Annotated in this window: 57 protein-coding genes, 2 tRNA genes and 1 pseudogene (2 of these 60 running past the window's edge); 23 read left to right on the forward strand and 37 right to left on the reverse strand. The window is 55.9% G+C overall.

Annotated features, from left to right (window positions below; genetic code table 11):
- A protein-coding gene (locus C1Y41_RS12780) for a gluconate 2-dehydrogenase subunit 3 family protein (protein ID WP_071669127.1) crosses the window boundary here: on the reverse strand, window positions 1–11 show its 5' end (the start). 721 nt of this gene lie to the left of the window's left edge; 11 of the gene's 732 nt are visible here — the first part of the coding sequence; it begins with the start codon at window positions 9–11; its stop codon lies off the left edge, out of view.
- A gap of 161 nt (window positions 12–172) precedes the next feature.
- Complete coding sequence (locus tag C1Y41_RS19925) at window positions 173–430, reverse strand: hypothetical protein (RefSeq protein WP_146065238.1); 258 nt, start codon at window positions 428–430, stop codon at window positions 173–175.
- Window positions 431–545: 115 nt separating this feature from the next.
- Here C1Y41_RS19925 and C1Y41_RS12785 point away from each other — a divergent pair, with 115 nt between their 5' ends.
- The 3 genes from C1Y41_RS12785 (at window position 546) to C1Y41_RS12795 (ending at window position 5,042) form a co-directional block, all read left to right on the forward strand.
- On the forward strand, window positions 546–2,117 hold the full coding sequence (locus C1Y41_RS12785) for an ABC transporter substrate-binding protein (protein WP_104085581.1): 1,572 nt from the start codon (window positions 546–548) through the stop codon (window positions 2,115–2,117).
- 121 nt (window positions 2,118–2,238) lie between these two features.
- Window positions 2,239–3,741, forward strand: a complete 1,503-nt coding sequence (locus C1Y41_RS12790; RefSeq protein ID WP_104085582.1) for a helicase HerA-like C-terminal domain-containing protein — start codon at window positions 2,239–2,241, stop codon at window positions 3,739–3,741.
- 23 nt (window positions 3,742–3,764) lie between these two features.
- A complete protein-coding gene (locus tag C1Y41_RS12795; RefSeq protein WP_104085583.1) occupies window positions 3,765–5,042 on the forward strand; it encodes a DUF445 domain-containing protein in 1,278 nt (425 codons plus the stop codon).
- 360 nt (window positions 5,043–5,402) lie between these two features.
- Here the strand turns inward: C1Y41_RS12795 and lptG are convergent, their stop codons facing one another.
- Window positions 5,403–6,479, reverse strand: coding sequence for an LPS export ABC transporter permease LptG (gene lptG / locus C1Y41_RS12800; RefSeq protein ID WP_039382335.1), 1,077 nt, complete (start codon window positions 6,477–6,479; stop codon window positions 5,403–5,405).
- Window positions 6,479–7,579, reverse strand: a complete 1,101-nt coding sequence (gene lptF, locus C1Y41_RS12805; protein ID WP_071669130.1) for an LPS export ABC transporter permease LptF — start codon at window positions 7,577–7,579, stop codon at window positions 6,479–6,481. Before lptF ends, lptG begins: the two co-directional genes overlap by 1 nt.
- Before the next feature lie 265 nt (window positions 7,580–7,844).
- On the opposite strand from lptF, the gene pepA reads away from it, so the two are divergent.
- From pepA to C1Y41_RS12830, 5 genes are all read left to right on the forward strand, one after another.
- Window positions 7,845–9,356, forward strand: coding sequence for a leucyl aminopeptidase (pepA, locus tag C1Y41_RS12810; RefSeq protein ID WP_104085584.1), 1,512 nt, complete (start codon window positions 7,845–7,847; stop codon window positions 9,354–9,356).
- A gap of 170 nt (window positions 9,357–9,526) precedes the next feature.
- Window positions 9,527–9,760 (forward strand): hypothetical protein, encoded by a 234-nt coding sequence (locus C1Y41_RS12815; RefSeq protein ID WP_104085585.1) that lies wholly within the window; start codon window positions 9,527–9,529, stop codon window positions 9,758–9,760.
- The gene (locus C1Y41_RS12820; protein ID WP_039382327.1) at window positions 9,757–10,215 is read left to right on the forward strand and encodes a DNA polymerase III subunit chi; all 459 of its coding nucleotides are present in this window, start codon (window positions 9,757–9,759) and stop codon (window positions 10,213–10,215) included. The genes C1Y41_RS12815 and C1Y41_RS12820 overlap by 4 nt, the downstream gene beginning before the upstream one ends.
- Before the next feature lie 5 nt (window positions 10,216–10,220).
- Complete coding sequence (locus C1Y41_RS12825; protein WP_104085586.1) at window positions 10,221–13,076, forward strand: valine--tRNA ligase; 2,856 nt, start codon at window positions 10,221–10,223, stop codon at window positions 13,074–13,076.
- Window positions 13,077–13,143: 67 nt separating this feature from the next.
- Window positions 13,144–13,650 (forward strand): GNAT family N-acetyltransferase, encoded by a 507-nt coding sequence (locus C1Y41_RS12830; protein ID WP_039382322.1) that lies wholly within the window; start codon window positions 13,144–13,146, stop codon window positions 13,648–13,650.
- A gap of 10 nt (window positions 13,651–13,660) precedes the next feature.
- Here C1Y41_RS12830 and C1Y41_RS12835 read toward each other — a convergent pair whose 3' ends face one another.
- Window positions 13,661–14,422, reverse strand: coding sequence for a tRNA-(ms[2]io[6]A)-hydroxylase (locus C1Y41_RS12835; protein ID WP_039382319.1), 762 nt, complete (start codon window positions 14,420–14,422; stop codon window positions 13,661–13,663).
- Window positions 14,423–14,477: 55 nt separating this feature from the next.
- Window positions 14,478–14,903, reverse strand: a complete 426-nt coding sequence (gene rraB / locus C1Y41_RS12840) for a ribonuclease E inhibitor RraB (RefSeq protein WP_039382316.1) — start codon at window positions 14,901–14,903, stop codon at window positions 14,478–14,480.
- 163 nt (window positions 14,904–15,066) lie between these two features.
- On the opposite strand from rraB, the gene argF reads away from it, so the two are divergent.
- From argF to C1Y41_RS12875, 7 genes are all read left to right on the forward strand, one after another.
- Window positions 15,067–16,074 (forward strand): ornithine carbamoyltransferase, encoded by a 1,008-nt coding sequence (gene argF, locus C1Y41_RS12845; protein ID WP_071669132.1) that lies wholly within the window; start codon window positions 15,067–15,069, stop codon window positions 16,072–16,074.
- Between the two features lie 229 nt (window positions 16,075–16,303).
- On the forward strand, window positions 16,304–17,239 hold the full coding sequence (pyrB, locus tag C1Y41_RS12850; protein WP_039382311.1) for an aspartate carbamoyltransferase: 936 nt from the start codon (window positions 16,304–16,306) through the stop codon (window positions 17,237–17,239).
- A gap of 13 nt (window positions 17,240–17,252) precedes the next feature.
- Window positions 17,253–17,717, forward strand: coding sequence for an aspartate carbamoyltransferase regulatory subunit (gene pyrI, locus C1Y41_RS12855; RefSeq protein WP_039382309.1), 465 nt, complete (start codon window positions 17,253–17,255; stop codon window positions 17,715–17,717).
- 80 nt (window positions 17,718–17,797) lie between these two features.
- Window positions 17,798–18,184 carry a 2-iminobutanoate/2-iminopropanoate deaminase gene (gene ridA / locus C1Y41_RS12860; RefSeq protein ID WP_039382308.1) on the forward strand — a complete coding sequence of 129 codons (387 nt, stop codon included), beginning with the start codon at window positions 17,798–17,800 and terminating at the stop codon, window positions 18,182–18,184.
- Between the two features lie 141 nt (window positions 18,185–18,325).
- Window positions 18,326–20,464 carry an anaerobic ribonucleoside-triphosphate reductase gene (gene nrdD, locus C1Y41_RS12865; protein ID WP_104085587.1) on the forward strand — a complete coding sequence of 713 codons (2,139 nt, stop codon included), beginning with the start codon at window positions 18,326–18,328 and terminating at the stop codon, window positions 20,462–20,464.
- Window positions 20,461–20,979 (forward strand): anaerobic ribonucleoside-triphosphate reductase-activating protein, encoded by a 519-nt coding sequence (nrdG, locus tag C1Y41_RS12870; RefSeq protein WP_052246465.1) that lies wholly within the window; start codon window positions 20,461–20,463, stop codon window positions 20,977–20,979. Before nrdD ends, nrdG begins: the two co-directional genes overlap by 4 nt.
- Before the next feature lie 66 nt (window positions 20,980–21,045).
- Window positions 21,046–21,567 carry a type 1 glutamine amidotransferase domain-containing protein gene (locus tag C1Y41_RS12875; protein ID WP_039382303.1) on the forward strand — a complete coding sequence of 174 codons (522 nt, stop codon included), beginning with the start codon at window positions 21,046–21,048 and terminating at the stop codon, window positions 21,565–21,567.
- A gap of 295 nt (window positions 21,568–21,862) precedes the next feature.
- Here the strand turns inward: C1Y41_RS12875 and C1Y41_RS12880 are convergent, their stop codons facing one another.
- Window positions 21,863–22,285 (reverse strand): YhbP family protein, encoded by a 423-nt coding sequence (locus C1Y41_RS12880; protein ID WP_104085588.1) that lies wholly within the window; start codon window positions 22,283–22,285, stop codon window positions 21,863–21,865.
- Window positions 22,286–22,359: 74 nt separating this feature from the next.
- Here C1Y41_RS12880 and C1Y41_RS12885 point away from each other — a divergent pair, with 74 nt between their 5' ends.
- Window positions 22,360–22,647 carry a GIY-YIG nuclease family protein gene (locus C1Y41_RS12885; protein WP_039382299.1) on the forward strand — a complete coding sequence of 96 codons (288 nt, stop codon included), beginning with the start codon at window positions 22,360–22,362 and terminating at the stop codon, window positions 22,645–22,647.
- Here the strand turns inward: C1Y41_RS12885 and C1Y41_RS12890 are convergent.
- Window positions 22,631–23,137, reverse strand: coding sequence for a GNAT family N-acetyltransferase (locus C1Y41_RS12890; RefSeq protein ID WP_039382296.1), 507 nt, complete (start codon window positions 23,135–23,137; stop codon window positions 22,631–22,633). The two genes, C1Y41_RS12885 and C1Y41_RS12890, sit on opposite strands and share 17 nt — an antisense overlap.
- 56 nt (window positions 23,138–23,193) lie before the next feature.
- Window positions 23,194–23,419 (reverse strand): annotated as a pseudogene (locus tag C1Y41_RS20225) (SCP2 domain-containing protein); the annotation flags it as partial.
- A gap of 338 nt (window positions 23,420–23,757) precedes the next feature.
- On the opposite strand from C1Y41_RS20225, the gene C1Y41_RS12900 reads away from it, so the two are divergent.
- A complete protein-coding gene (locus C1Y41_RS12900) occupies window positions 23,758–24,768 on the forward strand; it encodes a luciferase-like monooxygenase (RefSeq protein ID WP_039382294.1) in 1,011 nt (336 codons plus the stop codon).
- A 70-nt stretch (window positions 24,769–24,838) separates the two neighbouring features.
- On the opposite strand, the gene C1Y41_RS12905 is transcribed toward C1Y41_RS12900, so the two are convergent.
- The 17 genes from C1Y41_RS12905 to rlmE all read right to left on the reverse strand — a co-directional run bounded on the left by C1Y41_RS12905 (window position 24,839) and on the right by rlmE (window position 42,955).
- Window positions 24,839–26,737, reverse strand: coding sequence for a DEAD/DEAH family ATP-dependent RNA helicase (locus tag C1Y41_RS12905; RefSeq protein ID WP_094110676.1), 1,899 nt, complete (start codon window positions 26,735–26,737; stop codon window positions 24,839–24,841).
- 16 nt (window positions 26,738–26,753) lie between these two features.
- Window positions 26,754–26,810, reverse strand: coding sequence for a protein YrbN (yrbN, locus tag C1Y41_RS20465; RefSeq protein ID WP_100229640.1), 57 nt, complete (start codon window positions 26,808–26,810; stop codon window positions 26,754–26,756).
- A gap of 105 nt (window positions 26,811–26,915) precedes the next feature.
- Window positions 26,916–27,800 (reverse strand): lipoprotein NlpI, encoded by an 885-nt coding sequence (gene nlpI, locus C1Y41_RS12915; RefSeq protein ID WP_039382290.1) that lies wholly within the window; start codon window positions 27,798–27,800, stop codon window positions 26,916–26,918.
- A 185-nt stretch (window positions 27,801–27,985) separates the two neighbouring features.
- Window positions 27,986–30,118, reverse strand: a complete 2,133-nt coding sequence (gene pnp, locus C1Y41_RS12920; protein WP_039382288.1) for a polyribonucleotide nucleotidyltransferase — start codon at window positions 30,116–30,118, stop codon at window positions 27,986–27,988.
- A 307-nt stretch (window positions 30,119–30,425) separates the two neighbouring features.
- On the reverse strand, window positions 30,426–30,695 hold the full coding sequence (rpsO, locus tag C1Y41_RS12925; protein ID WP_010615981.1) for a 30S ribosomal protein S15: 270 nt from the start codon (window positions 30,693–30,695) through the stop codon (window positions 30,426–30,428).
- Window positions 30,696–30,829: 134 nt separating this feature from the next.
- Window positions 30,830–31,774 (reverse strand): tRNA pseudouridine(55) synthase TruB, encoded by a 945-nt coding sequence (truB, locus tag C1Y41_RS12930; protein ID WP_039382285.1) that lies wholly within the window; start codon window positions 31,772–31,774, stop codon window positions 30,830–30,832.
- Window positions 31,774–32,181: a 30S ribosome-binding factor RbfA gene (gene rbfA / locus C1Y41_RS12935; protein WP_039382283.1), complete on the reverse strand. Its 408-nt coding sequence runs from the start codon at window positions 32,179–32,181 to the stop codon at window positions 31,774–31,776. Before rbfA ends, truB begins: the two co-directional genes overlap by 1 nt.
- A 66-nt stretch (window positions 32,182–32,247) precedes the next feature.
- Window positions 32,248–34,944 carry a translation initiation factor IF-2 gene (gene infB, locus C1Y41_RS12940; RefSeq protein ID WP_071669136.1) on the reverse strand — a complete coding sequence of 899 codons (2,697 nt, stop codon included), beginning with the start codon at window positions 34,942–34,944 and terminating at the stop codon, window positions 32,248–32,250.
- A gap of 17 nt (window positions 34,945–34,961) precedes the next feature.
- Window positions 34,962–36,449, reverse strand: a complete 1,488-nt coding sequence (gene nusA, locus C1Y41_RS12945) for a transcription termination factor NusA (RefSeq protein ID WP_039382278.1) — start codon at window positions 36,447–36,449, stop codon at window positions 34,962–34,964.
- 24 nt (window positions 36,450–36,473) lie between these two features.
- Window positions 36,474–36,926 carry a ribosome maturation factor RimP gene (rimP, locus tag C1Y41_RS12950; protein ID WP_039382276.1) on the reverse strand — a complete coding sequence of 151 codons (453 nt, stop codon included), beginning with the start codon at window positions 36,924–36,926 and terminating at the stop codon, window positions 36,474–36,476.
- 213 nt (window positions 36,927–37,139) lie between these two features.
- Window positions 37,140–37,216, reverse strand: a tRNA-Met gene (locus tag C1Y41_RS12955).
- A 59-nt stretch (window positions 37,217–37,275) separates the two neighbouring features.
- A tRNA-Leu gene (locus C1Y41_RS12960) sits at window positions 37,276–37,362 on the reverse strand.
- A gap of 53 nt (window positions 37,363–37,415) precedes the next feature.
- Window positions 37,416–37,751, reverse strand: coding sequence for a preprotein translocase subunit SecG (secG, locus tag C1Y41_RS12965; protein WP_039382274.1), 336 nt, complete (start codon window positions 37,749–37,751; stop codon window positions 37,416–37,418).
- A 216-nt stretch (window positions 37,752–37,967) separates the two neighbouring features.
- Window positions 37,968–39,302 carry a phosphoglucosamine mutase gene (gene glmM / locus C1Y41_RS12970; RefSeq protein ID WP_071669137.1) on the reverse strand — a complete coding sequence of 445 codons (1,335 nt, stop codon included), beginning with the start codon at window positions 39,300–39,302 and terminating at the stop codon, window positions 37,968–37,970.
- A gap of 5 nt (window positions 39,303–39,307) precedes the next feature.
- Window positions 39,308–40,141 (reverse strand): dihydropteroate synthase, encoded by an 834-nt coding sequence (gene folP, locus C1Y41_RS12975; RefSeq protein WP_104085589.1) that lies wholly within the window; start codon window positions 40,139–40,141, stop codon window positions 39,308–39,310.
- Between the two features lie 82 nt (window positions 40,142–40,223).
- On the reverse strand, window positions 40,224–42,152 hold the full coding sequence (gene ftsH / locus C1Y41_RS12980; protein ID WP_039382268.1) for an ATP-dependent zinc metalloprotease FtsH: 1,929 nt from the start codon (window positions 42,150–42,152) through the stop codon (window positions 40,224–40,226).
- A gap of 173 nt (window positions 42,153–42,325) precedes the next feature.
- Window positions 42,326–42,955 carry a 23S rRNA (uridine(2552)-2'-O)-methyltransferase RlmE gene (rlmE, locus tag C1Y41_RS12985; protein WP_039382266.1) on the reverse strand — a complete coding sequence of 210 codons (630 nt, stop codon included), beginning with the start codon at window positions 42,953–42,955 and terminating at the stop codon, window positions 42,326–42,328.
- A gap of 126 nt (window positions 42,956–43,081) precedes the next feature.
- Between rlmE and yhbY the strand changes: the two genes are divergently transcribed.
- On the forward strand, window positions 43,082–43,375 hold the full coding sequence (yhbY, locus tag C1Y41_RS12990; RefSeq protein WP_039382264.1) for a ribosome assembly RNA-binding protein YhbY: 294 nt from the start codon (window positions 43,082–43,084) through the stop codon (window positions 43,373–43,375).
- A 121-nt stretch (window positions 43,376–43,496) separates the two neighbouring features.
- On the opposite strand, the gene greA is transcribed toward yhbY, so the two are convergent.
- Window positions 43,497–43,973 carry a transcription elongation factor GreA gene (gene greA / locus C1Y41_RS12995; protein WP_039382260.1) on the reverse strand — a complete coding sequence of 159 codons (477 nt, stop codon included), beginning with the start codon at window positions 43,971–43,973 and terminating at the stop codon, window positions 43,497–43,499.
- 246 nt (window positions 43,974–44,219) lie between these two features.
- Here greA and dacB point away from each other — a divergent pair, with 246 nt between their 5' ends.
- The 3 genes from dacB to pmrB are packed head-to-tail and all read left to right on the forward strand — an operon-like array spanning window position 44,220 to window position 47,373.
- A complete protein-coding gene (gene dacB / locus C1Y41_RS13000; RefSeq protein WP_039382258.1) occupies window positions 44,220–45,653 on the forward strand; it encodes a serine-type D-Ala-D-Ala carboxypeptidase in 1,434 nt (477 codons plus the stop codon).
- The gene (gene pmrA / locus C1Y41_RS13005; protein WP_071669139.1) at window positions 45,653–46,315 is read left to right on the forward strand and encodes a two-component system response regulator PmrA; all 663 of its coding nucleotides are present in this window, start codon (window positions 45,653–45,655) and stop codon (window positions 46,313–46,315) included. The genes dacB and pmrA overlap by 1 nt, the downstream gene beginning before the upstream one ends.
- Window positions 46,312–47,373, forward strand: a complete 1,062-nt coding sequence (gene pmrB, locus C1Y41_RS13010; protein WP_039382254.1) for a two-component system sensor histidine kinase PmrB — start codon at window positions 46,312–46,314, stop codon at window positions 47,371–47,373. Before pmrA ends, pmrB begins: the two co-directional genes overlap by 4 nt.
- Window positions 47,374–47,418: 45 nt before the next feature.
- On the opposite strand, the gene cgtA is transcribed toward pmrB, so the two are convergent.
- From cgtA to rplU, 3 genes are all read right to left on the reverse strand, one after another.
- Window positions 47,419–48,594 (reverse strand): Obg family GTPase CgtA, encoded by a 1,176-nt coding sequence (gene cgtA, locus C1Y41_RS13015; protein ID WP_039382251.1) that lies wholly within the window; start codon window positions 48,592–48,594, stop codon window positions 47,419–47,421.
- Between the two features lie 248 nt (window positions 48,595–48,842).
- Window positions 48,843–49,100 carry a 50S ribosomal protein L27 gene (gene rpmA, locus C1Y41_RS13020; RefSeq protein WP_039382249.1) on the reverse strand — a complete coding sequence of 86 codons (258 nt, stop codon included), beginning with the start codon at window positions 49,098–49,100 and terminating at the stop codon, window positions 48,843–48,845.
- A gap of 15 nt (window positions 49,101–49,115) precedes the next feature.
- On the reverse strand, window positions 49,116–49,427 hold the full coding sequence (rplU, locus tag C1Y41_RS13025; protein ID WP_039382246.1) for a 50S ribosomal protein L21: 312 nt from the start codon (window positions 49,425–49,427) through the stop codon (window positions 49,116–49,118).
- A 254-nt stretch (window positions 49,428–49,681) separates the two neighbouring features.
- Here rplU and ispB point away from each other — a divergent pair, with 254 nt between their 5' ends.
- A complete protein-coding gene (gene ispB, locus C1Y41_RS13030; RefSeq protein WP_039382243.1) occupies window positions 49,682–50,653 on the forward strand; it encodes an octaprenyl diphosphate synthase in 972 nt (323 codons plus the stop codon).
- A 226-nt stretch (window positions 50,654–50,879) separates the two neighbouring features.
- Window positions 50,880–51,173: a helix-turn-helix transcriptional regulator gene (locus tag C1Y41_RS13035; RefSeq protein ID WP_039382241.1), complete on the forward strand. Its 294-nt coding sequence runs from the start codon at window positions 50,880–50,882 to the stop codon at window positions 51,171–51,173.
- Window positions 51,174–51,226: 53 nt separating this feature from the next.
- Here C1Y41_RS13035 and murA read toward each other — a convergent pair whose 3' ends face one another.
- The 7 genes from murA to mlaF form a co-directional block, all read right to left on the reverse strand.
- The gene (gene murA, locus C1Y41_RS13040) at window positions 51,227–52,486 is read right to left on the reverse strand and encodes a UDP-N-acetylglucosamine 1-carboxyvinyltransferase (RefSeq protein WP_039382238.1); all 1,260 of its coding nucleotides are present in this window, start codon (window positions 52,484–52,486) and stop codon (window positions 51,227–51,229) included.
- Between the two features lie 46 nt (window positions 52,487–52,532).
- Window positions 52,533–52,790 carry a BolA family iron metabolism protein IbaG gene (gene ibaG / locus C1Y41_RS13045; protein ID WP_039382236.1) on the reverse strand — a complete coding sequence of 86 codons (258 nt, stop codon included), beginning with the start codon at window positions 52,788–52,790 and terminating at the stop codon, window positions 52,533–52,535.
- A 114-nt stretch (window positions 52,791–52,904) separates the two neighbouring features.
- On the reverse strand, window positions 52,905–53,210 hold the full coding sequence (mlaB, locus tag C1Y41_RS13050; protein ID WP_039382234.1) for a lipid asymmetry maintenance protein MlaB: 306 nt from the start codon (window positions 53,208–53,210) through the stop codon (window positions 52,905–52,907).
- The gene (gene mlaC, locus C1Y41_RS13055) at window positions 53,210–53,848 is read right to left on the reverse strand and encodes a phospholipid-binding protein MlaC (RefSeq protein ID WP_039382232.1); all 639 of its coding nucleotides are present in this window, start codon (window positions 53,846–53,848) and stop codon (window positions 53,210–53,212) included. Before mlaC ends, mlaB begins: the two co-directional genes overlap by 1 nt.
- Window positions 53,849–53,867: 19 nt before the next feature.
- Entirely contained in the window at window positions 53,868–54,401 is a 534-nt protein-coding gene (gene mlaD / locus C1Y41_RS13060) for an outer membrane lipid asymmetry maintenance protein MlaD (RefSeq protein ID WP_039382230.1), read from the reverse strand.
- Between the two features lie 4 nt (window positions 54,402–54,405).
- Window positions 54,406–55,188 carry a lipid asymmetry maintenance ABC transporter permease subunit MlaE gene (gene mlaE / locus C1Y41_RS13065; RefSeq protein ID WP_039382227.1) on the reverse strand — a complete coding sequence of 261 codons (783 nt, stop codon included), beginning with the start codon at window positions 55,186–55,188 and terminating at the stop codon, window positions 54,406–54,408.
- Between the two features lie 4 nt (window positions 55,189–55,192).
- Window positions 55,193–55,858, reverse strand: the 3' portion of a protein-coding gene (gene mlaF, locus C1Y41_RS13070) for a phospholipid ABC transporter ATP-binding protein MlaF (RefSeq protein WP_039382224.1). The gene runs 150 nt beyond the window's last position; only the last 666 of its 816 coding nucleotides appear in the window; the start codon falls outside the window, past its right edge; it ends in the stop codon at window positions 55,193–55,195.

Genomic DNA, 55,858 nt, shown 5'->3' on the forward strand with positions numbered 1-55,858 from the left:
TCTAACAGCATGGCGCGACAATTCTCACTAGCTAAGAAAGATAATTTATATTTTTGTTAATGACGTTATAAATCGGCAAACAAGCGGGCAATCTTATGGATACAAATATTTCAGGATGTAAAAATTAAATTTAAAATGTGTTTAAGTGAAGGATGGTTATTTTTTTGCAGTGTCATGCGAGTGCAACAGTGCCACTTATTAACTGGAATTGTGGTTTAAACCCGCTAAAAGCAGGGGTTTTTAGCGCTTTATCTTGATATAACGCCAAAAGCATTGCATTAAAGAAATAATCGCCTGGCGCAACTGTTGAAAATAAATCACGCTTACGCTGTAGCATCGAACAGCGTAAATATTCAGCTTCATTACCGCTCAGCCAGCTTTTTATCCCTCTGCGTTTTATTTGCCCATTTAATGCATAAAAAACCGGCAAAATAATTAATACCCGGTATTAACGTTATATTCTGACAAAGCTCAGAACAAACCGGCATTTTGACTCTGCCCGCCGCGCGTTAAATTCAGCGTCTCTTCCTCTGAGGATAATAATAATGCGCTTACTGATTTTACTGGCAGCGGTCTGGAGTACTGCCTTTACCCTGCATGCCGCCACGCCAGAGGATACGCTGGTAGTGGCGGTACCGCTGGATGGCATCATCAGCTTTGACCCGGCGGAGAGTTTTGAGACGGTCAGCAACAGCGTGCAACGCAATCTCTACCAGACCCTGACCGAGCCGGACCGCAACGCGCCGCAGCAGCTTGCGCCGCTGCTGGCTAGCGAATGGCAGCCCGGCAGTACGCCGCACAGCCTGCGGTTTACCCTGCGGCCCGGCGCGCGCTTTGCCAGCGGTAACGCGGTGACAGCGCAGGATGTGGTGTTCTCTCTGACGCGCGCGGTAGAGCTCAACAAAGCGCCGGCGTTTATTCTGGCGGAGTTTGGCTGGACCCCTGCCAATATCGCCAGCCAGTTTCAGGTGCTGAGCGACACACAGCTGGAGATCCGCTGGCCGGCCGCAATTGGACAGGATCTGGCGCTGCGACTGCTCACCGCGCCGGTGGCGTCGATTGTTGACAGCAAAACGGTACAGCAGCATGCGGTCAACGGTGACAGCGGCAACGGCTGGCTGCACACCCACTCCGCCGGCAGCGGCGCTTTTACGCTGCAGCAGTATGTGCCGCAGCAGGCGGTGGTGCTTGGCGCCAGCCCGCAGGCCAGACCGGCACCGCAGCTGCGGCGCGTGCTGCTCAAAGGGGTAACGGATGCCGGCGCACGCCGCCTGCTGATCCAGCAGGGCGATGTCGATGTCGCCTATCAGCTCGGCCCCGATCAGATCGACGCGCTGAAACAGGATAAGCACCTGCGTATTGAAGCCTTTCCTTCCAGCCTGATTTACTACCTGGCGTTCAATGCCCACAACGCCGCGCAGCCGGCACTGGCTAACCCGGCGCTGTGGCGCGCCGCGCGCTGGCTGGTGGATTATCAGGCTATCTCACAGCAGCTGCTGAAAGGACAATACCGCATCCATCAGAGTTTCCTGCCGCAGGGATTTGACGGCGCACTGGAGGAGACGCCGTTTCACTATGACGTCGCGAAAGCCAAAGCCATTCTGGCGGAGGGCGGCATTCAGCCCGGCACGCGCATTGCGCTGACGGTCATCAACCAGCCTCCCTATATTGATGTAGCGCAGGCGCTGCAGGCGAGTTTTGCTAAAGCAGATATCGATATCGATCTGCAGCCGGTAGCGGAGTCGGCGCTGTGGAGTAAAATGCGCGGCCGCGATTTCCAGTCGATCTTTATCTACTGGGGGGCGGATTATGTTGATCCCAATACCAACGCCAGCGCCTTTGCCTGGAACGTACCGGGCGGCGCTAAAACGCTGGCGTGGCGGGTCGGCTGGGATATTCCGCAGCTCAGCGCGCAGACGCGGGCGGCGGCGGGTGAAAGCGACGTGGTAAAACGCCGGGCGCTCTATATCGCCCTGCAGCAGCGCGTACAGCAGGACTCCCCGTTTGTGGTCACGCTGCAGGGTGCGCAGCAGGTGGCGATCCGGCAAAACGTGACCCACGTCCGGCAGGGTATCGGCGTCAGCCTGCTCTTCTTCGATACGGTCCGTAAAGGGTAACGCCTCTTCTGCCCTCCGGCACGACCGGGGGGCTTCTCCTTTTCTGCGCAATCAGTTGCGCTACCGCAGGCTGCGCTTGCTATCCTTGGTGTCATAACGCATTGCTGAAGAGCGAGAGATTATGACCACCCCACTGCTGATTGCTCAAACCCACGATATCCGGCTGTCGCTGCTCCCGGCGATGGCCAATCGCCACGGGCTGATCGCTGGCGCCACCGGTACCGGCAAAACCGTTACGCTGCAGAAGCTGGCAGAATCCTTTTCACAGGCCGGCGTGCCGGTATTTATGGCTGACGTCAAAGGCGATTTAAGCGGCATTGCCACTCCCGGCAGCGCCTCTGAGAAGCTGCAGGCGCGGCTGTCACAGATTGGCGTCAGCGACTGGCAGCCGCACGGCAACCCGGTGATGCTGTGGGATATCTTCGGCCAGCAGGGCCACCCGGTACGTGCCACCGTTACCGATCTGGGTCCCCTGCTGCTGGCGCGGCTGCTGGGGCTGAATGAGGTGCAGTCGGGCGTATTGCAGATTATTTTCCGCATTGCAGACGATCAGGGGCTGCTGCTGCTCGATTTCAAAGATCTGCGCGCAATGACGCAGTATATCGGCGACAACGCCAAAGCGTTTCAGACGCAGTATGGCAACATCAGCAGCGCATCAGTGGGTGCGATTCAGCGCGGCCTGCTGGCGCTGGAGCAGCAGGGAGCGGAGCATTTTTTTGGTGAGCCGATGCTCAATATCCGCGACTGGATGCGCTGCGATGAGCAGGGCCGCGGCTATATCAATATTCTCGCAGCAGAACAGCTCTATCAGATGCCTAAACTCTACGCCACCAGCCTGCTGTGGCTGCTGGCGGAACTCTATGAGCAGCTGCCGGAAGCGGGCGACCTGGATAAGCCGAAAATGGTCTTCTTCTTTGATGAGGCGCATCTGCTGTTCAGTGATGCACCGCCCGTGCTGCTGGAAAAGATCGAGCAGGTCATCCGCCTGATCCGCTCCAAAGGCGTGGGCGTCTGGTTCGTCACGCAGAATCCGTCAGATATTCCGGACAAGGTATTAGGCCAGCTTGGCAATCGCGTGCAGCACGCCCTGCGCGCCTTCACGCCGCGCGATCAGAAAGCGGTAAAAAGTGCCGCTGAGACCCTGCGCGCTAACCCGGCGTTTGATGCCGTGGCGGCGCTTCAGGCGCTCGGCACCGGTGAGGCGCTGATCTCTTTCCTCGATGAGAAAGGCAGTCCATCTATCGTGGAACGCGCTATGGTGATCGCCCCCGGCTCACGCATGGGGCCGCTGACGCAGGATGAGCGCAACGACCTGATCAACCATTCGCCGCTTTATGGCAAATATGATGAGGAGGTCGATCGCGAGTCGGCGTTTGAGCGCCTGCAGCAGGGTGTTGCCGCCGCGCCGCAGCAGTCAGCGGCGCCGGACGTTAAAGGCGCTGACGTGAAGGTAGACAGCGGCATTCTTGGCGGTCTGAAAGATATTCTGTTTGGCACCACCGGACCGCGCGGCGGTAAACGCGACGGCGTGGTTCAGAGCGTGGCCCGCAGCGCAGCGCGCCAGGTCACCAGCCAGATCGTGCGCGGCATGCTGGGCAGCCTGCTCGGCGGGCGCCGCCGTTAAGGACTCTCTGCTAAGATCGGATAATGGATAAATATCAACAACTGAAGCGCAGCAAACAGCTGGCGCTGGCGCTGCTGCTGGCGGCAGCGGCAACCTTTATCGTTACGCTGTTTCTGCCCGCTAATTTCTGGGTGCTGGGCGTTAAAGCGATCGCGGAAGCGGCTATGGTCGGCGCACTCGCCGACTGGTTTGCGGTGGTGGCGCTGTTTCGCCGCGTGCCGCTGCCGCTGATTGCGCGCCATACGGCGATTATTCCGCGTAACAAAGATCGCATCGGCGAAAACCTTGGTCGCTTTGTGCAGGAGAAGTTTCTCGATACCGATTCGCTGCTGGCGCTGATCCGCCGCAACAATCCGGCACAGCTGCTGGCGCAGTGGCTGAACGCGCCGGGCAACGCCGATCGCACAGGGCGTCATCTGCTGCAGGTCATGCGCGGCTTTCTCGATCTCACTGACGATGCACGCATTCAGCAGTTTATGCGGCGCGCCGTGCATCGCGCGCTGGATAAGGTCGATCTGACGCAGTCCAGTGCGATGATCCTCGACAGCCTGACCAAAAATAACCGTCATCAGGCGCTGCTGGATGCGGCGATTGAACAGCTGCTGCAGCTGCTGCATAAGCCCGGCACGCGTGAGTTTATCGCCCTGCAGATTGTGCGCTGGCTGAAGCGTGAACATCCGGTCAAAGCCAAAGTATTGCCGACCGAGTGGCTGGGCGAGCACAGCGCCACGCTGGTGGCTAACGCGGTGGACTCCATTCTCGACGAAGTGGCACGCGATCAGGGGCATGAGCTGCGTCTCGGCTTTAATCGCGCGGTGCAGCGGCTGATTGACCGGCTGAAAAGCGATCCGGAGATGGCAGCGCGCGCGGAGTCAGTGAAGCAGTGGCTGAAAGAGGATGAGTCGCTGAATCGCTATATCGGTGAGCTGTGGCAGGATCTGCGCGCCTGGCTGAAGCGCGATCTCAGCAGCGATGATTCCCGCGTACAGGAGCGGGTACGGCTGGCGGCGCTGTGGCTGGGAGAGACCCTGCTGGCCGATGAGGCGTTACGCAGTTCAATGAATCAGCATCTGGAGGATGCGGCGCGCAGCGTGGCACCGGAGTTTGCTGCTTTTCTGACGCGTCATATCAGCGATACGGTAAAAAGCTGGGACGCACGCGATATGTCACAGCAGATTGAGCTGAATATTGGCCGCGATCTGCAGTTTATCCGCATCAACGGCACGCTGGTCGGCGGCACCATCGGCCTGCTGCTCTATCTGCTGTCCCAGTTGCCCGCGCTTCTGCAGACGCTGCCCTGACCCGCCGAGGCTGAGCCAGGGCGCCATCATTAACCGAGGGCGCCATAAATGGCGCCCCTACAGGGCCGCTCGCAGGGGGCGCATTCATGCGCCCCTGGCCCAGGCTAAATACCAAAAAATCAGGGTGCCATAAATAACCAGGGCGCCATGAATGGCGCACCTGGGTTACCCTGTAGGGGGCGCATTAATGCGCCCCTGGCCCAGGCTAAATACCAAAAAATCAGGGTGCCATAAATAACCAGGGCGCCATGAATGGCGCCCCTACAGTGCCGCTCGCAGGGGACGCATTCATGCGCCCCTGGCCCAGGCTGAACACCAAAAAATAAGGGCGCCATAAATGGCACCCTGGATCTCTCCCGCTTAACGTCGTTTCAGCAACAGATAGAGACTGATAGCGAAGAAAGCGCCGCTGGGCAGGATTGCCCCTAATATTGGCGGCAAGCCATAGACCAGGCTCAGCGGACCAAAAATCTGATCCAGCACGTAGAACAGGAAGCCGAAGCTGATACCCGTCACCACGCGCACGCCCATCGATACGCTGCGCAGCGGTCCGAAGATAAAGGAGAGCGCCATCAGCATCATGACCGCTACCGAAAGCGGCTGGAAGATTTTACCCCACATATTGAGCTGATAACGGCCCGACTCCTGCCCGCTCTGCTTCAGATATTTACTGTAGTTATACAGTCCGCTGATAGAGAGCGCGTCCGGATCCAGCGCCACCACGCCCAGCTTGTCTGGCGTCAGGTTGGTTTTCCACTCGCCGTTCAGGCTCTGCGAACCGGTGATCTGTTTTGGATCGGTGAGGTCTGACTCATCCACCTGCGCCAGCTCCCACCGCTTACGCGCCTGATCCCAGGTCGCGGTGGCCGCATAGCGCACGCTCTGCAGACGGCGCGCGTCGTTAAAACGGTAGATGCTGACCCCATCAATCTCGTTATCGCCCTTGATGCGTTCGATATAGATAAAGTCGTTGCCATCCTTCGCCCAGAGGCCGTTCTGCGTGGAGACCAGCGACCCGCCGTAAAGCTGCTGGGCGCGGAAATTACGCGCCATCTGCTCGCCCTGCGGCGCCACAAACTCGCCGACGGCCATGGTCAGCAGCACCAGCGGGATCGCGGTTTTCATGACGGACAGCGCCACCTGCAGGCGGGTAAAGCCGGACGCCTGCATCACCACCAGCTCGCTGCGCTGAGCCAGCGTGCCGAGGCCAAGCAGCGCGCCAAGCAGCGCCGCCATCGGGAAGAAGATCTCGATATCTTTCGGCACGCTCAGCAGGGTGTAGTAGCCCGCATCCAGCGCGGAATACGCGCCCTGCCCGGTTTTGCGCAGCTGATCGACAAACTTGATAATGCCCGACAGCGACACCAGCATGAACAGCGTCATCATGATGGTGTTAAAAATGGTTTTACCGATATAGCGGTCAAGAACCTTAAACATCACACCGACCCTCCGCGGCTGAAACGCGCCCGCAGACGACGCATCGGCACGGTATCCCAGGCGTTAAGCGCCACCGCCAGTGCCAGATACGCGACGTTAACGGTCCACATCCAGATAGCCGGATCGAAGCGCCCTTTGGCCGCATTGGAACGCAGCGAACTCTGCAGCAGGAAGAAGATCAGATAGAGCAGCATCGCAGGCAGCATCGACAATACGCGGCCCTGACGTGGATTGACCACGCTAAGCGGCACCACCATCAGCGCCATAATCAGCACCGAGAAAACCAGCGTCAGACGCCAGTGCAGCTCAGCCTGGAACTGCGGCGTTTTAGTGTTGATCAGCGTAAGCAGATCGGCCTGATCGGCATCGTTAGGATCGAGCGTCGCTTCTTTATAGCCCACTACCGCCTGATAGTTCACAAAGTCAGTGATGCGGAAATCACGCAGCAGCGCGGTACCTTCAAAGCGGGTGCCTTTATCCAGCGTCACCACCTGCGAGCCATCCTTGCGCTGCTCCATATGGCCGCTGTCCGCCAGCACCACCGACGGACGCGCGTTGCCTTTAGGCCGCAGCTGCGCGAGGAACACGTTGCCGAAGGTGTTGCCTTTCACATCCTCGACAAACAGCACGGTATTGCCGTCGCTGGAGGTCTGGAACTGGCCTGCGGCCAGCGCAGCAGCGCCCGGGTTCGCTTTGGCATTCTGCGTAACCTCATCCTGGTAACGCGATGACCAGGGGCCGAGCCAGATCACGTTGACCGCCGCCACCAGCGAGGTCATCAGCATCAGGATCATCGCCGCTTTAACCAGTAACCCTTTACCCAGGCCGCAGGCGTGCATCACCGTAATTTCACTTTCGGTGTATAGCCGGCCCAGCGTCATTAAAATCGCCAGAAACAGACTTAAGGGTAAAATAAGTTGCGCCATTTCAGGCACACCGAGTCCTAACAAGGTCAGAACCAGATTTGTGGGGATTTCGCCATCCACCGCCGCCCCTAAGATCCTGACTAACTTCTGACAAAAGAAGATTAGCAGCAGGATAAACAGGATAGCCAGCTGGCTTTTGAGCGTTTCCCGAACCAGATATCTAATAATGATCACGCTTAGTACGCCTGTGAAAACTTGTCTTTTTGCAGGAAAATCGCTAGTTTCAACGCTTATCAGCCATTTTTCTTCATCAATGGCCGTATTGGTCGCTAAAATGGTCTGTTAATGCGTCAGGGTGGTGAAAAAATATCATATTGTCACCCCACTCATTATGACCAGCGGCGTTAAATTGTCATGGCGTCGCGCCAAATAATGGGTGACGAACGCGCTACATTCTAACGACAGCTACGGCCGTTGTCTTTAAGATTCAGGAGAGTGCATGGAGTTCAGTGTAAAAAGCGGCAGCCCGGAAAAACAGCGGAGCGCCTGCATTGTTGTAGGCGTTTTTGAGCCGCGCCGTTTATCGCCCATTGCCGAACAGCTGGATAAAATCAGCGACGGCTATATCAGTGCGCTGCTGCGCCGCGGCGAACTGGAGGGCAAAGTCGGCCAGACGCTGCTGCTGCACCATGTGCCGAATATTCTCTCTGAACGTATTCTGCTGATTGGCTGCGGCAAAGAGCGCGAGCTGGACGAGCGTCAGTATAAGCAGGTGATCCAGAAGACCATTAACACGCTGAATGACACCGGCTCCATGGAAGCGGTCTGCTTCCTGACCGAACTGCATGTTAAAGGCCGCAACACCTACTGGAAAGTGCGCCAGGCTATCGAAACTTCGAAAGAGGCGCTCTACAACTTTGATCAGCTGAAAAGCAATAAAGTTGAGTCGCGTCGTCCGCTGCGCAAGCTGGTGTTCAACGTCCCGACGCGTCGCGAACTCACCAGCGGTGAGCGCGCTATTCAGCATGGCCTTGCCGTAGCAGCCGGCGTGAAAGCGGCAAAAGATCTCAGCAACATGCCGCCAAATATCTGTAATGCGGCCTATCTCGCTTCGCAGGCACGCCAGCTGGCGGACGCTTACAGCAAAAACGTCACGACCCGTGTTATCGGCGAACAGCAGATGAAAGAGCTGGGCATGAATGCCTATCTTGCAGTTGGTGCCGGTTCGCACAATGAGTCGCTGATGTCGGTCATTGAGTACAAAGGCAACAGCGATCCGGACGCGCGTCCTATTGTGCTGGTGGGTAAAGGGCTGACCTTTGACGCCGGCGGCATCTCTATCAAGCCTGCTGAAGGCATGGATGAGATGAAATATGATATGTGCGGCGCGGCCTCGGTCTATGGCGTAATGCGCATGGTGGCAGAACTCAATCTGCCGCTGAACGTCGTGGGCGTGCTGGTGGGCTGTGAAAACATGCCGGATGGCCGCGCAATGCGCCCGGGCGATGTTCTGACCACGATGTCAGGCCAGACGGTGGAAGTGCTGAATACCGATGCTGAAGGTCGTCTGGTGCTGTGCGACGCCCTCACCTACGTTGAACGTTTTGAGCCTGAAGTGGTGATTGACGTGGCGACCCTGACCGGTGCCTGCGTAATTGCGCTGGGTCATCACGTCAGCGGCCTGCTTTCGAATCACAATCCGCTGGCGCATGAGCTGATCAGCGCTTCTGAACAGTCAGGCGACCGCGCGTGGCGGCTGCCGATGGCCGATGAGTATCAGGAGCAGCTGGAGTCGAATTTTGCCGATATGGCGAATATCGGCGGACGTCCGGGCGGTGCGATTACGGCCGCCTGCTTCCTGGCGCGTTTTGCACGCAAATATAACTGGGCGCACCTCGATATCGCCGGCACCGCATGGCGCTCCGGTAAAGCCAAAGGCGCTACCGGTCGTCCGGTACCGATGCTCTCTCAGTTCCTGCTGAACCGTGCGGGTCTGAACGGCGACGATTAATCGGTATTGCGCGTCCTGTGGCGGCATTTCCCCCGTAGGGGCGCCATTCATGGCGCCCGGTTTGATGCGCGTGCGGAACGTGATGACGCCATTCATGGCGCCCGGGGGTGATGCGCGCGCGAGACGTGATAACGTTCAAAATGGCGCGGTGTTTGACCAGGGGCGCATAAATGCGCCCCCTGTGGCGGCATTTCCCCTGTAGGGGCGCCATTCATGGCGCCCGGTTTGATGCGCGTGCGGAACGTGATGACGCCATTCATGGCGCCCGGGTTGACGCGCGTACGGGACGTGATGACGCCATCAACAACATTCCTGCTGCTGATATCGGCCTTAATGTTGGACGCACGCCGCGCGCTGACGCACAATGCTCTCTGTTGTTACTGATGGAATTTAGCCCGCCATGAAAAACGCCACCTTCTATGTTTTAGAGTCAGAAAGCGCCAGTGATGGCCTTAGCGCTATTGAAGCGCTGGTGTGCGATCTGGCTGCTACCCGCTGGCGTGAAGGCAAACGTATCCTGATCGCCTGTGAAAGCGAAGCGCAGGCGAACCGGCTGGATGAGGCGCTGTGGCAGCGCCCGGCTAACGCCTTTGTGCCACATAATCTGGCGGGTGAAGGCCCGCGTTACGGTGCGCCGGTAGAGCTTGCCTGGCCGCAGCGCCGCAGCAGTGCGCCGCGCGATTTGCTGATCAGCCTGCTGCCGGCATTCGCAGATTTTGCCACCGCTTTCCATGAAGTGATAGACTTCGTACCGTATGAAGAATCCCTGAAACAACCGGCGCGCGATCGCTATAAAGCCTATCGTAGCGTTGGTTTCCAACTGAAAACGGCGCCACCACCCCCGCCGCAAACGACATAGCAGAAATGGACAAGACATATAACCCGCAAGATATCGAGCAGCCGCTCTACGAGCACTGGGAACAGCAGGGCTACTTTAAACCGAATGGCGACACCAGCCAGGAAAGCTTTTGCATCATGATCCCGCCGCCGAACGTCACCGGCAGCTTGCATATGGGTCACGCCTTCCAGCAGACCATTATGGATACCATGATCCGCTACCAGCGCATGCAGGGTAAAAATACCCTGTGGCAGGCGGGCACTGACCATGCCGGTATTGCGACGCAGATGGTTGTAGAGCGTAAGATCGCCGCCGAAGAGGGGAAAACGCGCCAGGATTATGGTCGTGACGCCTTTATCGATAAAATCTGGGAGTGGAAAGCGGAATCAGGCGGCACTATTACCCGCCAGATGCGCCGCCTCGGCAACTCCGTGGACTGGGAGCGCGAGCGCTTCACCATGGATGACGGCCTCTCAAATGCGGTGAAAGAAGTTTTTGTGCGCCTTTATAAAGAGAACCTGATCTACCGTGGCAAACGCCTGGTAAACTGGGACCCTAAACTGCGCACCGCTATCTCCGATCTGGAAGTAGAAAACCGCGAAAGCAAAGGCTCGATGTGGCATATCCGCTATCCGCTGGCGGATGGCGCGACCACGGCAGACGGCAAAGATTATCTGGTTGTCGCCACCACCCGTCCGGAAACCCTGCTGGGCGATACCGGCGTTGCCGTCAATCCGGAAGATCCACGCTATAAAGATCTGATCGGCAAAGAGCTGATCCTGCCGCTGGTAGATCGTCGCATTCCGATCGTGGGTGATGAGCACGCCGATATGGAAAAAGGCACCGGCTGCGTGAAGATCACCCCGGCGCACGATTTCAACGACTATGAAGTGGGTCGTCGTCACAAGCTGCCGATGATCAACATTCTGACCTTTGACGGCGATATCCGCAGCCGTGCCGAGGTGTTTGACACCAACGGTGAAGCGAGCACCGCCTGCTCCGATGAAATCCCGGCGGCGTTTCAGGGTATGGAGCGCTTTGCCGCGCGTAAAGCGATTGTCGTTGCCGTGGATGAAGCGGGCCTGCTGGATGAGATCAAGCCACACGACCTGACGGTGCCGTACGGCGATCGCGGCGGCGTGGTGATTGAGCCGATGCTGACCGATCAGTGGTACGTGCGTACTGCCCCGCTGGCGAAAGTTGCGGTAGAAGCGGTAGAGAACGGCGACATCCAGTTTGTACCGAAGCAGTATGAAAATATGTACTTCTCCTGGATGCGCGATATTCAGGACTGGTGTATTTCACGCCAGCTCTGGTGGGGGCATCGCATTCCGGCGTGGTATGACAACGACGGCAACGTCTATGTCGGCCGCACCGAAGAAGAAGTGCGTCAGGAAAATAATCTGGCTGCAGACGTGGCGCTGCGTCAGGATGATGACGTGCTGGATACCTGGTTCTCCTCCGGCCTGTGGACCTTCTCTACTCTTGGCTGGCCAGAGAACACCGAAGCGCTGCGCACCTTCCACCCCACCAGCGTGCTGGTGAGCGGCTTCGACATTATCTTCTTCTGGATCGCGCGCATGATCATGCTGACCATGCACTTTATCAAAGATGAAAACGGCAAGCCGCAGGTGCCGTTTAAGACCGTCTATATGACCGGTCTGATCCGCGATGAAGAGGGACAGAAGATGTCGAAGTCGAAAGGCAACGTCATCGATCCGCTCGATATGGTTGATGGGATTTCGCTGGAAGCGCTGCTGGAGAAACGTACCGGCAACATGATGCAGCCGCAGCTGGCGGAAAAAATCCGCAAGCGCACCGAGAAGCAGTTCCCGGACGGCATCGTGCCATCAGGCACTGACGCCCTGCGCTTTACGCTGGCCGCGCTGGCCTCAACCGGACGCGATATCAACTGGGATATGAAGCGTCTTGAAGGCTATCGCAACTTCTGTAATAAGCTGTGGAACGCCAGCCGCTTTGTGCTGATGAATACCGAAGATCAGGATTGCGGTCAGCAGGGTGGCGAACTGAAGCTGTCGCTGGCGGATCGCTGGATCCTGAGCGAGTTTAACCGCACGGTGAAAGCGTACCGTGAGGCGCTGGACAGCTATCGCTTCGATATCGCGGCCAATATTCTCTATGACTTCACCTGGAATCAGTTCTGCGACTGGTATCTGGAGCTGACCAAGCCGGTGATGAACAGCGGCAGCGAAGCGGAGCTGCGCGGCACGCGCAACACGCTGGTAACGGTGCTGGAAGCCCTGCTGCGTCTGGCACACCCGATTATTCCGTTTATTACGGAAACTATCTGGCAGCGCGTAAAAGTGCTGAAAAACATCGATCATGACACCATTATGCTGCAGCCGTTCCCGCAGTATGACGCGGCGAATGAGGATGCCGCAGCGCAGGCAGACATTGAGTGGATGAAACAGGCGATTGTCGCGGTACGTAATATCCGTGCTGAGATGAACATCGCGCCGAGCAAGCCGCTGGATGTGCTGCTGCGCGACTGCTCCGCTGACGCACAGCGTCGCGTGGAAGAGAACCGCAACTTCCTCTCCCGCCTGGCGCGTCTCGCGAGCCTGACGATCCTGCCGGCGGGCGACAAAGGCCCGGTCTCTGTGACCAAGATCGTCGAGGGCGCAGAGCTGCTGATCCCGATGGCCGATCTGGTCAACAAAGAGGCGGAGCTGGAGCGTCTGGCAAAAGAGCTGCTGAAGCTGGATGTTGAGATTGAGAAGATCCAGACCAAGCTGGCGAACGAAGGCTTTGTGTCGCGCGCTCCGGAAGCGGTGGTCGCGAAAGAGCGCGAGCGCGTGGCGGAGATGGAGCAGTCAAAAGCAAAACTGATTGAACAGCAGGGCGTGATTGCGGCATTGTAAGCGCTTAAGACCTGTTCGTTAACCGAAGCCGGGCTCTGCCCGGCTTTTTTATTACCGGAATTCTGCCATGAGCACCCTCACCTCACTGAATCTGCAGGTCCGCCCGATCTGCGCCGCGGACAACCAGCCGATTGCACAGGTGATCCGCACGGTGTCAGCCGAGTTTGGCCTGACCGCGGATAAAGGCTATACCGTCGCCGATCCCCAGCTTGATAGCCTGTTTGAACTCTACAGTACCCCAGGGAGCGCCTACTGGATTGTGGAGCTGGAAGGCAGCGTCGTGGGCGGCGGCGGCATTGCGCCGCTGGCGTGCAGCGCGCCCGATATCTGCGAACTCCAGAAGATGTATTTTCTGCCGCAGGTGCGCGGGCTCGGCCTGGCGCGTGAACTGGCGCTGCGCGCGCTGGCGTTTGCCCAGGCGCAGGGGTTCCGCCGCTGCTATCTGGAGACCACCGCCAGCCTGACGCGGGCGATTGCGCTTTATGAAGCGCTGGGATTTACGCACATTGACCGCGCCATGGGCTGTACCGGTCACGTCGATTGCGAAGTGCGGATGCTTAAAACGCTGGCGTAGAAGCCCGCACTCAGAACGCGGGCACGCCGCTGTGAAAGCGCAGCTCCGTATCCGGCTCGCCGATCAGGCGCGCTTCCGCTGCGCCGATCGCCTGCACGCGCGGTGTAATATCGCGCGGTGAGATCTGCGCTGCCAGCGCAAGGTAGTCCTGATAGTGACGCGCTTCTGAACGCAGCAGCGAGATATAGAACTTCTCCAGCTGCGCATCCAGATGCGGTGCCAGGCTGGCAAACCGTTCGCAGGAGCGCGCTTCAATATAGGCGCCGCAAATCAGCTTATCCACCAGCGTATCGGGCTCATGGGTGGTGACCTCCCGCAGCAGCCCTTTTGCATAGCGGCTGGCGGTGATTTTGCGGTAAATCAGACCGCGCGCCTGCATGATCTCCCATACCTGATAAAAGTGGTGCAGCTCCTCTTTGATCAGCAGCACCATCTTCTCCACCATCTCATCCGCCCACGGCAGTTCGTTGCGCACGATAACGCTTTTGGTCAGATTTTTATGCGCATTGATGAAGTCGCTGCTGTGCGCTTCGCCAAAGACAAACGCCTCATAAGGTTCGAGCCACGCCAGAATCGCCTCACCGCTCGGTTTATCTGCCACATATTTACGGATCAGCCATACGGCGGTCTGTGCCGCTTTCAGCTCACATACCATGTGATCGGTCAGCAGCAGCGTAAGATTTTCCGGTTTGCGCGCCTCTGCGATCCACGCCTCAGGCGTGCGACAGTGCAGGAACTGGTGGATGGGTGCTAATAGCGGGGCGTAATTCATCGGTGGTCTTTACAGGCAGGTAAGTGAAACGGGCGACAGGCGCCGCCCGGTACAATCAGTGACGGACGCCGTTATCCTCGCCGTCGTCGTCCATCTCTTCATCTTCGTCTTCGTCATCTTCCGCGTTGGGATCTTCGAAGTAGGTACCCCAGCCGTCATAATCGACGTTGTATTTGCCCACCAGGTTCACCAGCTGCTCAACCTGCGCATCGATCAGTTCAGGTTTCAGGGCAGATTCGCTGAGGATATCCACACACATTACCGTGGTGCCATCTTCCAGCTCCAGCTCTTCCGGCTCGGTGACTTCATAGCCCAGCTTAAACGCATCAACTGCCGCTTTTTCCAGCGAGTCGAAGTTGTTGCAGGAGAGATGATGTTCAATGGTGTAGAGCGCGTCCGGATCGCTTCCGTCATCCAGCAGCTCTTCGATGATCAGACGCGTCTCTTCGCGCTGTTCTTCCAGCAATGCTTCGTATGCCATGTGTGAGTCCTCAAAATGGTGGCAGTGAATGCAATTATTTTCCCATACTGCCTCGCGCGCCACTACACAAAACAGAAAGTTTATTTGCGCCGGGGTTGAAAATGAATATTCATACCATTAAATTGAATTTTAATTCATTATTAAGCAGCTTACGGAGCAAAGCATGAGCCAGTTATATTCGAAACATTTCCTGCGGTTGCTGGATTTTACTCCGGCAGAGATCGCCAGCCTGCTGTCGCTGGCCGCTGAATTAAAGCAGGCCAAAAAAAGCGGCAGTGAACCGCGCTACCTTACCGGCAAAAATATTGCGCTCATCTTCGAAAAAGACTCGACCCGTACCCGATGCTCTTTCGAAGTTGCCGCTTACGATCAGGGTGCAAACGTGACCTATCTCGGGCCGGGCGGCAGTCAGATTGGGCATAAAGAGTCGATGAAAGACACCGCCCGGGTGCTGGGACGCTTCTATGACGGTATTCAGTATCGCGGCTATGGTCAGGCGCTGGTGGAAACTTTGGCTGAACACGCCGGTGTACCAGTGTGGAACGGTCTGACCGATGAGTTTCATCCTACGCAGCTGCTGGCCGATCTGCTCACGATGCAGGAGCAGCTGCCGGGTAAAGCGCTGAGCGACATGACGCTGGTGTATGTGGGCGACGCGCGCAATAACATGGGCAACAGCATGCTGGAGGCCGCCGCGCTGACGGGGCTCGATTTGCGTCTGGTAGCGCCTGAAGCGTGCTGGCCGGAGAGCGGGCTGGTAGAGACGTGCCGGGCAGCGGCGGCGCAAACCGGCGGCAAAATTACGCTGACGGAGAATATCGCCGAAGGCGTGCAGGGTGCAGACTTTATCTATACTGACGTCTGGGTCTCTATGGGCGAGGCGAAATCGGTGTGGGAAGAGCGTATCGCTCTGCTGCGCCCCTATCAGGTTAACAGCGCGATGCTGGCGCTGACCGGTAATCCGCAGGTGAAGTTTCTGCACTGCCTGCCCGCTTTTCACGATGACAAAACCACGCTGGGCCAGCAGCTGGCGGCGCAGTACGGACTGGAAGCCGGAATGGAAGTCAGCGACGAGGTATTTGAGTCGGCGCACAGCGTGGTATTCGATCAGGCGGAAAACCGCATGCACACCATTAAAGCAGTGATGGTGGCCACGCTGGCTCAGCGCTGATTAACGCCAGGCAAACGTTTACTTAGCGCTTGCTGCCCGCCCGCGAATGCGTATAATGCGCCACAATTTGCCGGAGGAAATATGCCACAGCGCCAGCCACATTTTGCCGCTCCCGTCCGCCTGAACGCAGGCGGCACCGCTGTTTCTTTCCGCTATTCACCGATCGTTATAAAGCCCCTGTAAAGGGGCTTTTTTTTGTCCGCTATCCGGCAGCACTGAGGAGAAAGCTATGGCTAACCCGCTATATCGCAAACACATCATTTCCATCAACGATCTTAATCGCGATGAACTGGAGCTGGTGCTGCATACCGCTGCCCGGCTTAAGGCGCAGCCGCAGCCTGAGCTGCTGAAGCATAATGTGATTGCCAGCTGTTTTTTCGAAGCCTCTACCCGGACCCGCCTCTCGTTTGAGACGGCGATGCATCGCCTGGGGGCATCGGTGGTCGGGTTCGCCGACGGCGGTAACACCTCGCTGGGCAAGAAAGGCGAAACGCTGGCCGACACCATTTCCGTCATCGGCACCTACGTTGACGCTATCGTGATGCGCCATCCGCAGGAGGGTGCGGCGCGTCTGGCCACGGAATTTTCCGGCGGCGTACCGATCCTCAACGCCGGCGATGGTGCGAATCAGCATCCGACGCAAACCCTGCTCGATCTCTTTACCATCCGTGAAACGCAGGGGCGGCTTGATAACCTCAGCGTCGCGATGGTCGGCGATCTGAAATATGGCCGTACCGTGCACTCGCTTACGCAGGCGCTGGCAAAATTCACCGGCAACCGTTTTTACTTTATCGCCCCGTCAGCACTCGCCATGCCCGCCTATATTACCGATATGCTGGATGAACAGAACATCGTCTGGACGCGGCACGACAGCATTGAAGAGGTGCTGCCTGAACTCGACATTCTTTATATGACACGGGTGCAGAAAGAGCGTCTCGATCCGTCAGAGTACGCCAATGTTAAGGCACAGTTCATTCTGCGCGCCGCCGATCTGCACGGCGCGCGCGGCAATATGAAGGTGCTGCATCCGCTGCCGCGCGTGGATGAGATCGCCACCGACGTCGACAGCACGCCCCATGCCTGGTATTTCCAGCAGGCGGGGAACGGCATTTTTGCCCGCCAGGCGCTTCTGGCGCTGGTACTGAATAGCGAACTGACAGACTAAGGAGCCGACGATCATGACCCAGGATAATAAACTGCAGGTAGAAGCGATTAAACGCGGCACGGTAATCGATCATATTCCGGCCCAGACGGGATTTACGTTGCTGTCGCTGTTCCGCCTGACGGAAACCGAGCAGCGTATTACCATCGGCCTTAACCTTCCTTCCGGCGAGATGGGACGTAAGGATCTGATCAAAATCGAGAATACTTTTCTTACTGAAGATCAGATCAATCAGCTGGCGTTTTATGCGCCGCACGCTACGGTAAACCGTATCGAAGAGTATGAGGTGGTGGCCAAAATTACCCCAACGCTGCCGGCGCGCATTGAGCAGGTGCTGACCTGCCCGAACAGCAACTGTATCAGCCGCAGCGAGCCGGTTTTCTCCAGCTTTGCGGTAAAGCAGCGTGAAGATGATATCCACCTGCAGTGTAAATATTGCGAGAAGTCGTTTGCCCGCCATGTGGTGCTGGGTCACTGGTAATCATCTGACCGCTCCCTATAATGGGAACCCTTGCTTACGCGGCGAGCGCCCCGCTGGCCGCGCACTTCTGAGGAGAAACGATGTCTCGCGAAATCAGTACGGAACAGGCTCCCGCCGCTATCGGTCCCTATGTGCAGGGCGTAGATCTCGGCAGCATGATTATCACCTCCGGACAGATCCCGGTCGATCCGGCAACCGGCGCGGTCGCCGATGATGTGGCAGCCCAGGCGCGCCAGTCGCTGGAGAATGTCAAAGCGATTGTTGAAGCAGCCGGTCTGCAGGTTGGCGACATTGTCAAAACCACGGTCTTTGTCAAAGACCTCAACGACTTTGCCACGGTTAACGCCACTTACGAGGCGTTTTTTACTGAGCATCAGGCCAGCTTCCCGGCGCGCTCCTGTGTCGAGGTCGCCCGCCTGCCTAAAGATGTCAAAATTGAGATTGAAGCGATCGCCGTACGTCGCTGATCCCCTGCCCCTCTCCCGGCCGGGAGGGGGGACTCACCACTTCCTTGCGGCATATCAAGCCATACGCAATTAATCCCGCCTGAACACAACATATAGTCATTACACTACCTGAAATATCTATATATAGCTCAGGAGTGGTAAATGGCGACGACGGTTATAAAACGCGACGGCTGCAGAGTCCCCTTTGATATACAGCGTATTGAACAGGCCATTGCGGCGGCGGCAGAGGCAGTGGCGCAGTGCGATCCTGCCTGGTGCCGGGCGCTGGCTGAGCAGATTGGTCAGCAGCTGGCCGCGCGCGCGGAAGTCGATATCCATGAGATCCAGCTGGCGGCTGAAGAGGCGCTGATGCATGCCGGTAAACCGGCGGTGGCGCGCGCGTGGATTGAGTATCGCCACGACCGGGACCGGGCGCGCGAGCAGCGCAGCCGGCTGCATCACGCCATCAGGGGGCTGGTGGAGCAGACCGACACCGCGCTGCTGCATGAGAATGCGAACAAAGACAGTAATGTCATCCCGACCCAGCGCGACCTGCTGGCGGGCATCGTGGCAAAACATTATGCGCAGCGGCATCTGCTGCCGCGCGCGGTGGCCGAGGCGCACGATCGCGGCGAGATCCACTATCACGATCTCGATTACGCCCCCTTTTTCCCGATGTTCAACTGCATGCTGGTCGACCTGCGCGGCATGCTGACCCGGGGCTTCAAAATGGGCAATGCAGAGATTGAGCCGCCGAAATCGATCGCCACCGCCACCGCCGTTACCGCGCAGATCATCGCGCAGGTCGCCAGCCATATTTATGGCGGCACGACGCTTAACCGCATTGATGAAGTGCTGGCGCCGTTTGTGGAATTAAGCATGGCGAAGCATCGCCGGATTGCCGCGGCGTGGCAGATCGAAAGCGCTGAAGCGTATGCCCGTGAACGCACTGAAAAAGAGTGCTTTGACGCGTTTCAGTCGCTGGAATATGAAGTCAATACGCTGCACACCGCCAATGGCCAGACCCCCTTTGTGACCTTTGGCTTCGGGCTTGGCACCTGTGAAGCCGCGCGCATGATCCAGCGGGCGATTCTGCATAACCGGATCGCCGGACTGGGTAAAAATCATAAAACGGCGGTATTTCCCAAGCTGGTATTTGCCATCCGCGACGGCATAAACCGGCGACCAGGCGACATGAATTACGATATCAAACAGCTGGCGCTGCGCTGCGCTGCTAAACGTATGTACCCCGACATCCTCAATTATGACCAGGTTGTGGCGGTGACCGGCTCATTTAAAACGCCAATGGGCTGCCGCAGCTTCCTTGACTGCTACGAGGAGCAGGGAGAGCCGGTACATGACGGGCGCTGCAACCTTGGCGTGGTAACGATCAATCTGCCGCGCATTGCGCTGGAGGCACAGGGCATTGATGACCGCTTCTGGCAACTGCTCGATAAGCGGCTGGCGCTGACAAAGCAGGCCCTGATGACGCGTATCGCGCGTCTTGAACGCACCAAAGCGCGCGTGGCGCCGATTCTTTACATGGAGGGAGCGTGCGGCATACGGCTGCAGGCTGATGAAGAGATTGGCGTTCTGTTCCGCAACGGACGCGCGTCGGTTTCGCTTGGCTTTATTGGTCTGCATGAGACGCTGAATGCGCTGAGCGGTAATGCGCAGCACCCTTACGATTCGCCCACGCTGCAGGCAAAAGGCGTGGCGATTGTTTCCCGCCTGCGCGCAGCGGCCAGCGCGTGGAAAGCGGAGAGCGGCTACGGCTTTAGCCTCTACAGCACGCCGAGCGAAAACCTGTGCGATCGCTTCTGTCGCCTCGATGCAGCGGAATTTGGTGTGGTTCCGGGCGTGACCGATAAAGGCTACTACACCAACAGCTTCCACCTTGATGTAGAGAAGAAGGTGAATCCGTACGACAAAATCGATTTTGAAGCGCCCTATCCGGCCATCAGCAGCGGCGGCTTTATCTGTTACGGCGAATATCCCAGCCTGCAGCACAACCTGAAAGCGCTGGAAGATGTCTGGGACTACAGCTATCACCGCGTGCCCTACTACGGCACCAATACGCCGATCGATGAGTGCTACGCCTGCGGCTTCAGCGGCGAGTTCAGCTGCACCAGCAAAGGCTTTACCTGTCCCGCCTGTGGCAATCGCGACCCTGCCCGGGTCTCCGTCACGCGCCGCGTCTGCGGCTATCTTGGCAGCCCGGACGCCCGCCCCTTCAATGCCGGTAAACAGCAGGAGGTGCAGCGACGCGTGAAGCACATGAGTGGCGGCCTGCCGAAATGATGCGTATTCATGGCTATTATGATATTGACGTGGTGAACGGGCCGGGCACGCGCTGCACGTTGTTTGTCGCGGGCTGCGAGCATCGGTGCCGGGGCTGCTATAACCCGCGCACCTGGCGCACCGACACGGGCACACCCTTTACGCTGCAGATGGAAGAGCAGCTGATTGCCGATCTCAACGATACCCGCGTGCCGCGTCAGGGCCTGTCGCTAAGCGGGGGCGATCCGCTGCATCCGCACAACGTACCGCATATTCGCCGGCTGGTGCGGCGCGTGCGGCGCGACTGCCCCGGTAAAGATATCTGGCTCTGGACCGGCTATGAGCTGGCTGAGCTTTCTGCCGCTCAGCGGGTGATACTCGACGCTATCGATGTGCTGATTGATGGCCGCTTTGTTGAGGCTGAAAAGGATGCACGGCTGCAGTGGCGCGGCAGTCGTAATCAAAAGATCTGGTGGTTGCGCCAGCCGCCGCCTGCGGAAGACATTGCGCCGCCGGGCTTGCGTTTCAGTGATTAGCGTCCAGACTTGTCAGGTCACTCATGCAACGAACCCTGGGTTCGTTAACCACATGGAGAAGAGAAGATGGGCAAGAAAATAGCGGTTCTGATCACCGATGATTTTGAGGATTCTGAATTTACCTCACCAGCGGATGCTTACACCCAGGCGGGCCATGAAGTGGTCACCATTGAGATGCAGGCAGGAAAAACGGTGAAAGGTAAACAGGGCAAAGCGGAAGTGAAGATTGATAAAGATATCGATCACGTCAGTGCAGCAGAATTTGATGCACTGCTGCTGCCGGGCGGCCACTCCCCCGACGCGCTGCGCGGTGACGATCGCTTTGTCAATTTCACCAAAGAGTTTGTTGCCAGCGGCAAACCGATTTTCGCTATTTGTCACGGTCCACAGCTGCTGATCAGCGCCAACGGCGTGCGCGGCCGCAAGATGACCTGTGTGAAAGCGATTGCGATCGATTTGCGTAACGCGGGTGCCGATTTTTACGACAAAGAAGTGGTCGTGGATGATGACAAGCTGGTCACCAGCCGCACCCCGGAAGATCTGCCGGCATTTAACCGCGAATCGCTGCGCATACTGAGCGCATCATAATATCCCGGCCGCCCGTAGTATCCAGGGCGGCATGATATATCTGACCCAGGGCGGCATGAATGCCGCCCCTACAATTATACGACCTGTAGGGGGCGCATTCATGCGCCCCTGGTTTTTGCGATATACCCGCCCCAGGGCGGCATGAATGCCGCCCCCTGTGGTTGCACGATATCTGACCCAGGGCGGCATGAATGCCGCCCCCTGTGGTTGCACGATATCTGACCCAGGGCGGCATGAATGCCGCCCCTGTGATTGCACGACCTGTAGGGGGCGCATTTATGCGCCCCTGGTGTATTTATGATGCGATACGCTGCCAGCTGATTTTCTTGCCAAAACCCAGTGTGTTATCCGTCATCTTCAGCTCATCTATCGTGAGCTGCCAGAGAGGCGCGGTGACTTTTTTTGCGACCGGAAAACGGCGCTGATAGGCGCTTAACGCCTGCGCATCCTCGCTTAGCCGGATATGTCCGCGATACTGGACGCCTTTAAGCAGCTGAACACTTTTCGGCTGGCCATTAATGGTGCCTGCGACCTGCGGGTTATGCAGCATCATGGCACCGTGACGCGTGGCGGTGTCGCTCATCAACCAGAATGCCATCTGTGCTTCATCAAACAGATAGTAGCAATTAGCGCACCACAGCTCTTCCGATGCGCTGGCGCAAAGCGAAAGCACATGCTGTTTCTTCAGGTAGCGCAGTAAATGAGACAGATCGGACAAAGGTCGCTCCCTGCACATAGCCGTGAACGCGGCGGCACGTTACACTGCTGGTGCTTTGTTTTGAGGTCTGAGAAATGGAACAGAACTGGCAGCTTTATATGCTGCAAACCGCTGCCGGGATGATCTATACCGGAATTACCACCGATGTGGCGCGCCGGCTGCTGCAGCATCAGCAGGGACGCGGCGCCCGCTCGCTGCGCGGTAAAGGGCCGCTTACGCTGATGTTTCACTGCCCTGCCGGTGACCGCGCTGCGGCTTCACGACTGGAGTATCAGGTCAAACAACTCGCCCGTACCCACAAACTGCTGCTGATAGCGCAACAGCCGGCGTGTCTGACCACCTGGTTTACTCAGCGTGGTTAAAAGGCGCAGCAAATACCACTAACCCTTCTGCGCCGCTGAACGCATCGTCTGCCAGCTTGTAAATCTGGAATGTCGCCTCGCTGTCGGGCCAGCGGCAGTGCAGCCCATGATGGGCCGCCGACTCAAAGCCCAGCGGCTGGTAAAATGCGGGATCGCCCAGCACCACGACCGCGCTGTAGCTGAATTCATTCAGTGAATCGAGCCCCTCATAAACCAGCTGCTTTGCCAGGCCCTGCCCGCGTACCGAACTGTCAACGGCCAGTGGAGCCAGCGCCACCCAGTTACGATCTTCACCCTGCAGCGTTACCGGACTGAAAGCAGCATAGCCCAGCACCTGACCCTCATCATCGGTTGCCACCACGCCCAGCGTGAGCAATCCATCTTCGCGCAGCTGCTGTACCCGTTCAGCTTCAGCTGGGGTCGCAAAACTGCGTTTTAACAGGCTGTCGATGCCGGCAGCATCAACGCCAATCTCAGTACGAATTAACATGGCATCCCCGTGCGTGACGCATAAGCCTGCGCCTTTTGTTTCCCTTCTGCCTTAGCCCGAGCAGCTACCAGCAGCAAGTCGTTGGCTTCGCCGCGAAACCCGGCATCTGCTTCGGCGTCGCGTGAAACGGTCAGACGCCTCCTGCAGCGTGGCGATGCGGCAAAACTGACTCGCAGCAATCCGATCGCCCAGGCCGCGCCCTTGCAGAAAGTCTAACTCACCTTCAGCGAAAACATGACGAAATTGCGCGTTTAAGAGTTGTTGCAAAAGAGTTTTTTCCATCTCCGTACCCGCTTTGCCCGCAATATACGCCTATTCAGCAGGCTTTTTCCCCTAACCGGCGGCGTACGGTTACGAACGGTGTGGCTCTGCGTATTTATAACAGGTTATCAATTATGCCATCTCTGTCGCGCAGTCCTCCCTGCTGAGATCAACAAGCCTGCTATTACGCGTCAGGAAAATAGCGCAGCGGCAGGGGTATACCTTCCGGAAAAATGGTTAATAAAGGCACAATCCGGCTACATCCCTGCCCTTAATAGCAGTTTTAATATGGGTAATGTTGCGTAATACTTATGGCAGCAGGCTGTTCAACGCCTGCGCCATCATTTGCTGGAGTACTCATGTCTGAGAAAAAACCTGTTCGCCTGTCCGTGCTGGATCTGGCTCCTATTCCGCAAGGCGCGTCTGCGCGCGACGCCTTTCACCATTCACTGGCGCTGGCGCGTCAGGCGGAAGCGCTGGGTTTCCACCGCTACTGGCTCGCTGAGCATCACAACATGACCGGTATTGCCAGCGCCGCGACCTCGGTGCTGATCGGGTATCTCGCGGCAAATACCGAAACCCTGCGGCTTGGATCCGGCGGGATTATGCTGCCTAACCATGCGCCGCTGGTGATTGCCGAGCAGTTCGGTACCCTGGAGTCGCTCTACCCTGGTCGCATCGATCTCGGGCTGGGCCGTGCACCGGGTTCCGATCAGCGCACGATGATGGCGCTGCGCCGTCATCTCTCCAGCGCCCAGGCCGACAGCTTCCCGGAAGATGTCGCTGAGCTGCTGCGCTGGTTTGATGCTGAAGAAGGCGAGCATCATCCGGTACAGCCAGTGCCGGGCCTCGGCCTGAAAATTCCGGTGTGGCTGCTCGGCTCAAGCCTTTACAGCGCTCAGCTGGCGGCGAAGCTCGGGCTGCCGTTTGCCTTTGCCTCGCACTTCGCCCCGGATCTGCTGCTGCAGGCGCTGCATCTGTACCGTGAGAAGTTCCAGCCTTCGGCGCGCCTGGCTAAGCCATACGCTATGGTCTGTGTGAATATTGTGGCGGCAGAGAGTGAGCGCGACGCGCGCTTCCTGTTTACCTCCATGCAGCAGCAGTTTATCAACCTGCGCCGCGGCAAGCCGGGCCCGCTGCCTGCGCCGGTGGAAAATATGGATAGCCTCTGGTCGCCGTCAGAGCAGTATGGCGTGCAGCAGGCGCTGAGCATGTCGATTGTGGGCGATAGCGAAAAGGTGCGTCACGGTCTGGCAGCGTTGCAGCGCGAAACGCAGGCGGATGAGATCATGGTCAACGGTCAGATCTTCGATCCCAAAGCGCGGCTGCGCTCATTTGCGCTGGCGATGGAAGCTGCCGGCACGCTGTAGCAGGTTGAGTAAAAGAGATAAAAAAAGGGACGCCGCATGGCGTCCCTTTTTATTGCTTAACGTTTAGCGATTATGCATCACGACGACGTGAGGTGCCTTCGTCGCGACGTGGGCCACGGCCCGCTTCGCGGCTAAAGCGTCCGCCTTCGCGGCCACCTTCACGACGCTCGGAGAAGCGACGCGGTGCGCCTTCACCACGTGGTGCATCACCACGCGGTGCGCTGCTGCGACGCTCACCACCGAAATCACGACCGCCGCTGCGGCGCTCAGTACGCTCGTGTGGCTGTGCATCACCCAGCAGCTGCATATTCATCGGCTTGTTCAGAATACGCGTGCGCGTGAAGTGCTGCAGAACTTCACCCGGCATGCCTTTTGGCAGTTCGATGGTGGAGTGCGTGCCAAACAGCTTGATGTTACCAATGTAGCGGCTGCTGATATCGCCTTCGTTAGCGATAGCGCCCACAATGTGGCGAACTTCAACGCCGTCATCGCGGCCCACTTCAATGCGGTAAAGCTGCATGTCGCCAACGTCACGACGCTCACGACGTGGACGATCGCCATCACGGCTCTCACCACGGCTGTCGCGGTCACGACGCGGACGGTCAGCGCGGTCATCACGATCGCGGAACTCACGACGCTGCGGACGCGGCGCGTCAGCCGGTACGATCAGTGGACGTTCACCCTGAGCCATTTTCAGCAGGGCAGCCGCCAGCGTTTCGATATCCAGCTCTTCTTCCGGCTGCATTTTGCTCAGCAGCGCGCGATACTGATCCAGATCGCTGCTTTCCAGCTGCTGCTGTACTTTTGCTGCAAATTTGGCCAGACGACGCTCACCCAGCAGCTCTGCGTTTGGCAGTTCTACTTCCGGAATAGTCAGCTTCATGGTGCGTTCAATGTTACGCAGCAGACGACGCTCGCGGTTCTCAACGAACAGCAGCGCACGGCCAGCGCGGCCCGCACGACCGGTACGGCCGATACGGTGAACATAAGACTCCGCATCCATCGGGATATCGTAGTTAACAACCAGGCTGATACGCTCAACGTCCAGACCGCGCGCCGCAACGTCGGTTGCAATCAGGATATCAAGACGGCCATCTTTCAGGCGCTCCAGCGTCTGCTCACGCAGTGCCTGGTTCATGTCGCCGTTCAGCGCGGCACTGTTGTAGCCGCTGCGCTCTAAGGCTTCAGCCACTTCCAGCGTTGCGTTTTTGGTACGCACGAAAATGATGGCTGCATCAAAGTCTTCTGCTTCCAGGAAACGCACCAGCGCTTCAGTTTTACGGCCGTAAGCGGTCCAGTAAGACTGTGAAATATCCGGACGCGTGGTCACGCTTGACTGGATACGCACTTCCTGTGGATCTTTCATGAAGCGTTTGGTAATACGACGAATCGCTTCTGGCATAGTTGCAGAGAACAGTGCGGTCTGATGACCTTCCGGGATCTGCGCCATGATGGTTTCAACGTCTTCGATGAAGCCCATACGCAGCATTTCATCAGCTTCGTCCAGAACCAGACCACGCAGGTTAGAGAGGTCCAGAGTACCACGCTTCAGGTGGTCCAGCAGGCGGCCCGGGGTACCCACAACGATCTGTGGTCCCTGACGCAGGGCGCGCAGCTGTACGTCATAACGCTGGCCGCCATACAGGGCCACGACGTTGACGTTACGCATATGTTTAGAGAATTCTGTCATCGCTTCAGCCACCTGCACCGCCAGTTCGCGGGTCGGTGCCAGCACCAGAATCTGTGGTGCGCGGACAGAAGGATCAACGTTGTTTAACAGCGGCAGTGAGAACGCCGCGGTTTTACCACTACCGGTCTGCGCCATACCCAGAACATCGCGGCCCGCCAGCAGGTGAGGAATACACTCAGCCTGGATTGGGGAAGGCTTAACGTAGCCCATACCGTTCAGAGATTCGAGGATGTCGGCGTTCAGGCCCAGATCAGCAAAAGTGGTTTGAATATCAGTCATGTAGTACACGTGCCTCTTAGATTGCGGCGGCCAGTCTACATAACTCGTCGTGAAAATTTTCAGTCATTTTCATCAAAAAGTGTGAACCGGCTCAAATTAGAAGTTTTGACGAACAGAAAAGCCCTCACCTCTGGAGGTGATGACTTTACAGGTACAACAGGCAATAAAAGTTCGTCAGCTATTGCTGGTCAGATTCTGATAAATCGTCTTGTGTCTGGCCGAGTTGCGCCAGTTCCAACAATGCGTATCGGTGTTCAACAAAGTTGTTAACGTTGTTAGACACCGCCAGTTTGAACAACGCTTTCGCGTCGTCCTTCTCTCCCAGACTTAGGTAGTACTTACCTAAATAGAAGTTGGTTTCACTGAGATGTTCAGCGAGCGAGGTGTTATCCGTTGCGTCCGCCTTGAGACGTTCCATCAATGTTTTTTCACTGATGTCGCCCAGGTAGAACTCGACAATATTCCATCCCCATTGGTCCTTAGCCGCTTTGTCATAACGCTGTTTCAGCGCTACTTTAGCCTGGTCTTTGTCTATCTCGCTTTCAGTGAGATAGAGCCAGAGGCTGCGGAACGGATCGTTAGGATCGTCTTGATAAAACGCCAGCAGATCATCTTGCGCTAACCTGTATCGACCACCGTAGTAGAGAGCGATACCGCGGTTTAAATGCGCATAATTGTAAGTTGGATCAAGCTCAAGTACAGAATCAAACGCTTCGTAGGCGGCATCAAAGTTGCCAGCCTGCGTTAAGTATATACCAAGATAGTTAAACACTTCTGGCATATCTGGTCTTATAGACAGCGCTTGCGAGAAATCGTTCCGCGCCAGTGCCCTCAGACCCAAACTATCATACAACACTCCGCGCTCATATAACAGCTGTGCGCGTTCATCGTCGGTCAGGGCCCGACTGGCAAGAATTTGTTCCATTCGCGCCAGAATGACCTCTTGCTGCAGTGTGGGCTGCAAAGGTACTGCCAGAACTTCGTTCTTACGCCAATTGGAGTTGCTGCATCCTGCCAGCGAAATAGCTGTCGCAACAATACACCAGCGCAAAAAAGGCTTCATTTCCCACTCCCGATACAAACATTGGGATAACCATCCTGTCATCCGCCTGCTATGCACAAGGGTTCCCGCCCTCGCGATGATACCCTGGCGGTGTCAACTTATCGGCACAGCGACCGTGAATTGACGCTACCAGAGTATACAAACACCCCTTTCTGCCGGGCAGAAAGGGGCTAATCAGGACACGCTTATTCAGCGTCAGAAGCGTCCACAGCAGCAGCGGCTTCTGCCGGCTTCTGCTCAGTTGCCTCTTTGATGCTCAGACGTACGCGGCCCTGACGGTCAACTTCCATCACCTTAACCGGTACTTCCTGACCCATCTGCAGGTAGTCGGTCACTTTCTCTACGCGCTTGTCGGCAATCTGAGAAATATGAACCAGACCTTCTTTACCGCCACCGATAGCCACGAACGCACCGAAATCAACGATACGGGTAACTTTGCCGGAGTAGATGCGGCCCACTTCAATCTCAGCGGTGATCTCTTCGATACGACGAATCGCTTCTTTCGCTTTCTGACCGTCGGTCGCAGCGATTTTTACGGTGCCGTCATCTTCGATTTCAATGGTAGTACCGGTCTCTTCGGTCAGCGCACGGATTACCGAGCCGCCTTTACCAATCACATCTTTGATCTTGTCAGAGCTGATCTTAATGGTGTAAATACGCGGTGCGAATTCAGAGATCTCCTGACGCGGCGTGCTGATAGCCTGCTCCATGACGCTCAGGATATGCAGACGCGCACCCTTAGCCTGGTTCAGCGCAACCTGCATGATTTCGCGGGTGATGCCTTCGATTTTAATGTCCATCTGCAGCGCGGTAATACCTTCACGGCTACCCGCTACTTTGAAGTCCATATCGCCGAGATGATCTTCATCACCCAGGATGTCAGACAGCACGACAAACTTCTCATCTTCCTTCACCAGACCCATAGCAATACCGGCAACGGCTGCTTTGATCGGTACGCCTGCGTCCATCAGTGCCAGTGAAGCACCGCAAACGGAAGCCATAGAAGAAGAACCGTTTGATTCAGTGATTTCTGATACAACGCGTACGGTGTACGGGAACTCTTCCTGCTTAGGCATAACTGCCAGTACGCCACGCTTCGCCAGACGACCGTGACCAATTTCACGACGCTTCGGTGAGCCAACCATGCCGGTTTCGCCCACTGAGTATGGAGGGAAGTTGTAGTGGAACAGGAAGCTGTCGGTACGCTCGCCCATCAGCTCATCCAGGTTCTGCGCATCGCGTGCGGTACCCAGCGTAGCAGCAACCAGCGCCTGCGTTTCACCACGGGTGAACAGCGCAGAGCCGTGCGTACGCGGCAGTACGCCGGTACGAACGTCCAGACCGCGGATCATATCTTTTTCGCGACCGTCGATACGCGGTTCGCCGCTCAGGATGCGGGTACGAACCACATTCTTTTCGAGGCTATGCACGATATCGCCGATTTCTGCATCATCCAGCGCAGCATCTTCAGCCAGCAGCGCAGCGATCGTCTCATCTTTGATCACGCCAACCTGTGCGTAACGCTCCTGCTTATCGGTGATGCGGTAAGCATCAGCGATGCGCGCTTCCGCCAGCGCGGCAACACGTGCAATCAGTGCATCGTTAGTCGCTTCTGGCTTCCAGTCCCAGCGCGGTTTGCCCGCTTCGGCAACCAGCGCGTTGATGTTTTCGATAACAACCTGCTGCTGGTCGTGGCCAAATACCACGGCGCCGAGCATCTGCTCTTCAGTCAGGATATCGGCTTCAGATTCAACCATCAGTACCGCGTTCTGGGTACCCGCAACCACCAAGTCCAGACGTGACTGTTTGATCTCATCTGCGGTCGGGTTCAGGACATACTGGTCGTTGATGTAACCAACGCGAGCAGAACCGATTGGACCGTTGAACGGAATACCTGACAGTGACAGCGCAGCAGAGGCGCCAATCATTGCCACGATGTCCGGGTTAACCTGAGGGTTAACAGAAACGACAGTAGCGATAACCTGCACTTCGTTAACGAAGCCTTCCGGGAACAGCGGACGCACCGGGCGGTCAATCAGACGCGCAATCAGGGTTTCGCCTTCGCTTGGACGGCCTTCGCGACGGAAGAAGCTGCCCGGGATACGACCAGCAGCATAGGTACGCTCCTGATAGTTAACGGTCAGCGGGAAAAAGTCCTGGCCTGGTTTCGCTTTCTTCTGGCCAACAACGGTTACAAATACCGCTGTGTCATCCATGCTTACCATAACAGCCGCGGTAGCCTGACGTGCCATCATGCCGGTTTCCAGCGTGACGGTATGCTGACCATATTGGAATTTGCGTACGATCGGATTCAGCAAAATTAACATCCTTAAATTCAGGGCAGAGCCATTGCGGCTCGCCAGTGATAACCGATCTTTGTCGCATCCTCGCGACTAATGACAACCCTCAACCGCCCCTGCGGCAAAGCCTCTCATTAGCCGCGCGAACCTCTGCAAACAAAGATCACACTCAGCAACAATACATGAGTTTGGTCTGGATTGCTGCGGATTGCTCGAAAAAAGGGGCCTTAAAGGCCCCCTTTTCGCGAAACTCGCACAAATCTGATCGTCAGATGCGTTTTTTTGCATAGTGCATGCGCTACATCCCTGATCAGATTCTTCAGACTTAGCGACGCAGACCCAGGCTCTCGATCAGGCTGGTGTAGCGAGCAACGTCTTTACGCTTCAGATAGTCCAGCAGCTTACGACGCTGGGATACCATGCGCAGCAGACCGCGACGGCTGTGGTGGTCTTTCTTGTGCTCAGAGAAGTGACCCTGCAGGTGGTTAATCTGAGCAGTCAGCAGAGCAACCTGAACTTCAGTTGAACCGCTGTCGTTAGCGCCACGACCATATTTAGCAACGATCTCTGCTTTAGCTTCTACGCTTAGAGACATAATAAACTCCAGTAAAAAAATGAATGTATGGGTGCCGATCTCTAATTCAGCAGCCCGCTTTTAAAGCCGCGCTATTCTACTCTGCGCCCGCAGGCAACGCAAATGCGCTGTTGCAGCAAAGATGAGCAGCACGGTCAGCCAGGAAACTCCACCACCAGCCGGCGTGGCGCTACCCGTCCATCGGCGGCGATTTCAGCCATGCCGATGAATTTTTGTGCCTCACCTTCCGTGACCCTTACCAGACCTGCTGCCGGCGTATCCGCAGCCTGGACCGGCATACCCTGCTTAAAGCTGGCGGCAACCGTAACGGGCAGATTGACCACCGGAAAATCTTCCGCCGGGCTGTCCATTGGCAGCAGCAGCGCATCGAGCGCGCTGTAGTCAGGCGTTTCAGCCGCGGTGGCTTCTGCTGCCACCGCCTGCAGCTGCTCCAGCGTCATCATTCGTGCAATCGGGTAGCGTGCGACCTGCAGACGACGCAGCATAATGACATGCGCGCCACAGCCCAGCTTCTCACCCAGATCGTCGATGATAGTACGAATATAGGTGCCTTTGGAGACGTGGATCTCCAGCTCCAGCTCATCACCTTCATGGCGAATAAACTGCAGCTCAAATACGGTGATGGGTCGGGCTTCACGCGGCACGGTAACGCCTTCGCGCGCATACTCATAGAGCTTGCGACCCTGATATTTCAGCGCCGAGAACATAGTCGGCACCTGCATCGTATCACCGCGAAAACTCTCCAGCGCCGCATCCAGCTCAGGCTGGCTGAAGGTCACCGGGCGGGTTTCCACAATGTTGCCATCTGCGTCTGAAGTATCGGTACGTTCGCCCAGCCGGGCGATAACGCGATAACGCTTATCAGAGTCGAGCAGATACTGCGAAAACTTGGTGGCCTCGCCCAGACAAACCGGCAGCATACCGGTGGCAAGGGGATCCAGCGCACCGGTATGACCCGCTTTGTTAGCATTAAACAGGCGCTTAACTTTTTGCAGCACATCATTGGACGACGCGCCCTGATGCTTATCCAGCAGGAAGACACCGTGTACGTCGCGGCCGCGACGACGAGGACGACTCATCAGTCCTCCTTGTCATCTTCCGCCGGGGTTTCACCGCGCCGTTCTGCATCGTTTCTGATCACGTTAGAGACCAGATTTGACATGCGCATCCCTTCAATCAGTGAGTTGTCATAGAAGAAGGTCAGCTCCGGCACAATGCGCAGACGCATCGCTTTGCCCAGCAGAATGCGGATGTAGCCTGACGCCTCTTTCAGCGCTTTCAGACCATTTTTTACCGCTTCCTCATCCTGATCGTTCAGGAAGGTCACAAATACTTTGGCATAGGCCAGATCGCGCGACACTTCAACGCCAGAGACCGTCACCATCATACCCAGACGCGGATCTTTGATTTCGCGCTGCAGAATAATCGCGATCTCTTTTTGCAGCTCCTGAGAAACCCGCTGCGGGCGACCAAATTCTTTCGCCATAATGATATCTCCCAAATAATTCGGGAGGCCAGTGGCCTCCCAAATTGCAGTACATCGATAAGTGAATTATGCGATGGTGCGTTTAATTTCAATGATTTCGAACACTTCGATCATATCGCCAACGCGAACGTCGTTGTAGTTCTTCACACCGATACCACACTCCATGCCGTTACGCACTTCGTTGACGTCATCTTTGAAGCGACGCAGGGATTCCAGCTCGCCTTCATAGATAACCACGTTGTCGCGCAGGACACGAATTGGGTTGTGACGCTTGATGTTGCCTTCGGTAACCATACAGCCCGCGATCGCGCCAAATTTCGGTGATTTAAACACATCACGTACTTCGGCCAGACCGATGATCTGCTGTTTGAATTCCGGCGCCAGCATACCGCTCATCGCAGCTTTTACTTCGTCAATCAGATTATAGATGACGGAGTAGTAACGCAGGTCGACGTTTTCAGCATCAATCACGCGACGCGCAGAAGCGTCAGCACGGACGTTAAAGCCGAGGATGATCGCATTGGAAGCGGCCGCCAGCGTAGCGTCGGTTTCGGTGATACCGCCCACGCCAGAACCGATAATCTTCACCTTCACTTCGTCGGTGGAGAGTTTCAGCAGCGAATCGGAGATCGCTTCTACCGAGCCCTGTACGTCAGACTTCAGAACGATGTTCAGCTCTGAGACTTCGCCTTCAGTCATGTTCGCAAACATGTTTTCCAGCTTCGACTTCTGCTGACGCGCCAGTTTCACTTCGCGGAATTTACCCTGACGATAGAGAGCAACTTCACGCGCTTTCTTCTCGTCACGGACCACAGTCGCTTCATCACCCGCTGCCGGTACGCCAGAGAGACCCAGGATCTCAACCGGAATCGATGGGCCTGCTTCCTGTACTTCGCGTCCCAGTTCGTCACGCATCGCACGTACGCGGCCATACTCGAAGCCACACAGTACGATATCGCCTTTGTTTAGCGTACCTTCACGTACCAGCACGGTAGCGACCGGACCACGACCTTTATCCAGGAAGGATTCGATAACCACACCGCTTGCCATACCTTCACGAATAGCGGTCAGCTCAAGCACTTCCGCCTGCAGCAGAATGGCGTTCAGCAGATCGTCGATACCGGTACCCGCTTTCGCAGAAACGTTGACGAACATGTTTTCGCCGCCCCACTCTTCCGGAATGATGCCGTACTGAGTCAGCTCGTTCTTCACGCGGTCCGGATCGGCTTCTGGTTTGTCGCACTTGTTCACTGCAACCACAACCGGTACGCCGGCCGCTTTTGCGTGTTGAATCGCTTCGACGGTCTGTGGCATCACGCCATCATCCGCAGCAACGACCAGGATAACGATATCCGTTGCCTGCGCACCGCGAGCACGCATAGCGGTAAACGCGGCGTGTCCCGGGGTATCCAGGAAGGTGACCATGCCGTTTTCGGTTTCAACGTGATAGGCACCGATGTGCTGGGTAATACCACCCGCTTCGCCAGAGGCGACTTTGGTTGAGCGGATGTAATCCAGCAGGGAGGTTTTACCGTGGTCAACGTGACCCATGATGGTCACGACCGGCGCACGGCTCTCCTGCGCTGCATCAGTATCACGATCGTCCATTACCGCTTCTTCCAGCTCGTTCTCGCGGCGCAGGATCACTTTATGACCCATCTCTTCCGCGACCAGCTGTGCAGTTTCCTGGTCGATAACCTGGTTGATAGTCGCCATCGCGCCCATCTTCATCATCGCTTTGATGACCAGTGAACCTTTCACTGCCATCTTGTTCGCCAGTTCAGCTACGGTGATGGTTTCGCCGATAATCACGTCGCGGTTAACGGCCTGCGCTGGCTTGTTAAAGCCCTGCTGCAGTGCGCTAGGTTTGCGATGCTTACCGCCTTTACCACCGCGAACCTGCGCACGCGCTTCTTCACGATCGGTTTTAGCTTCGGAGTGCTTGTTGCCTTTTTTGGCAGGACGCGTGGCTTTAGCCGTGGTGCGTGCACGTGCACGACCCGCTTCAACCTGACGATCGTTTTCGTCTTCTGCCTGACGGGCATGAGTTGAAGTTGTGACGTGATAGTCACCTTTATCTTCTTCCTCAGGTTTGTCCCACTCAGCGCCTTTCTCTTCTGCCAGGCGGCGTGCTTCTTCCGCTACGCGGCGTGCGCTCTCTTCGAGCTTACGACGGGCTTCTTCTTCAGCTTTACGCTTCAGTTCAGCCGCTTCAGCTTCGCGACGGGCTTTATCAGACTGCGCAGCCTTGGTCACTTCATCGGTAGGTTGGTTTGTCACTTTATCTTTTTCCGCTGCTTCACGCTTAGCCTTGTCAGCGGCTTCGCGCCTGGCTTTATCTTCGGCTTCACGTTGCGCTTTTAATTCAGCCTCGCGACGGGCTTGTTCTTCCGCCTCGCGACGCGCCTGCTCTTCCGCTACGCGCTGTGCCTCAGCTTCCGCTTCTGCCTGAGCCTGCTGCTCAGCCTCTGCATCACCCTTCACATATGTGCGCTTTTTGCGAACTTCAATTTGCACCGATTTACTTTTACCCCCGGTGCCCGGAATATTCAAGGTGCTGCGCGTTTTGCGCTGCAACGTCAGTTTACCTGAACTGGTTTGACCGTGCTCACGGTTCAGGTGGGACAGTAAGGTCTCTTTCTCTTGCTGGGACACCGCGTCGTTTTCAGACTTAGGGATCCCCGCATCAGCAAATTGCTGTACCAGGCGATCGACCGGAGTCTGAATTTCGGCGGCCAGCGATTTTACGGTTACATCTGTCATGCTGTTCCTTCCTGTTATTACGCGTCATCGCCGAACCAGCAGATATTACGTGCAGCCATAATCAGCGCACCGGCCTTCTCATCATCCAGCCCTTCAATATCTGTCAGATCGTCAACACCTTGCTCAGCGAGATCTTCCAGCGTGCAAACGCCTTTTGACGCCAGGCGATAGGCCAGCGCACGATCCAGGCCTTCAAGATTCAGCAAGTCCTCAGCGGGCTCCTGATTACCAAGGCTTTCTTCTTTCGCTAATGCCAGGGTGGTTAACGCATTTTTGGCTCGTTCACGCAGGGCTTCAATGGTCTCTTCGTCGAGGCCGTCAATTTCCAGCAGCTCGTTCATTGGCACATAGGCCAGTTCTTCCAGCGAAGAGAAGCCCTCTTCCACCAGTATGGTGGCGAACTCTTCGTCGATGTCGAGATGTTTCGTGAACATATCGATTGCTGCGTGGGCTTCAGCCTGATGCTTAGCCTGCAGATCGTCGACGGTCATCACGTTCAGCTCCCAGCCGCTCAGCTGGGAAGCCAGACGCACGTTTTGGCCATTACGGCCGATCGCCTGAGCCAGATTACCGGCCTCAACAGCGATATCCATGGTGTGATTATCTTCATCCACCACGATTGACGCCACATCGGCAGGCGCCATGGCGTTAATTACAAACTGTGCCGGATTATCATCCCACAGCACGATATCGATACGCTCGCCGCCCAGTTCACTGGAAACAGCCTGCACGCGTGCGCCGCGCATACCGACGCAGGCACCTACCGGATCGATACGTTTATCGTTGGTTTTTACCGCAATTTTAGCGCGTGAACCCGGATCGCGGGCAGCCGCTTTAATTTCGATAACTTCTTCACCAATTTCCGGCACCTCAATGCGGAACAGTTCGATCAGCATTTCAGGTTTGGAACGGGTAACAAACAGCTGAGCACCACGCGCTTCAGGACGCACGGCATACAGCACGCCGCGAATACGGTCGCCCGGACGGAAGTTCTCACGTGGCAGCATATCTTCACGTACGATCACCGCCTCGGCGTTGCTGCCCAGGTCCAGCGTGATGTTGTCGCGATTCACTTTCTTCACCTGACCGGTGATGATGTCGCCTTGCTGCTCGCGGAACTGGTCCACAACCATTGCGCGCTCAGCTTCACGTACTTTCTGAACGATAACCTGCTTCGCAGTCTGTGTAGTGATACGGTCAAAGGTGACAGATTCAATCTGATCTTCAACGTAATCGCCCAGATTGAGCGCTTCATCTTCGAAGCGAGCCGCGTCCAGCGTGATTTCACGCGTAGGCTGAGTAACTTCATCAACGATTACCCAACGACGGAACGTGTCGAAATCGCCGCTGCGACGATCGATACTGACGCGCACGTCGATTTCCTGCTCATACTTCTTTTTGGTCGCAGTGGCCAAAGCGCTCTCCAGCGCTTCGAAGATTTTCTCACGCGGCAGAGCTTTTTCATTAGAAACGGCTTCTACTACAGCTAAGATTTCTTTATTCATCCTGGTTAGCCTCAATCCGGACTTTTAAAAGTGGGGGACCAGGTTCGCTTTCTGAATATTGCTCAGTGCGAACACTTCATCGTTACCCTCGACGGTCACAGTGATCATCTCGCCTTCCACCGACTTGATGATGCCCTGCCATTTGCGACGGTTCTGTACCGCCATCCGCAGGACCAGGCTGACTTCCTCACCCGCAAAGCGCGCATAGTGTTCTGCAGTGAAAAGTGGACGATCGAGACCCGGCGAGGAAACTTCAAGGTTGTAAGCCACCGTAATTGGATCTTCCACATCCATCACAGCGCTCACCTGGTGGCTAACATCGGCGCAATCATCAACATTGATACCCTCTTCGCTATCAATATAGATGCGCAAGGTTGATGTGCGACCACGAACGAATTCAATACCGACCAGTTCGTAGCCAAGCGCTTCTACCGGAGCAGAGATCAACTCTGTCAATTTTTGCTCTAATGTGGACAAGCCCACCCCCAAGACATAAAAAAAGGGCCTAAAGCCCAGTGTTACGATTTCCTGATAACAAAAAACCCCGAAAAATCGGGGCTTTTTATGACTGGACCCTGTATGCCGCAGTGCGGCTTCGGCGCACAATCCAGAAGAATTTTTTTCAAAAACTCACTGATAGTGCGTCCGTCGATGCATACAGTATATTTGAAAAAGAACTCTAAGGGAAAGTGGTTGCGGGGGCCGGATTTGAACCGACGACCTTCGGGTTATGAGCCCGACGAGCTACCAGGCTGCTCCACCCCGCGTCCGAAAACGTGGCGAATATTACGCCGATCTTGCGAAAATAGCAAGTTTTACTGAGAATTGGTACCGAGGACGGGACTTGAACCCGTAAGCCCTTTCGAGCACTACCACCTCAAGGTAGCGTGTCTACCAATTTCACCACCTCGGTACTGCACTGACTGCGACGATAGTATAGTCGCTTAAGCGTTGACGATTTACTGCTTACTGCGGGATATCATTGCCCGGGGTTGCCGGTTTAGCTGGCTGAGTCTGCTGTTCAGACTGAGCTGGCGCAGTGAGGTTTTCCCACTCGCTTCCTTTGGAAGTCTTATTGCTGTTCAGGTTACCCAGAATCAGACTGATAATGAAGAACAGCGAAGCCAGTATCGCGGTCATACGTGTCATAAAGTTACCTGACCCGTTTGAACCAAACAGCGTACCGGAAGCGCCTGCACCGAATGAGGCTCCCATATCAGCGCCTTTGCCTTGCTGCAGCATGATCAGACCAACCAGGCCAATCGCCACAATAAGGAAAACAACTAACAGAGCTTCGTACATAATCAACCTGTTTCCTTGCGCGTAACCGCACAGTTAAAGCTTCAACCAATACAGACGGGTAGTCTCGTCATTACCCATCAGAAGCGGGTGTGAATACTAACCAAAGGCGCCTGGCTCTGCAAGTGCAATTTTAGCCATAAAATTCAATTGCAGAAAAAAGCGCCAGCATGATGATTTACCAGGCGAAAAGGCGTCCCGCCTGCCGACTGGCCGGGTTTAAACTGCTTTTACCGCTGCGGCAATATTATGCGCCAGCGCGGTTACCTGCGCTTCATCTTCGCCTTCCACCATCACGCGGATCAGCGGCTCCGTGCCTGATTTACGCAGCAGTACCCGCCCGCGCCCTGCCAGCGCCTGCTCTGCTTCGGCAGCCGCAGCTTTCACGCTTTCGCTCTCCAGCGGATCGTGGCTGCCGGTAAAGCGCACGTTAACCAGGATTTGCGGCAGCATTTTCATACCGCTGCACAGATCGTGCAGACTCATGTGGTTGCGCACTATGGCAGTAAGCACTTGCAAACTGGCTACAATTCCGTCGCCGGTACTGATTTTATCCAGCAGAATAACGTGCCCGGAGTTCTCAGCCCCCATGCGCCAGCCTTTCTCCTGCATTTTTTCCAGTACGTAGCGGTCGCCCACTTTGGCACGGGTGAACGGGATGCCCAGCTGTTTCAGGGCCAGCTCCAGCCCCATGTTACTCATCAGCGTCCCGACCACGCCACCGCGCAGCTGCCCCTGACGCAGCGCTTCGCGCGCAATGATATAGAGAATCTGGTCGCCATCCACTTTCTGTCCCAGATGATCCACCATCATGATGCGATCGCCATCTCCGTCATAGGCGAGACCAAGGTTAGCCTGCTCTTCCAGGACGCGCTGCTGCAGCTGACGCAGGTCAGTCGCTCCGCACTCCTTGTTGATGTTCATGCCGTCCGGCTGCACGCCAATCGCGATGACCTGCGCACCCAGCTCACGCAGCACGTTAGGGGCGATGTGATAGGTGGCACCATTCGCGCAATCGACCACAATTTTCAGACCGTTGAGACTCAGCTCGCCGGGGAAAGTGCCTTTACAAAATTCGATATAACGGCCGGCGGCATCCACGATACGGCTGGCACGCCCCAGTTCAGCAGATTCCACGCAGGTCAGCGGTTTTTCCAGCTCGCGCTCAATCGCTTCTTCCACATCATCCGGCAGCTTGGTGCCTTCGGCTGAGAAAAATTTAATGCCGTTATCATCAAACGGATTGTGAGAGGCGGAGATCACGATCCCCGCTTCCGCACGAAACGTTCGCGTCAGGTAGGCGATTGCCGGGGTTGGCATCGGTCCGGTAAAAGCTGCCGAGAGGCCTGCTGCTGCCAGCCCCGCTTCGAGCGCCGACTCCAGCATATAGCCAGAAATGCGCGTGTCTTTGCCAATCAGTACTTTTCTTGAACCTGAACGCGCCAGCACTTTGCCTGCGGCAAAACCCAGCTTCAGTACAAAATCGGGCGTGATCGGCGCTTCGCCTACTTTGCCGCGGATGCCATCTGTACCAAAATATTTACGCTCACTCATGCCTGTTATCCTTTTGCTCTCTGGGTCGCTTCCACGATGCGCATCGCTTCAACTGTCTCTTTCACATCATGCACGCGAATAATCTGGGCGCCCTGCATCGCAGCAATGACTGCGCAGCTCAGGCTGCCGGTAAGACGCTGTGCCGGGCCGACATTAAGCAGCTGACCAATCATCGATTTACGCGACATTCCCACCAGCAGCGGTAAGCCGTAATGGTGAAAATGGCTCAGGTGGGCCAGCAGCTCATAGTTATGGCTGAGATTCTTACCGAAACCAAAGCCCGGGTCGAGCAGCAGTTGCGCTTTTTTGATGCCCGCCGCCTCACAGCGCGCAATTTGCGCAGCGAAGTAAGCGTCCACTTCGCTGACCACATTGTTATACGAAGGTGTCTGCTGCATGGTACGGGGTTCACCCTGCATATGCATCAGACAAACCGGTAAACCGCTCTCTGCCGCCGCACCGAGCGCGCCAGGCTCTGAAAGCGAGCGAATATCATTGATGATGTGAGCACCCGCTCTCGCTGCTTCACGGATGACGTCAGGCTTTGAGGTATCTACTGAGATCCAGACTTCAAACCGCTGTGCAATGGCCTCCACGACCGGGATAACCCGCTCCAGCTCCTCCTCAACGCTGACCTCGTCCGCTCCGGGCCGGGTCGACTCGCCGCCGACATCGATGATTGTCGCGCCCGCATTTACCATCTCATTAGTATGCGTCAGCGCGTTTACCAGAGAGTTATGCGCGCCGCCGTCAGAAAAGGAGTCGGGCGTTACGTTCAGAATACCCATTACATGGGGGAAGGAGAGATCGAGAAAGGAATCACGCGCGTGGAGTTTCATGGCAGGTATGGTCCTGAAGTGGTCAAACGTTAAATGTAAAAAACCCCGGACTGGCCGGGGTTTTTGCTGAGGTGATGGCCTCTTATTTATTGAACTGCTCAGACATGGTATTACCCGGATTCGGCGTACGCGGTTCATCAACCGGACGTGGCGCCTTTGGCGTACCGTTGCTGTCAGAGTTGTTGCTGCCGGGATCTTCCCAGCCAGCTGGCGGTCGCACATCGCGGCGCGCCATCAGGTCATCAATCTGCGGAGCATCAATGGTTTCATACTTCATCAGCGCATCTTTCATCGCATGAAGAATATCCATGTTCTCGCCCAGAATACGACGTGCACGCTGATAGTTGCTGTCGATCAGGTGTTTAACTTCCTGATCGATGATACGCGCAGTCTCATCTGACATATGCTTGGCTTTCGCTACGGAACGGCCAAGGAACACTTCACCCTCTTCTTCCGCATAGAGCAGCGGGCCAAGCTTCTCTGAGAAGCCCCACTGCGTCACCATGTTACGAGCCAGATTGGTCGCCACTTTGATGTCGTTAGATGCACCGGTAGAGACATGTTCTGCGCCGTAGATGATCTCTTCAGCCAGACGACCGCCATAGAGCGTGGAGATCTGACTTTCCAGCTTCTGACGGCTGGCGCTGATAGCATCACCTTCCGGCAGGAAGAACGTCACGCCCAGCGCACGGCCGCGCGGAATGATCGTAACTTTATGTACCGGATCGTGTTCTGGCACCAGACGGCCGATAATCGCATGCCCGGCTTCATGGTAAGCGGTTGACTCTTTCTGCGCTTCCGTCATCACCATGGAGCGGCGTTCTGCACCCATCATGATTTTGTCTTTGGCTTTTTCGAACTCGACCATCGACACTACGCGCTTGTTGCCACGAGCGGCAAAGAGTGCGGCTTCGTTGACCAGGTTTGCCAGGTCAGCTCCCGAGAAGCCCGGTGTACCGCGTGCGATAATAGCCGCATCGATGTCGGTTGCCAGCGGCACACGGCGCATATGCACTTTCAGGATCTGTTCACGACCGCGCACGTCCGGCAGGCCAACGACAACCTGACGGTCAAAACGGCCCGGACGCAGCAGCGCAGGGTCGAGTACATCCGGACGGTTGGTTGCGGCGATAACAATAATGCCTTCATTGCCTTCAAAACCATCCATCTCAACCAGCATCTGGTTCAGCGTCTGCTCACGCTCATCGTGACCACCGCCTAAACCGGCACCACGCTGACGTCCTACCGCATCGATCTCATCGATAAAGATGATGCACGGCGCAGCTTTTTTCGCCTGTTCGAACATGTCACGCACGCGGGATGCGCCCACGCCGACAAACATTTCTACGAAATCGGAACCGGAAATAGTGAAGAAAGGCACTTTCGCTTCGCCGGCGATAGCTTTAGCCAGCAGCGTTTTACCTGTACCCGGCGGGCCCACCATCAGGACGCCTTTCGGGATTTTACCGCCCAGCTTCTGGAAACGGCTTGGTTCACGCAGATACTCTACCAGCTCACCTACCTCTTCTTTCGCTTCATCACAGCCAGCGACGTCGGCAAAGGTGGTCTTGATCTGGTCTTCCGTCAGCATGCGGGCTTTGCTTTTGCCGAAGGACATCGCGCCCTTACCGCCGCCGCCCTGCATCTGACGCATAAAGAAGATCCATACGCCAATCAGCAGCAGCATCGGGAACCAGGAAATGAAGATAGAAGCCAGCAGGCTTGGCTCTTCAGGTGGTTCACCCACTACTTTGACGTTTTTGGTCAGCAGGTTATCGAGTAACTTGGGATCGTTGACAGGAATGTAGGTGGTATATTTATTACTGTCTTTTTTGGTTACGTTAATTTCACGCCCGTTAATACGTGCCTCGCGGACCTGATCCTGGTTCACTTCCGACAGGAAGGTTGAATAATCAACCCTACGGCCATTCGACTCGCTGGGCCCAAAGCTCTGGAATACTGACATCAGCACGACCGCGATGACTAACCAGAGAATCAGGTTTTTCGCCATGTCACTCAAGGGATTAACCTCATATTACAACGGTGTTAACAGACAGCGTAGGGTACTATATATCCTTCATACCTGGAATCGCAGCATGGATGAATTTGCTGGTTTACCCTGAAACTCAGAATCAGGCCGGGATAAACGCACTATTCAGCTTGCTTTGACGCCGGTATTCGGGCCTACAGTTTGCGCCCTGTCGCCACAATATACACTTCACGTGAACGTAACCGCGAAGCGTCTGGCTTACGAATTTTCACTTTCGTAAATAGGGAGCGAATTTCCCGGAGGTATTCATCGAAGCCATCTCCCTGAAACACTTTCACAACAAAACTGCCGCCGGGAGCCAGTACATCCCGACACATTTCCAGCGCCAGTTCAACTAAATACATTGAACGAGGAATATCCACAGCTGGCGTACCGCTCATGTTGGGTGCCATATCTGACATCACCACCTGAACTTTCTGGTCCCCTACCCGCTCAAGCAGCGCTTTCAGCACGGCCTCGTCACGGAAGTCACCCTGCATAAAATCCACGCCGACAATCGGATCCATCGGCAGCAGATCGCAGGCAATCACCCGCCCGCTATTGCCAATCTGCTGTACCACATATTGTGACCAGCCGCCGGGTGCCGCGCCTAAGTCCACCACGGTCATACCGGGTTTAAACAGCTTGTCACCCTGCTGAATTTCATCAAGTTTAAACCAGGCGCGCGAACGCAGCCCTTTTTTCTGTGCCTGAAGCACATATTTATCGCTAAAGTGTTCCTGAAGCCAGCGACTGGAACTGGCCGAACGCTTTTTACCCGTCATAATTTTTCCAGTTAAATCGTCATCGTAGCGATAAATCAGCGCGCAATGGGTAGCGATGATTTGGCGATATACCCGAGATGGCGGTAGAATGACCCGTTTTCAATCCCTGAGTAAGCAAAAAATACGATGAATCTGAGTACCAAACAAAAACAGCACCTGAAAGGCCTGGCCCACCCACTGAAGCCGGTGGTCATGCTGGGCGGCAACGGCCTTACTGAAGGCGTGCTCGCCGAAATCGAACAGGCGCTTGACCATCACGAACTGATTAAGGTGAAAATTGCCTCAGAAGATCGCGAAACCAAGCAGCTGATCGTCGAGGCCATTGTGCGTGAAACCAAGGCCAGCAATGTGCAGGTTATCGGCAATGTGCTGGTGCTGTACCGCCCGGCGAAAGAGCGCAAAATCACGCTGCCTCGTTAAGCTCTATACTAAGCGCGGCGCAGCGGGCAGAGAAAGTGCCACGCTCACGCATGCGATAAAAGGCCGCCATGCGGCCTTTTTCCTTTCTTTACATTGTGCCCGGCATAACAGCAGCGGGTGCTTACAGATATTCAACCTTCAGCACTTCATACTCCACGTCACCGCCTGGCGTTTTCACAATGGCTACGTCATCGGCCTCTTTGCCCACCAGACCACGCGCCATTGGCGAGTTAACTGAGATCAGATTTTGTTTAAAATCTGCTTCATCGTCACCCACAATGCGGTAAGTAAACTCTTCGTCGGTATCTACATTCAGCACAGTTACCGTGGCACCGAAAATGACGCGACCGGTTTTTGGCATAGATGTGATGTCGATCACCTGCGCATTAGAAAGTTTAGCTTCAATCTCCTGAATACGCCCTTCGCAAAACCCCTGCTCTTCACGCGCAGCATGGTACTCGGCGTTCTCTTTCAGGTCGCCATGCTCACGAGCTTCAGCGATGGAGGCGATGATGCGCGGACGCTTTACGGTTTTCAGTTCGTTCAGCTCTTCACGCAGCTTCTCAGCGCCTTGTAACGTCATCGGAATCTGATTCATTTTGGCTCCTCGTCTCTATCCTGGTTAACGGTGTCATCCTGACTGGTGACAGCAGAATAATCGCTTCTGCGGCACACGGCCCCTTTTCAAAAGCAAAAGAACCCTGACCCGGAAAGCTTTCCGGGTCAGGGATCGGTTTTGCATTTTGATACGTATTTTACCCCAGAGTTCCCTGTGGGTCATCGTTTACTTTGCCCTGCCCGGGGACGTAGTATTGACGCCCCATCCGTCAGTTACCGCGAGATTATGCGATTTTCACGACTTGTTACCGGATTAACCTGCGCGGTAATGCTGCAGGCACAAGCGGCCCCCGTTGAAGAATACATGCAGTATTTACCTGACGGCGCGAACCTGGCGCTGATGGTACAGAAAGTGGGCGCATCAACCCCTATTATTGACTACCACGGAAAACAGATGGCTTTACCGGCCAGCACCATGAAAGTGATCACGGCGCTGGCGGCACTTCTGGAGCTGGGACCCGACTTCCGCTTTCAGACCACGCTTGAGACACGCGGTGCTATTACCGACGGCACGCTGAACGGCGATCTGGTGGCCCGCTTTGGCGGCGATCCTACGCTGAGCAGGCAGAATCTGCGCAATATGGTCGCCGCGCTGAAGCAGCAGGGTATCACGCACATCAAAGGCAACCTGGTGATTGATACCTCCGTATTTGCCAGCCACGATATGGCTCCCGGCTGGCCATGGAACGATCTGACCCAGTGCTTCAGCGCACCACCTGGCGCGGCGATTGTCGACAAAAACTGTTTCTCGGTTTCGCTTTACAGTGGCAAAACCGCTGGTGAAACCGCCTTTGTGCGTATTGCGTCTTACTATCCGGCCCATATGTTCAGCCAGGTCCGGACGCTTGCCCCTAACAGCGGCGAAGGTCAGTACTGCGAGCTGGATGTGGTGCCTGGTGAGCTTAACCGCTATACGCTGACAGGCTGTATGCGCCAGCGGGCAGAACCGCTGCCGCTCGCCTTTGCGGTTCAGGATGATGCCGCCTGGTCAGGTGAAATCCTGAAAGGGATGCTGCGTGCGGCTGATATTGATTATAGCGGTCATCTGGTACGCCAGACGCAGGTTACGTCGCCGGGTACCGTGCTCGCCTCGACCCAATCCGCGCCGCTGCATACGCTACTGCGCATGATGCTGAAAAAGTCGGACAACATGATTGCGGACACCGTGTTCCGCACCATCGGCCATCACTACTTTAACGTGCCGGGTACGTTTCGTGCCGCCTCTGACGCCGTGCGTCGTATTCTGCGCGAAAAAGCGGGTATTGATATGGGCAACAGCATTCAGGTTGATGGTTCCGGCCTGTCGCGTCACGATTTGATCTCGCCAGAGACAATGATGCAGGTGCTGCAGTACATTGCTAAAAACGACGCCACGCTCGACTATATCTCTATGCTGCCGCTGGCTGGCTACGACGGCACGCTGCAGTATCGTGGCGGGCTCCATGAAGCGGGCCTCGATGGCAAAGTCTCAGCAAAAACCGGTTCTCTGCAGGGCGTCTATAATCTGGCAGGGTTTATTACCACGTCCAGCGGTGCGCGCGTTGCCTTTGTGCAGTTTCTGTCAGGCTATGCCGTGCCCCCGGAAAATCAGAAAACGCGGCGTATTCCGCTGGTTCGCTTTGAAAGCCGCCTCTACACGGACATTAACAAGAACAACTAATGAAATTGTTGATTGTTGAAGATGATGCGCTGCTGCAGTCGGGCCTGGCACAGGCGCTGGGCGCTAAGGGTTATGCAACAGATTGCGCCAGCAGCGCCGCAGAGAGTAATGCGCTATTGCGCAGCGGTCAGTATACGCTGATCGTGCTGGATCTTGGCCTGCCGGATCGCGACGGCGCTTCGCTGCTGCGCCAGTGGCGGCGCGAGGGCGTTGCGATCCCGGTGCTGATCCTTACGGCGCGTGATGCGCTGGAGGATCGCGTGGAGGGCCTGGATGCCGGTGCGGATGATTATCTGATCAAGCCTTTTGCACTGGCAGAACTGCAGGCGCGGGTTCGGGCGCTGATCCGCCGCTATCAGGGGCAGAGCGATAACCAGCTGCAACAGGGCGATCTGACGCTCAATCTCAGCACGCAGCAGGTGCTGCTTGAAAATCAGTCGGTGGATATTACGCCTAAAGAGTTTGCGCTGCTGACGCGCCTGCTGATGCGCATCGGACAAAATGTGCATCGCGAAACGCTGCAGCAGGATCTTTATAGCTGGAACGACGATCCTGGATCGAACACGCTGGAAGTGCATATTCATAATCTGCGCCGCAAGCTTGGAAAAGATCGGATTAAAACGGTTCGCGGTGTGGGTTACCGGCTGGAACTGCGCGAATGAACAGTATGCGGCAGCGCTTACTGATCATGCTGGCGCTGATCCTGCTTATCTGTCAGGTCATGAGCGTGATCTGGCTCTGGCACGAGAGCCGGGAGCAGATCAGCTTTCTTGTCAATGAGACGCTTTCGGCTCAGGCGCGCAATCAGCGGGTCGAGAATGAGATCCGCGAAGCGATCGCTTCGTTGCTACTGCCCTCACTGGTGATGGTATGCCTGACGCTGCTGCTCTCGTTCTGGGCGATTAACTGGATTATTCGCCCGCTTAAGCTGCTGCAGGATAGCCTGGCGCATCGTTCCGCCGACAACCTCACTCCCCTGCCGGTGTATGCGGATATGGATGAAATTGTTGCCGTCACCGGCGCGATAAATCAGCTGTTTTCCCGTCTGGACCACACGCTGCAGCAGGAGCGGCTTTTTACTGCCGATGCTGCCCATGAACTGCGTACGCCCCTCGCCGGGCTGCGGCTGCATCTGGAACTGCTGCAGCAGCAGCAGGTGCCGCAGAGTGAAATGCTGATTAGCCGTATCGATCAGCTGATGCACACCGTAGAGCAGCTGCTCATGCTGTCACGTGCCGGCCAGGCGCTGGCGGGCGGACACTATCAGCAGCTGTGGTGGCTGCAGGATATCATGCAGCCGCTGAAACCAGAGATGGACGAGCTGCTGCTACAGCGTCAGCAGCGGCTGCGCTGGCCAGAGGGGAGTGATATCCCGCAGCAGGGCGAAGCGGTGCTGTTGCGCCTGATGCTGCGCAATTTGCTGGAGAACGCCTCGCGCTATAGCCCGGAAAACAGCGAGGTGCAGGTTAAGCTATACCGGGATGCGCAGCAGGTAACGGCAGAAGTATGGGATGAAGGGCCGGGTATTGATGCCGGAGCCGCAGAGGAGTTAACCCAGGCCTTTCGCCGTCGCGATCAGCGCTACGGCGGCAGCGGACTGGGTCTGAATATTGTGCTGCGTATTGTACAAATGCACCGCGGTACGCTGACGCTGGAAAACCGTGAAGACCGCAGCGGACTGATTGCCCGCTGTACGCTGCCGTATCAGCTCAACGGCTAGCTCTGCAGATAAAAAAAGCGGCCCGAAGGCCGCTTTTAGCTGCGATTAACGCTGATAGATAATTTCGACGCCTTCGTCGTCTTCATCATCCCAGTCATCATCCCAGTCATCATCTTCTTCCACTTCCTGAGCGGTCTCCAGCGCTTCACGATGGTAATCATCCCACATGAACGCGACCTTCTCAGGCTGCTTCTCTTCCAGTTCCGCTTCTTTAGGATTAGCGATGATAAAGCTCATCACATCCCAGCAGAGTTCATTCACGCCGGTACGGCTGGCGGCAGAGATAAGATAATATTTGTCATCCCAGCCGAGCGCCTCTGCAATCGCTTTAGCGCGGCTTTCAGCCTCTTCCTGACTCAGCAGGTCAGTTTTGTTAAACACCAGCCAGCGCGGCTTCTGATAGAGCTTCTCGCTATATTTTTCCAGCTCGCCAAGAATGATGCGGGCGTTTTCAACCGGATCGGTTTCGTCGATAGGCGCAATGTCGATCAGGTGCAGCAGGACGCGACAGCGCTCAAGATGCTTCAGGAAGCGAATGCCCAGCCCGGCGCCTTCCGCTGCGCCTTCAATCAGCCCCGGGATATCGGCCACGACAAAGCTTTTTTCGCTGTCCATGCGCACAACGCCCAGGCTGGGAACCAGCGTGGTAAACGGATAGTCCGCCACTTTTGGCTTCGCTGCAGAGACGGCGCGAATAAAGGTCGATTTACCCGCATTCGGCAGACCCAGCATGCCGACATCGGCCAGCAGCATCAGCTCCAGCTGCAGATCGCGTTTCTCGCCTGGCGTCCCCATGGTTTTCTGGCGCGGGGTGCGGTTAACCGAGGATTTAAAACGCGTGTTACCAAGACCGTGCCAGCCGCCTTTCGCTACCATCAGCTTCTGCTCATGGCGCGTCATATCGCCCAGCGTTTCACCGGTGCCCTGATCGATTATGCGCGTACCGACCGGCACTTTGATGGTGACATCTTTGCCACGTTTGCCGGTGCAGTCGCGGCTCTGACCATTCTGACCGCGCTCAGCGCGGAACGCTTTTTCAAAGCGATAATCGATCAGGGTATTGAGGTTTTCATCTGCCAGCAGATAGACGTCACCGCCATCACCGCCGTCACCGCCGTCCGGGCCGCCTTTAGGAATATATTTCTCGCGGCGGAAGCTAACGCAACCGTTGCCGCCATCGCCTGCGACCACAAGGATCGTCGCTTCATCAACAAACTTCATTCTATTTCTCCGTCACACTGTCGTCTGTCGCTGCAGAGAGCGGCAGACGGGTCCGCCAGGGTCTTCTGTGCTGACCGGCGGCGGATAATGCAAATCTGGTAATATGATATGTACAGAAAGTGTACAACAAACCGCGCAGCTCAGTTAGCGGGGAATCGATAACCGGCGGCAGAATGTAAAAAGCCCCGCAAAGCTGCGGGGCCTTTCCTTCGTGTGTTCAGACGATTATCGTCTGCAGCACGACAACCTTACTCAGCAACGATGCTGATATATTTACGGTTGTTCGGGCCTTTCACTTCGAATTTAACTTTGCCGTCTGTGGTAGCAAACAGGGTGTGGTCACGACCACAGCCTACATTGGTACCGGCGTGGAACTTGGTGCCACGCTGACGAACGATGATGCTACCTGCCAGAACAGATTCACCACCGAAACGCTTAACACCCAGACGTTTTGCGTTGGAGTCGCGACCGTTACGGGTCGAACCACCAGCCTTCTTATGTGCCATTTGTCAGATCTCCTCTTACGCGCTGATCGTCGTGATTTTCACATCAGTGAACCACTGACGGTGACCAGCTTGCTTACGGTAGTGTTTACGACGACGAAACTTAACAATCTTGATTTTTTCGCCGCGACCGTGAGCAACAACTTCTGCCTTGATCATTCCGCCTGAAACCAGTGGCGCGCCGATTTTCACGTCTTCGCCATTTGCAATCATCAGAACCTGGTCGAACTCAATGGTTTCGCCGGTTGCGATGTCCAGCTTTTCCAGGCGAACGGTCTGACCTTCGCTTACTCGGTGTTGTTTACCACCACTTTGGAAAACCGCGTACATATAAAACTCCGCTTCTGCGCTTGCCTTTCTGTGTAATCAGGCGGCGCGATAATATTCACAATAGGGCGCGAATTCTACGCAAATATCCAGCAGAAAACAAGCGCACTTTGCACTCTCCTGCAGAAAAAAAGCGCAGAGTGAATGCAACCGTTTCTCATCCTGAATTTTCAAGTACAATCAGTAACAGATTACCTGAACTCACGCTGGGTAAAAGCGCCTACCATGCAAAAAACGAGTCAAAGCTGAACAGACGAATGAACCTAGAACAAATTAACGAACTAACCGCGCAGGACATGGCGGCCGTCAACCAGACCATCCTCGACCAGCTGAATTCAGATGTCTCACTGATCAACCAGTTGGGCTACTACATTGTCAGCGGCGGAGGTAAACGCATTCGTCCGATGATTGCCGTGCTTTCAGCGCGTGCGCTCAACTATCAGGGTTCGCTGCATGTTACGAACGCAGCACTGATTGAATTTATCCACACGGCAACACTGCTGCATGATGATGTGGTGGATGAGTCTGACATGCGTCGCGGCAAAGCGACTGCGAATGCGGCGTTTGGTAATGCCGCCAGCGTGCTGGTAGGTGATTTTATCTATACGCGCGCTTTTCAGATGATGACCAGCCTCGGATCCTTAAAGATCCTCGCGCTGATGTCAGAAGCGGTGAATGTGATCGCAGAAGGCGAAGTGCTGCAGCTGATGAACTGTAACGATCCTGACATCACTGAAGAGAGCTACATGCGCGTGATCTACAGTAAAACGGCGCGTCTGTTTGAGGCTGCTTCTCAGGCCTCAGCGATTCTGGCAGAGGCTTCGCCTGCTCAGGAGAAAGCGCTGCAGGATTATGGTCGCTACCTTGGCACCGCTTTCCAGTTAATTGACGATTTGCTCGACTACAGCGCAGATGGCGAGACGCTGGGTAAAAATACCGGTGACGATCTCAGCGAAGGGAAACCGACGCTGCCCCTGCTGCATGCCATGCATCATGGCACCCCCGAGCAGGCCGCTATGATCCGCAGCGCGATTGAGGAAGGCAACGGACGCCATTTGCTGGAGCCGGTGCTGGCCGCTATGCAGCAGACGGGTTCACTGGAATGGACGCGCAAACGCGCTGAAGAAGAAGCGGATAAAGCGATTGCTGCGCTACAGCTGCTGCCTGAGAGTCCGTGGCGTACTGCGCTTGAAGCGCTGGCGCATATGTCAGTGCAGCGCGACTTTTAATTCCGGACGGAGCCGCCCGGCTCCGTTTTTTATTTTCCCGCCGTTTCCTGCGCCGTTTGCATAAGTTTGCACGCTTTTTGCGAATACCCGCCAGATTTTGCTACCTGGGTGTAACAATTACTGGAAATTAATGGAACCTTTTTGCTATATAGAGCCGTTAATTTCCAGTTTTACCCTTCACTGCCACAGCAGCGATTACGCATTACATGGATATGGAGAACAAGTTATGCAGACAAGGAAAGAGGATTGGCATCCTGCAGATATTATCGCAGCGCTACGCAAACGTGGTACTTCACTGGCGGCTCTGTCACGTGCGTCAGGACTTTGCTCCTCAACGCTCGCCAATGCGCTGTCACGCCCCTGGCCCAAAGGCGAGTGGCTTATCGCTATGGCGCTTGAGGTACATCCGGCAGAAATCTGGCCAAGCCGCTATTACGATCCTGACACCCTGCTTCTGCTGGATCGCAAAAAGCGGATCCGATCGCCCGATAGTCTGAAAAAGATCCCGGAAAAAAAATAAAAAAAAACCAGCCACGCTGCTGTGACTGGTTCTGGTCCATCATACTGACTGGCTTATTCGCCGCTGATACGCTCAATGTTCGCGCCCATCGCTTTGAGCTTATCTTCGATATGCTCATAGCCGCGATCGATATGGTAAATCCGGTCAACAACCGTAGTGCCTTCAGCAATACAGCCTGCCAGTACCAGACTCGCCGAAGCACGTAAATCGGTCGCCATAACCTGTGCACCCGAGAGCGTTTCCACACCGTGACAAATCGCCGTGTTGCTCTCGATTTCCGCATGCGCACCCATACGGATCAGTTCCGGGATGTGCATAAAGCGGTTTTCAAAGATGGTTTCTGTGATCACGCCCGTGCCTTCCGCCAGCAGATTCAGCAGAGTGAACTGCGCCTGCATATCGGTTGGAAAACCCGGATGCGGTGCAGTGCGGATATTCACCGCTTTTGGCCGCTTGCCGTGCATATCAAGACTAATCCAGTCATCACCGGTTTCAATCTCTGCACCCGCGTCGCGCAGTTTAGCCAGTACCGCATCCAGCGTATCCGGCTGTGCATTGCGGCAGATGACTTTGCCGCGCGAGATAGCCGCAGCCACAAGGAAGGTGCCGGTTTCGATACGATCCGGCAGCACGCGATAGACACCGCCACCCAGACGTTCCACACCTTCAATCGTAATTTTGTCCGTGCCTGCGCCAGAAATTTTTGCACCCAGCGTATTGAGGAAGTTTGCCGTATCAACAATCTCCGGCTCGCGCGCCGCGTTCTCGATTACCGTGGTGCCGGTTGCCAGCGTTGCCGCACTCATAATAGTTACGGTAGCGCCGACGCTGACTTTATCCATGACGATGTGCGCGCCTTTCAGGCGGCCATTGACTGAGGCTTTAACATAGCCCTCTTCCAGCTTAATTTCCGCGCCGAGCTGTTCCAGACCAGTGATATGCAGATCGACCGGACGGGCACCAATCGCGCAGCCGCCCGGCAGTGATACCTGACCCTGACCAAATCGTGCCACCAGCGGCCCGAGCGCCCAGATAGAAGCACGCATCGTTTTAACCAGATCGTAAGGAGCGCTGAAGACGTTAACTTCGCGCGCATCAACATGCACCGAACCGTTACGCTCTGTGCGTGCACCCAGCAGGCTCAGCAGCTTCATGGTGGTATCAATATCACGCAGCTGCGGGACATTCTGAATTTCTACCGGCTCTTCTGCCAGCAGCGCGGCAAACAGAATCGGCAGCGCTGCATTTTTTGCGCCGGAAATGGTCACTTCACCACTTAAGCGGGTGGGGCCTTGCACACGAAATTTGTCCATTAACACGGCTCTCAATTATCTATCAACAAAACAACCAGACTGGTACTCAGAATCCGTTAAGTTTACGGTCGCGAGCCCACTCGGCGGGAGTATAAGTCTTGATGGAAACCGCATGAATGCGATTATCCGCAATGTATTCCATCAGCGGCGCATAAACAGCCTGCTGTTTTTTTACCCGGCTCAGTTCGCCAAACATTTCGCCCACGGCGATCACCTGGAAATGGCTGCCGTCGTTGCTCATCACGTGGACTTCATCTAATGACAGCGCCTGCATCAGGACTGCCTGAACTTCACTATTTTCCATGGTTTATAACTTCACTTGATAATAATAAGGCGGATATCTTAGAGGAAAGCGGCTGAGTCTTAAATATGCAAAAGCCCCTGAACGCATCAGGGGCCTGGTTTTTCAGCCGTCAGATCAGACGCTTTTCTCCGCAGAAACAATAATCTGCTGAAGATTATAAAGCGTAATAAGAGAATGGAGTTTATCTGTCACACCCGTGAACAGCGGCGTACTTCCCTGCGCGCGTACCATCTCGCGCAGATGCACCAGCAGCGCCAGCCCGGCCGAATCGACCCGCTCCAGAGCCGCCACATCAATGACATTTATATTCTGCATAACCGTTTCACGCTGCTGCCATAGTGTCAGCAGCGTATCCCGGTCAAGCTTGCCGCTCAGTACCAGCGTATCAGTACTGCGCTGCCAGCGTAACGATTCACTCATTATTGCTGTTTATCCAGTGTAATAGGTTGTGCCGCATAGGTTTTCAGCTGTGCAGTCAGGCCATCAATGCCTTTAGTGCGCAGCAGATCGCTCCACTCATTCTGCTTGGTGGTGATCATACTGATCCCTTCGGCAATCATATCGTAAGCCTGCCATTTTCCGCTCTGGCTGTTTTTACGCCACTGAAAATCGAGACGCACCGGCGGACGGCCGTTAGGATCAACAATGGTGACGCGAATAGCCACAATATTGGCATCGCCCAGCGGTTTTTCCGGCTGAATCTGGTAAGTCTGACCGTGATACAGCGCCAGCGCCTGCCCGTAAGCCTGGGCCAGGTAGTCACCGAATGCGGCAAAGTAGGCGTCGCGCTGTGCCGGCGTCGCTTCACGATAGTAACGGCCTAAAACCAGCGCGCCGGCATATTTAATCTGCACATAGGGCAGCAGCTCCTGGCGCACAATATCGCGCAGATAGTTGGGATCCTGCTTGATTTTCGGCTGTTCATTTTTCAGCCGGGTAAAAGTTTTGGCTGCGGCTTCATTCATCAGCTTATACGGGTTGCTCTGATCCGTATCCGCTGCCGTGGCGGCCAGGGGAGCGATTGCCAGCAGGGCAACCATCAGAAAACGTTTCAACATCGTGTTTTACCTCTTTGGATTATTCCGTTGTGGCAGGCGCAGGTGCACGCTCGCCATCCTGTGACTGATTCTCTTTGCTGCCGTCGCCGCTTTTATAAAGGAACTGACCAATCAAATCCTCAAGCACCAGGGCAGATTTGGTGTCGCGCAACGTTCCGCCATCTTTCAGCATAGCTGAACCGAGATCCGGATCGTCAAAGCCCAGATTCAGCGCCAGAAACTGTTCGCCCAGCAAACCCTGCGTACGAATAGCCAGAGAACTGGTATCCGGGATTTTGTCGACATACTGTTCGCTGATATCCATGGTCACGCGCGGCGACAGGCTTTTCTCATCCAGTGAAATATCCGTTACGCGGCCAATGACGACGCCGCCAATTTTTACAGGTGAACTGATTTTCAGGCCGCCAATATTGTCAAAGGTAGCGTAGAGCTTCCACGTGGGCTCGGTGCCCAGCGATTTGAGATCGGCCACGCGCAGACTGAGAAACAGCAGCGCCACCAGCGCCGCCAGCATAAATACCCCTACCCAAATTTCATTTTTCTTGCTTTGCATTGCATCAGTTCCCAAACATCAGTGCGGTCAGCACAAAATCAAGCCCAAGCACCGCCAGTGAAGCGTGTACGACGGTACGCGTTGTTGCCCGGCTGATACCTTCCGACGTCGGAATCGCATCGTAGCCGTTAAACAGCGCAATCCAGGTTACCGTAATGGCAAAAACTGCGCTCTTGATCAGGCAGTTAAGGACATCATTATGAAAATCTACCGCGCTTTGCATCGCGGACCAGAAAAAGCCGGGATCGATACCTTTCCAGCCAACGCCAACCAGTGCACCACCGGCAATACCGACGGCCGTAAAAATCAGCGTTAACAGCGGCATACTGATAAAACCCGCCCAGAAGCGTGGCGAGACCACGCGGCGCAGCGGATCCACCGCCATCATCTCCATACTGGAGAGCTGCTCTGTGGCTTTCATCAGACCAATCTCTGCCGTCAGCGCCGAGCCGGCTCGTCCGGCAAACAGCAGCGCCGTGACAACCGGCCCCAGCTCACGCAGCAGCGACAGCGCCACCAGCATGCCAAGGCTGGTCTCCGCGCTGTAGGTGGTCAGCACCAGATATCCCTGCAGTCCCAGCACCATGCCGATAAACAGACCAGAAACCACAATAATCAGCAGCGAGAGTACGCCAACGCTATAAAGCTGCCTGATCAACAATGGAGCATGGCGGCGAAAAGCGGGTTTTCCCACCAGCGCATGAAACAGCATCAGACCGGCGCGACCAAAGGTCGCACAGCTGTTTATTCCCCGACGCCCGAACGACGCCAGTGCCTGTAACACCATGAGTTTACTCTCTCCCTGTCCGGGTCAAATCACTAAGATAGTCGCCGGCGGCGAAACGAAACGGCACCGGACCATCAGCATGCCCATCAATAAACTGGCGTACGCGCGGATCGGCGTTCTCCTTCAGCTGCCGGGTGCTGCCTTCAGCAATGATTTTTTGCCCGGCAACAATATAGGCGTGATCGGCGATGCTCAGGACTTCAGGCACATCATGCGATACCACAATACAGGTCACGCCCAGCGAGTGGTTCAGCTCATCAATCAGCTTGACCAGCACGCCCATAGTTATTGGATCCTGCCCCACAAACGGCTCATCAAACATAATGAGTTCCGGTTCCAGCGCAATGGCACGTGCCAGCGCAGCACGTCGCGCCATCCCGCCGGAGAGCTCTGCCGGCATAAGTTTTGCCGCGCCGCGCAGTCCGACCGCTTCAAGCTTCATCATCACCGTGCTGTGCAGCAGTTCCGGCGGTAGCTGAGTGTGCTCGCGCAGTGGCCAGGCGACGTTTTCATAGACGTTAAGATCGGTAAAGAGCGCGCCTGACTGAAACAGCATGCTCATTTTCTTACGGGCTTCATAGAGCTTGCGCCGTGACAGGCTGGGAATATTCTGGCCCTGAAACCAGATTTCGCCGTGGTCAGGCTGCAGCTGACCGCCAATCAGGCGTAA

Source organism: Pantoea sp. ICBG 1758 (genome assembly GCF_002928325.1).
Classification (GTDB): Bacteria; Pseudomonadota; Gammaproteobacteria; order Enterobacterales; family Enterobacteriaceae; genus Pantoea; species Pantoea eucrina.

Excerpts from the sequence above, each read along its gene's own strand:
- glmM (WP_071669137.1), bottom strand. The coding sequence starts at position 39,302 with ATGAGTGAGCGTAAATATTTTGGTACAGATGGCATCCGCGGCAAAGTA.
- C1Y41_RS12825 (WP_104085586.1), top strand. The coding sequence starts at position 10,221 with ATGGACAAGACATATAACCCGCAAGATATCGAGCAGCCGCTCTACGAG.
- C1Y41_RS12785 (WP_104085581.1), top strand. The coding sequence starts at position 546 with ATGCGCTTACTGATTTTACTGGCAGCGGTCTGGAGTACTGCCTTTACC.
- C1Y41_RS13035 (WP_039382241.1), top strand. The coding sequence starts at position 50,880 with ATGCAGACAAGGAAAGAGGATTGGCATCCTGCAGATATTATCGCAGCG.
- C1Y41_RS12900 (WP_039382294.1), top strand. The coding sequence starts at position 23,758 with ATGTCTGAGAAAAAACCTGTTCGCCTGTCCGTGCTGGATCTGGCTCCT.
- mlaB (WP_039382234.1), bottom strand. The coding sequence starts at position 53,210 with ATGAGTGAATCGTTACGCTGGCAGCGCAGTACTGATACGCTGGTACTG.
- secG (WP_039382274.1), bottom strand. The coding sequence starts at position 37,751 with ATGTACGAAGCTCTGTTAGTTGTTTTCCTTATTGTGGCGATTGGCCTG.
- ftsH (WP_039382268.1), bottom strand. The coding sequence starts at position 42,152 with ATGGCGAAAAACCTGATTCTCTGGTTAGTCATCGCGGTCGTGCTGATG.
- pyrB (WP_039382311.1), top strand. The coding sequence starts at position 16,304 with ATGGCTAACCCGCTATATCGCAAACACATCATTTCCATCAACGATCTT.
- C1Y41_RS12905 (WP_094110676.1), bottom strand. The coding sequence starts at position 26,737 with ATGACTGATATTCAAACCACTTTTGCTGATCTGGGCCTGAACGCCGAC.
- folP (WP_104085589.1), bottom strand. The coding sequence starts at position 40,141 with ATGAAACTCCACGCGCGTGATTCCTTTCTCGATCTCTCCTTCCCCCAT.
- nusA (WP_039382278.1), bottom strand. The coding sequence starts at position 36,449 with ATGAATAAAGAAATCTTAGCTGTAGTAGAAGCCGTTTCTAATGAAAAA.
- C1Y41_RS12885 (WP_039382299.1), top strand. The coding sequence starts at position 22,360 with ATGGAACAGAACTGGCAGCTTTATATGCTGCAAACCGCTGCCGGGATG.
- cgtA (WP_039382251.1), bottom strand. The coding sequence starts at position 48,594 with ATGAAGTTTGTTGATGAAGCGACGATCCTTGTGGTCGCAGGCGATGGC.
- C1Y41_RS12820 (WP_039382327.1), top strand. The coding sequence starts at position 9,757 with ATGAAAAACGCCACCTTCTATGTTTTAGAGTCAGAAAGCGCCAGTGAT.
- nlpI (WP_039382290.1), bottom strand. The coding sequence starts at position 27,800 with ATGAAGCCTTTTTTGCGCTGGTGTATTGTTGCGACAGCTATTTCGCTG.
- greA (WP_039382260.1), bottom strand. The coding sequence starts at position 43,973 with ATGAATCAGATTCCGATGACGTTACAAGGCGCTGAGAAGCTGCGTGAA.
- C1Y41_RS12815 (WP_104085585.1), top strand. The coding sequence starts at position 9,527 with ATGCGCCCCCTGTGGCGGCATTTCCCCTGTAGGGGCGCCATTCATGGC.
- mlaE (WP_039382227.1), bottom strand. The coding sequence starts at position 55,188 with ATGGTGTTACAGGCACTGGCGTCGTTCGGGCGTCGGGGAATAAACAGC.
- ibaG (WP_039382236.1), bottom strand. The coding sequence starts at position 52,790 with ATGGAAAATAGTGAAGTTCAGGCAGTCCTGATGCAGGCGCTGTCATTA.
- truB (WP_039382285.1), bottom strand. The coding sequence starts at position 31,774 with ATGAGTCGTCCTCGTCGTCGCGGCCGCGACGTACACGGTGTCTTCCTG.
- lptG (WP_039382335.1), bottom strand. The coding sequence starts at position 6,479 with ATGTTTAAGGTTCTTGACCGCTATATCGGTAAAACCATTTTTAACACC.
- nrdG (WP_052246465.1), top strand. The coding sequence starts at position 20,461 with ATGATGCGTATTCATGGCTATTATGATATTGACGTGGTGAACGGGCCG.
- dacB (WP_039382258.1), top strand. The coding sequence starts at position 44,220 with ATGCGATTTTCACGACTTGTTACCGGATTAACCTGCGCGGTAATGCTG.
- rlmE (WP_039382266.1), bottom strand. The coding sequence starts at position 42,955 with ATGACGGGTAAAAAGCGTTCGGCCAGTTCCAGTCGCTGGCTTCAGGAA.
- rbfA (WP_039382283.1), bottom strand. The coding sequence starts at position 32,181 with ATGGCGAAAGAATTTGGTCGCCCGCAGCGGGTTTCTCAGGAGCTGCAA.
- argF (WP_071669132.1), top strand. The coding sequence starts at position 15,067 with ATGAGCCAGTTATATTCGAAACATTTCCTGCGGTTGCTGGATTTTACT.
- rpmA (WP_039382249.1), bottom strand. The coding sequence starts at position 49,100 with ATGGCACATAAGAAGGCTGGTGGTTCGACCCGTAACGGTCGCGACTCC.
- mlaD (WP_039382230.1), bottom strand. The coding sequence starts at position 54,401 with ATGCAAAGCAAGAAAAATGAAATTTGGGTAGGGGTATTTATGCTGGCG.
- yhbY (WP_039382264.1), top strand. The coding sequence starts at position 43,082 with ATGAATCTGAGTACCAAACAAAAACAGCACCTGAAAGGCCTGGCCCAC.
- infB (WP_071669136.1), bottom strand. The coding sequence starts at position 34,944 with ATGACAGATGTAACCGTAAAATCGCTGGCCGCCGAAATTCAGACTCCG.
- C1Y41_RS12830 (WP_039382322.1), top strand. The coding sequence starts at position 13,144 with ATGAGCACCCTCACCTCACTGAATCTGCAGGTCCGCCCGATCTGCGCC.
- ispB (WP_039382243.1), top strand. The coding sequence starts at position 49,682 with ATGAACCTAGAACAAATTAACGAACTAACCGCGCAGGACATGGCGGCC.
- mlaC (WP_039382232.1), bottom strand. The coding sequence starts at position 53,848 with ATGTTGAAACGTTTTCTGATGGTTGCCCTGCTGGCAATCGCTCCCCTG.
- pmrA (WP_071669139.1), top strand. The coding sequence starts at position 45,653 with ATGAAATTGTTGATTGTTGAAGATGATGCGCTGCTGCAGTCGGGCCTG.
- pmrB (WP_039382254.1), top strand. The coding sequence starts at position 46,312 with ATGAACAGTATGCGGCAGCGCTTACTGATCATGCTGGCGCTGATCCTG.
- C1Y41_RS12795 (WP_104085583.1), top strand. The coding sequence starts at position 3,765 with ATGGATAAATATCAACAACTGAAGCGCAGCAAACAGCTGGCGCTGGCG.
- pepA (WP_104085584.1), top strand. The coding sequence starts at position 7,845 with ATGGAGTTCAGTGTAAAAAGCGGCAGCCCGGAAAAACAGCGGAGCGCC.
- rraB (WP_039382316.1), bottom strand. The coding sequence starts at position 14,903 with ATGGCATACGAAGCATTGCTGGAAGAACAGCGCGAAGAGACGCGTCTG.
- C1Y41_RS12790 (WP_104085582.1), top strand. The coding sequence starts at position 2,239 with ATGACCACCCCACTGCTGATTGCTCAAACCCACGATATCCGGCTGTCG.
- rpsO (WP_010615981.1), bottom strand. The coding sequence starts at position 30,695 with ATGTCTCTAAGCGTAGAAGCTAAAGCAGAGATCGTTGCTAAATATGGT.
- ridA (WP_039382308.1), top strand. The coding sequence starts at position 17,798 with ATGTCTCGCGAAATCAGTACGGAACAGGCTCCCGCCGCTATCGGTCCC.
- rplU (WP_039382246.1), bottom strand. The coding sequence starts at position 49,427 with ATGTACGCGGTTTTCCAAAGTGGTGGTAAACAACACCGAGTAAGCGAA.
- C1Y41_RS12875 (WP_039382303.1), top strand. The coding sequence starts at position 21,046 with ATGGGCAAGAAAATAGCGGTTCTGATCACCGATGATTTTGAGGATTCT.
- C1Y41_RS12890 (WP_039382296.1), bottom strand. The coding sequence starts at position 23,137 with ATGTTAATTCGTACTGAGATTGGCGTTGATGCTGCCGGCATCGACAGC.
- nrdD (WP_104085587.1), top strand. The coding sequence starts at position 18,326 with ATGGCGACGACGGTTATAAAACGCGACGGCTGCAGAGTCCCCTTTGAT.
- pyrI (WP_039382309.1), top strand. The coding sequence starts at position 17,253 with ATGACCCAGGATAATAAACTGCAGGTAGAAGCGATTAAACGCGGCACG.
- C1Y41_RS12835 (WP_039382319.1), bottom strand. The coding sequence starts at position 14,422 with ATGAATTACGCCCCGCTATTAGCACCCATCCACCAGTTCCTGCACTGT.
- murA (WP_039382238.1), bottom strand. The coding sequence starts at position 52,486 with ATGGACAAATTTCGTGTGCAAGGCCCCACCCGCTTAAGTGGTGAAGTG.